This window comes from Paenibacillus sp. (assembly GCF_031177825.1).
In the GTDB taxonomy this organism is placed as follows: Bacteria; Bacillota; Bacilli; order Paenibacillales; family YIM-B00363; genus Paenibacillus_AE.
Genome location: NZ_JAPSKE010000034.1, coordinates 1 through 55,753, shown reverse-complemented (window position 1 = coordinate 55,753; position 55,753 = coordinate 1). Strand labels below are relative to the sequence as shown.

Genomic DNA, 55,753 nt, shown 5'->3' with positions numbered 1-55,753 from the left:
TGTTACTCACCCGTCCGCCGCTAAGCTGTCCCCGAAGGAACAACTCCGCTCGACTTGCATGTATTAGGCACGCCGCCAGCGTTCGTCCTGAGCCAGGATCAAACTCTCCAAAAAGGGTAGTTCAAACGACTGCGCTCATTACAAGCTAGCATTTCTTACTTTAAGCATATGCTTTGGACATTTTTTCTCGGCGAGTGCCTCGCCTGCGAAAAAACTCCGACTCATGTTCAGTTTTCAAGGAGCAAGCTTTGTCTTACTCGGTGTTGCTTGTCCGACTCGCTTTCACGGCCGGAAGACTAATTTACCACATTTACAATCTTCTTGCAACTGGTATTTTCAGGAGAAGACCGTATCGTTGCCGCCGTCTTTCGGGCGGAAGATCATAATACCATGGGGCGATGGACATCTCAACAGGTAAATTACCCCAAATCCTTTTCCCTGGCACATCCTTTCTTTCGGAGGACCGCTACAAACCAGATCAGAAAAGGAAAAACGAAGGCATACGGGATCGAGTATGGAAAGTCGATCTTCGTCGCGAACTGCGTAAACGCCGTAATATTCGGATACACGATGACCGAAAGCACGACCATGATCATGCCGAAAGGCAAATACAACGGGCGGGCTTCCTTCAATCGAAACAGCTCCGCGAAGGTCATCACGGAAGCGTAGAAGGAGATTCCGAGCTTAAAGTAAATCGTTATAAACCAGATCCCCGCCATAATGACCTCCAACCGCTCCAAAAAATCGCCGATGCTGATCTTCTTGGCCAACGTATAACTCGGATACGTCTGTCTCCCCGTTACGTCCGCGCCCAATACCAAAATGGACAAGAGGGAAATTAGAATTAACAGAAAGCCTCCGAGAAGCACCCCGACGAAGAGCGCTTTCCTCGCTTTCGGCGCGTTCCTCACCGCGGGATAAATCATAAAGAACGCAACGAGCTCCATATAAGGCGTGCTCAATAACGGGATAGAGGCGGTAAGCACCGGTTTAACCCCGTATCCAAGGATCGGCGTTACGTTGTGAAAATCGAATTGAGGAGGAAGCAGAAAAATCATAATCAGAAAAAAAACGATCATCCAGGGAAAAAAAATTTCCGCCGTGCGGGCGAACGTTTCCAACCCGCTGCGAAGCCCCATAATAATGACCAATAAGAAGAAGGCATGAATAAAATGAATCGGCGTGTTCGGCAGCACCTGCGTCGTCAAAAAATCGCCGATATTTCGCAAAACGAAAGAGGCGAGCAAGAAAAAGTAACAAAAGTATAGAAACGAGATCGCCTTTCCCGGCCATTTGCCCAATACCTCCTGGCTATAATGCACTAAAGTAGCGGAGGGAAATCGAGATAAAATTAAGTTATAAAAAACGACCATCGATAAGCCCGAGATCAAACCGACGATCGCCGCGATCCACGCATCTTGCTTCGCTGCGGAAGCGAGACCGGAAGGCGCGATAAGAATCGAGCTGCCGACCGTGAATAAAATCGTCAGGACCGTCAGTTGATGGACACCTATCTTCCCTTTTTCGATCAAAGCACGTCTCTCCTCTTCCTACGATGGCCCGAACAGTGCATCGCTGATCGGCTTGTGAATGGCCGTAATCCAATCCACGGGATTCGGCAGCTTGACATGAAGCGCCTGCAGCGTATTAATGACGACGCCGACCGACAAGACGACGGAAAAGACGAACAGCTCCCACCGCCGCCCCTTCCTGACTAGTTCGGGCGCTTCGATAAGCGCGATACATCCGCCCGCGAAAAGTATGCCTGCTACCGACCACATGGTCGCTCACTCCTTTACTAACGGCTGCGTCGTCGTCCCGTACCGACGGAATCGCGCATCCACCTGAATCGTTACGTCGAGATTCGCAAAATAGGAGTCCCACTCCTTCTTTAGATCCTGCCAAGCCGCAGGATTCGCATCCTCGATCGCGTCCCCGAAGCCGAAGATGTCCGTTCGGTTTTCTTTCGCTTTGCGAATCGCCGATTCCATGATTTGTTTGATTTTCTCGTTCGACCTGCGCTCCAGCTTCTCGATCGTCTCGGGCTTCAGGAGATCGACATCGCATTGCACTTCCCCGATGTCTTCTTCGACTACAAGATCGATCCGGATTTCCGGTTTCCCCCCGACGACTTTGCCGCTCACTTCGGATTGCGTACGAATGATCTCGACTCCGATTACGCCGTCGCCGCTCGGACAGGCAAGCCGGCCCGCCGAGTTTTTCACTTTGCCCATTATGTAATTGTAGCCCTTGCTCTCTTCGTCGGTTAACCAACCTACCAGCTTATCGCCCTTGAACAACGCAACGCCGGAGTATTTCAAATTCGAGTAAGGATATACGCGCTCCGTGTTTTTTTCGGTCTCCCCCTTCTTCGCCTCGCCGGTGATCTCGATCCCCGTTAGAACGGGATCTCTCGTCGGATTCGTAAGATCCGACACGAATCGGTCCAATTGAATTTTAACGGTCGGCGCCCATAACTTTTCGGATATTTCCAACGTATTGAACAATTTATTGGCCGGGATTTTTTCGATCGGCGTCAAAATTTCCAGAACTTCCTCGGCGGTCGCGTCCTTCGCAACGATCAAATAGAAATCGCTTCGGATCTCACGATTTCTAGAGATGCCGTCCATTACTTTGATGATCCCTTGCCGCGCCAGTTGTTCTCCGATGACCAAGATGCGCAGATGCGAGGTATAGATTCTTCTCGGGGAGACGACGGTGAGCTTCCGGAGCGCTTCAACCGTCGTTTTTTCCGCGACCTTCATCGTCGTCACGGGCGGACTGAATTTCCCTCCGCCGTTCTTCGCCGCGACTTCGGAAGGATTAACGATTTGCACGGATACTTGAATCCGCTCGTCTTTCGCGTCCAGCCCCATGCCCGCGACGATCGACAATTCGTTCAGCTCCCGGCGGTCCCAGCACCCGGTTAGAAGCGTGAGGGCCCCCAGCGCCGCCAACCCCCATCGAAAGTTCCGGATTCGCATTGAACACATACCCCTTACTTTAAGCTTCGGTCCTGATTGGTCGATGCAATATCTTCTCGAATCTTATTTTTGCTGAGAAACCGAGGTCTGGAAAACAATCCCCATTGCGGCAACCGAAGGATCGTATCTTTCTGGTCCGCAAGATTGAAAGGTCCCATAGGAGACATATAAGGAACTCCGAACGAACGAAGCCCGCACAAGTGTTGGACGAGAGCGATCACGCCGACGATGGTGCCGAATAATCCGAAGGCGGCGGCGAACAGCATTAAAATAAATCGCAAAATCCGGATGGATATGCCCATGTTAAACGCCGGAATGACGAAATTCGAAATCGCGGTGATGGCGACGACGATAACCATGGCCGGCGAGACCAGCCCCGCTTCTACGGCCGCTTGCCCGATGACCAACGCGCCGACGATCGAAACCGCCTGCCCGACGGTCTTCGGCAATCTCACCCCCGCCTCGCGAAGAATTTCGAAAGTAACCTCCATTAAGAACGCTTCGACGAAGGCGGGAAAAGGAACCCCTTCCCGCTGCGCGGCAAGGCTGATCAACAAGCCGCTGGGGAGCACCTCTTGGTGGAACGTCGTAATCGCGATATACAGCGACGGAGCAAGCAATGAAATAAAGAAACAAACATATCGGAGCATTCGAATCAACGTAGCGAATTCGGCCCGTTGATAATAATCTTCGGCCGATTGATAAAACTCGACGAACAGAGCAGGCGCCAATAAGACGAAAGGGGTGCCGTCCACCAAGATGGCGATTCGCCCCTCGAGCAATCCCGCGGCGATGACGTCGGGACGTTCCGAGTTGTACAACGTGGGAAAGAGCGTGAACGTCTCGTCTTGAATCAATTCTTCGATGTATCCGCTCTCCAGGATTCCGTCGATCTCGATTCGAGCCAATCTTCTTCTGGCTTCGTCGACCACCTGCTCGTTGACGACGCCTTGAATATACATAATGCCGATTTGCGTCCGCGAAAGCGTCCCGAGGCTCATCGTCTCCAACCATAGCTTCGGGGTGCGAAGACGCCTGCGGAGCAACGATATGTTGGTATGAATCGATTCCGTAAATCCTTCCCGCGATCCCCTCACGACGGATTGGGTGGAAGGTTCCTCGACGGACCGCTCCTTCCCTCCGATCGAGTTGGCCGTCAGACCATAATCGCACCCGTCCGCCAGAATGACGGTCATTCCTAATAAGACGGCCTCGTAGATGCCTTGATAATCGATGATCGGCTTTGCATTTTCGATCGCGGGAATCTGATTGCGGATATACTCCATCTTGTTCTTAACGCCGCGGACGGCGTTCGCCCGAATCAGCGGCTCTTTAACCATCTCTTGAACGATGGAAGGGTTAACCAGCCCTTCGACGTAGACGATGCCGACCTCGGGGCTCCCCGCCGTCGGGTCGCGATGCAGAGACACGATAATGTCCGTGCTTTGTCCGAATTCCGACCGGATTTTCGAAATATTCCGATGCAGGTCCGCGACGAGGCGTTCCGGATGGTTCGGCTCGGGTTGCTTTGTGCGGCTCTTTTGTATTTTTTTCGAAAGAAGGGAACGAAACACGCGCGGAATTTTGGTCATCGGTTCGGTCACCAACACTTTTTGGTTAGCATCTCCCGATCAGGAAGGAATTATGAAAAAGCAAAGAACCCTTACAATGTAAGGGTTCTTCTATATGATCTGTAGTGGGCTCGAACCACTGACCCCCACCCTGTCAAGATGGTGCTCTCCCAGCTGAGCTAACAGATCAAGGTATTCAATTCGTCGCTTCATTTCGCGGCGACAAAACTGATAATATCACGTCCAAAAAATGATGTCAACAAAATCTTTGAATAAATATATCGCGGCAAATAAAAATACGAAAAAAAGAAGAACTCTCGCGATTGCGAGAGTTCTCGGTGCGATTATGATCTGTAGTGGGCTCGAACCACTGACCCCCACCCTGTCAAGATGGTGCTCTCCCAGCTGAGCTAACAGATCATCTTAAGAAGTTCCTTCGCGCGTCTTCGGTCGATTACGCGTTCCGGGAATATGATAATACCATGCTCCCGAAAAATCTGTCAACCCCCGACTCGAAAAAAACTTCAGACTCGTTGCCCCCGCCATCCGCTCCATGCCAACGTGAGCAGCGGCGGCAGCCATAGGAACAACGCGTAAGGCGCGTATCGTTCGACGGGGACGCCGACGATCGTGCCGCACAGCACGGCGATCATGTTCCACGGCACGAGCGCCGCGAGGAGCAGGCTGGTGTCGGCGGTGACGCGGGCGAGATGCTCCCGCGGGAACCGTTCGGTCCAGGCGGCCGCGAGACTTCGAGCCGTCATCATGATCGGCAGCGTCTGCGTGCACGAGACGAGGCCGAGCCCGAGGCCGAACAGACCCGTACGCGCCGTGGCGCCGACGAGCGAAGGCCGCTTGCCGAGCAGCCGCTCCGCGATCGGCCGGACGATGCCGGTACCCTCTAATATACCGTTATAGGCGCCGGCGAGAGCGATCAAGACGACGAGCTCGACCATGCCCGCCACCCCTTCGCCATGGGATAACGCGGCGCCGGAATCGGCGCTCCCCTCCGCAGGCGTGTAACCGCCCCACAACCAGCCGATCCACTGCAGCGCCGTTCCGCCACGCAGCGACGCGCCGACCGCGATGCCGGCGACGATGCCGACGATGAACGCATAACGCGTGCGCAGCCGGAACAAGATCGCGAGCAGCAGCGACGCCGGCGGCAACGCGAGCAACCAAGACTCGCCTGCCGCGGACTCGTACCCGAGGACGACTTCGCCGGTTCCCCAGTCGCCGAACCCGTCGAACGCCGCGAAGACGGCCAAGGCGATGCAGAAGGCGGCGTAGGTCGTCGGCTGCAGCAGCCGGAACAACGATCGTTCCGGCACGCCGGCGGACGACGCGACGAGCTGGTGCGCGCTCGAGAACGGCGACGTGCGGTCGCCGACGAACGCGCCCGAGACGAGCGCCCCCGCCATCAATGGCGGCGGAACGCCGAGATGCGCGGCGACGCCCATGAGCGGGATGCCTACCGAGCTTAGCGTCCCCGTCGACGTGCCGAGCGTCATCGCGACGATCGACGAGAAAACGAAGCCGAAGGTGACGATCCAAGCCGGATCGAGCAGCCGCAGACCGGCGCCCACCATGTAATCGATAACCCCCCCGGCCGTCCATGCCGGGATGAGCAAGCCGACGAACAACAAGATCCATACGACTTCCTTCGTATGTCCTACGCCTTCCCCTATCATCCTTAGAAGCGCCGCCCGCCCCGGTACGACGCCGAACCGCAGCACGCTCCAAATCAACGCCCCCAATCCGACCGAAAAACCGACCGCCAGCGGTAAATCAGCCGCGTATGCGGCGCCCAACCCTACGATCGTCAGCGCGACGATCCCCGTCCATCGCAAAGCGCTCATGATGAAAAAATCTCCTCGTCCTGCAACAACCTTCTTAGCTGCGCCGTTAAGTAGTCAGAATATCCGATAAAACGAAATGAAATAGGTGATTCTACGCAAAGAAAAAATCGGCTCAACCGCCTATGCAACATATTCGATTCAGATCGCGTTAAGTAAGCAAACGAAAGAAAACATTCAAAATCTTAAGAAAAAAGGTGATCGATATGATGAAAAGATGGATGATGGCAACTGCGGCGGCGGCGATCGTTCTCGGAACGATGTCCTCCTCGGCCTTGGCGTTCGGCGATCTCAAAGGCGTTCCGCACGCCGATAAAATTATGGAGCTGCGCGACCGCGGCATCGTGAACGGCGTGGAAAAAATCAAGTTCGTCCCTCACGAGAAGCTCACCGCGCAGCAAGCGATTCCGTTGATCGTGAAGAGCATGCAGCTCAGCCTCGCGCATATGACGTTCTTTAAAGCGCCCGAAGCGACCGATTACTTCACGAAAATCCCGAACGACGCATGGTATGCCGAAGCGTTCATCATCGCGCATCATAACGGCGTGCCGATCGACAAAGACGTCAACCCGAACGCGCCGGTGACGCGGGAACAGTTCGTGCAGTGGCTGATGCACGGCCTCTATGCGACGGGAGATTACGCTTGGATCGAAATCTATCATATGCTCGAAGACGAGAAGCAAGTGTCCGAAGGATACATGAGCGCGATCCAGCATGCGATCATCGGCGGCATCGCGGAGCTCGACGAGAACGGCAAATTCCGCCCGCAAGAGCCGATTACGCGCGCCGAAGCCGCCGTCATGGTTCGCAACGCGGTGCAATTCGTCGAGGAGCGTCAACAGCCGGTCGAAGAGCCGCAGGCCGACCCGATCGAATCCGGCGAGGTGAGGACGTCGACGACGGCGGTGAACGAAGACATTCAGAAGGTCGTGCTCGACATGGGCGAGAAGCCGCACCCGGGCTGGGGCGTTCGCATCGAAGGCATCGATTTCATCGACGACACCGCGGTCATCCGTTACAGCGTCACCTATCCGGACCCTGCAGCGTTGTATCCGATGGTCATCTCGTACCCGAAGGCGGAGACGTACCTCTCCTCCGAGTATAAGAACATTACGTACCAGCTCGTATCCGTGGATGACCGAATCCCGGACCCGGATGCTTCCGTAGACAACGGCGAAAGCTCCGGAGCGGCAGGCACCTACGAAGAAGGCCGCGCCCCCGATGGCGACGCATCGGAGCATGCGGCAAAATAACAGAAGAAGAGGCTTCGGCGGATTCGATAGGAATCCCCCGAGCCTCTTTTTCGTTCAATCGTAAAACCGCTCTCGATATTCCGGCCGCATCAATAAGCATTGCTCCCGCTTCCCGAACCAACGGTAACGGTTCCGCGCCACGAACGAATAGATCGGATCCCGAACGAAACGCGGAATGGCAAGCAAGGCGGCGAGCAGCGGCCACCCGCCGTCGAGGTGACGCGCCAACCGCAGCGCGCCGCCGGACCGAACGTACGCCGTTCCTCCCTCGACGAATACGAACGTATCGAGCGAAGCGGCGCCCGACAATGCATGCTCCCGGAGCAGCCGACTCCCCGTCTCGGATTGGAGCGCCGCATAGCGCAACGTCCCCTTCCGATTCCGAACGATCGTGAACCGGACGACGGCCGCGCATAAATTGCACTCTCCATCATAGAGAACAATCGCTTCTCCGCCCTTCTCCTTCATCGCTTCCTCCCCTTCCATTGCCGTTCCTTCCATTATAACGCTTCCGGCGCCAGTATAAAAACGATTCGGTTGCAGACCCTATGCTTACATCGATAATTAAGGGGGATTTCAGGATGACGAAAAAGAATACCCTGGCGTGGGCGCTCATGCTCGGCTTGGCGCTCGGCCTTACGGCATGCGGCGGCGATAACATGAGACAGGAGATGCAGCAGGAACGACAAGAGGACATCATCGACGAACGCGAAGACGAGCAGCTCAACGCGCCGGGCGCGGAATACAATCAGGAACAACGGGAAGACCGGATGGACGAGGTCGAGGACGACCGCTAGCATAGGACGGACAAGGAGGACCGGGATGGAGAAACAACTAAAAGAGCAAACCGCGTTCGAAACCGGCGGCATTCCGACGCCCGCCGGACAGGAAAACATTGCGGCGACGGACGGCATCGCGAATGCCGTGGAAGGCATCATGGATAACATCCAAGCATCGATCGCCGGCGACGCGCCCATGGCCGCGAAGCCGGCCCGCCGCAAATAGCGAATAGTCGAGCGACGCCCCTCGTGTACGCGAACGGCGGGCATCGCGCATAGGAGATGAAACGCAAATGCGCAAGAAGAAGCAGGCTCCGACCGTCGCTCCCGGGATGAATACGCACGATGCGTTGGAGAAGCGAGCGACGAATAAAGACATTCGAGCGGACGATTCTACGACGGTGACAAGGCTGTATTTGGATCGTACCCCGAACGATTAACTTTCAAAATCTAGGAGGCTTAGGAACATGGCTGGCAAAGCGATCAAAGACGGCGAAGACGATCAAATCATGAACAACCGTCCTCCGGGTTTGAAGAACGACTTCGGGATCGACGGCGAAGAAGACAAGCTGGATGCGGAGCTGATGCCGGACGGGAAGGCGCGGCTGAATCCGGCGTCGAAGACGCGAAACTAAACGATGGTTGCAACGCCCCGAAACGGAAAGATTGCCTTTGCGCGTTCGGGGCGTTGGATTCCCTTTAAGTGCATGGTCCCGAACTACATAGGCTTCTTGCGCACGGGCATTCTATAATGGCACGGCACTCATTACTCTTTGAGGAGGTTTCGCCATTATGGGCTTTTTCGATCGGTTGTTTAAGGGCGTTACGCAAGAAGAGGAATTCGAGGAAAGCCGGGTCGCCGACACGGAGTTTGCGGACGAAGAATTCGCGGACGCGGAGTTCGCGGCCGAAGACGACGCTACGCTGCGTTTACGCGAAGAAGAGCTGGAAATCCGGAAAGACCGCGTGACAACCGGCGAGGTCGTCCTGCACAAGGACATCGTCGAAGAACAACAACGCGTCGCGGTTCCGGTCGCGCACGACGAAGTCGTTATCGAGCGTCGGGTCCTCGATCATTCGCCATCTAGCGAACCTATCGCCGAAGAAGAGACCGTTCATATTCCCGTAACGGCGGAACGGGTGGACGTCGACAAGCGAACGGTCGTCCGCGAAGAAATTTCGGCGCATAAGCGCGAAATCGAAGAGACGGAATGCGTCGACGAAGTGCTCCACAAGGAAGTGGCGCATGTCGAGACCGACGGCGATGCCGTCGTGACGGAAACGGACGCCTACCGGTAAATCGACGGATTGTCCAATTCTGCCCCGCTGCGCCGTGCGCAAGCGGGGCAGAAACCTATTCGGAGGGGTGAACAACGATGTTGATGCGTGTCGTCTTATGGGCGATCGCCGGCGCCGTCATCGGCGGGATCGCGGGGTTGGCGCTGCCCGGGGTCGGAATCGGCATCGCCGCCGCGGTCGGAGGCGCGCTCGGCATCGCGGCGAGCTTGCTGTCTCCGCTTCGGAAAGCGCAGAGCCGCCCGTCGGTCGAACCCGAATCGGAGGAAGCGGACTCTGCGTCGCTGCGACTTCGCGAAGAGCGTCTGGATATCCGCAAGGAACGAGTTCAAACCGGAGACGTGGCGATTCGAAGGGAAGTCGTTGAGGAGCGCCGCACGATCGAAGTGCCGATCCGGCGGGAGGAAGTCGTCATCGAGCGAACGAGCGCCCATCCCGGCGACCCGGAGAGAAGCGTGACGGAAGAAATCCGCATCCCCGTGAAAGAGGAGCGAATCGACGTAGTGAAGACGCCCGTCGATCTCGAAGAAGTCGTCGTCTCTACCCGATCCGTCGAAGACATTCAGGAAGTCGAAGAACGGGTGAAGAAGGAAGTCGCAAGGGTCGAAGCGATCGGGACAGCGGACCTGACGGGCGATGCGGTCGGCGAACAACCTAGAGCGTAATGAAAAAACCCGTTGGAAGGCGCGAGTCTCTCGCTACGTCCAACGGGTTCTCTTCATAAGTGCCGTACAATGGAAATATGGGCCCTACAGGACTCGAACCTGTGACCAATCGGTTATGAGCCGACCGCTCTAACCAACTGAGCTAAAGGCCCTTAAGATAAGTTGGTTGCGGGGACAGGATTTGAACCTGCGACCTTCGGGTTATGAGCCCGACGAGCTACCGGACTGCTCCACCCCGCGACGCTTCATAAAAAAATTCGAAACCATATATTAATATAACGAATGATAACATCCCTGTCAAGCGGAATACGGCCGCCGGCGGTTACATTCTGTACCGTACTCCGTAGCGGCCCTTCCTAGAACAGAAAATTTCGACGTGCTGCGGACTCTCGTACCCGTAGATCCACCAGTCTTCTTCCATTCGCTTCGCCAGGCAGCTCGCCTGAAACTTCGTATTGTATAAGCGACCCCAGTACACCCATGCCATAGCTGTTCGAACACGCTCCCGTTGGAAGTAATGTGTTCTCATGGTGCCCCTAGGGTCGCCGTTCCATGCATTGGCTTATGCGCTTTCTTCGGAACCGGCCGCCGCTTCGATGTCCGAAAGCCGCTCTTCCTCGTCTCTCGCTCGATGCGCGATGCGCCCTGCGGCGGAAGCCGCCACGCTGGCGACCAGATCGTCGAGGAACGTGTGGACGCCCTTGCCGATCTTCGTGTCGAGCCGCTTGATGATGCCGATCTTATGTTTGTCGAGATGACCGAACGTCGTGACCGCGATGCTGCCGTATCCGAATACGGAACCCAGCGCCAACGTCTCGTCGCAGCCGAACAACCCTTCGTCCGACGCCACGAGCGATTGCAGCGGCTCGGAAAGCTTCCCCTGCTCCGCGAGCACGTCCAACTCGATGCCGACGAGCAGCGCATGCTGCATCTCCCGCTTCTCCAATACCGCCGCCACGCTGTCGAGGCAAGCCTCCATCGTCAGATGCGGATGATACGGACGCTGCATCTCCATGACGATCTCCGCGATATCTTCCAACCGTACGCCGCGCTGCTCCAGCTTACGCAGCACCGCTTCGCGAACGGCCCGGCTATGAACGCTCTTCCCCATGGTGTTCCTCCTCTCGTTCGTACGCTCCATTATATCACGACGCGTGAAATTTCTCCTTATGAAACGAGTCGGATACGGTATAATAAAGAGTAACAATCACGATGAAGGAGGCGGTACAGGTGAATTTCGGCATCGTCATCTTTCCTCCGAAGGACGTACAGGACGCGGCCAACAGTTATCGCAAGCGGTTCGACCCGCATTACAGCCTCATCCAGCCGCATCTGACGATCCGAGAGTCCGAATCGTGGGATCCGCCGACGCTCGCGAGCGCAATCGAACGTCTGAGCGAGGCCGCGGCGAAGCTGCCGCCGGTCGAAGTGAAGCTGAACCGGTTTTCGACATTCTACCCTGTATCCAACGTCGTCTACATGGCGCTCGAAAATCCGAAGCCGCTCGAACTTCTGCACGAATCGGTATGCGACGGACCGCTTGCCGTCCGCGAACGGAGATACAGCTTCACTCCGCATCTGACTGTCGCCCAGGGGGTCGGAGGCGATGAAATGCACGACATTTATTCCAGTCTGCGGCCGATTCCGCTGGCCTTCTCGTTCGTCGTCGATCGGCTCCACCTGCTGTACCAGACGGACAACGGCGCGTGGACCGCGCATCAGACGTTCCTCCTGCAAGGCTGACATTCGAACGGAACCTAAAAAACCTCCGAATCGCATCCGATTCGGAGGTTTCCTTTTCCCTATATAACCCGTTATTCCGCGACTTCTTCGACGACCTCTTCCGCTTCGACCGACACGCCTTCGTCGATCGGCATCGGCGCCGGCATGCCTGGCTCGCCCCAGTTCCCGCCTTGGAAGTTAGGATCCTCGCGCATCTGCTGCAGCATCGCATCGCCTTCCGTCTGCCATTCCTTGAGCGCTTGACGCACTTCTTTCTTGCCGTCCAGCACCTCTTGGAACTTCTGCTGACCGATGGACTGCACCATGTAGATGTTCGGGTACTTACGGTACATCGCCATCTCGTCTTGGATCGGCGCCGGCTTCAGCTGATAGAACGCGCCGATGTTATAGCTCATGCCTTCCTTCGGCTGGAGGTACTCTTTGTTCGAAACGAGCGTACCTTGGCTTCTGGATTTCAAGCGCGCCCAGTCGTCGCCATTGACGAACTTCAGGAATTCCCATGCGTCTTCGTCGTTTTGCGCTTTCGCGTTGATGCCCATCATGCCTTGCAGATAAATCTGACCGCCGATGCCCGGCGCTTCCGGATGCGTCGGCAGCGTGACGACATCCCAATCGATCGGATCGAGCTTATCGTTCGTCTCGGCCGTCTTGTTCGCATTAATAAGTTCGTTAATGTAATAGTAGCTCGAAATCGCCATCGCCGTGCGGCCCGACAAGAAGTTATCCCAGTCGAACGGCCCCGGCTCCTTCATCGGCTGCGCCTCCCAGTTCGGAGGACCCGGGATGATTTTCTGCTTGCGCAGGTCGACGATCTTCTTCCATACGCTCTCCCAGCTGTCGGAATCGACGGCCATCTTGTCGCCCGTCTGATCGTAGTAGCTCAGCTGAAGCGGCTGGGTGTACATCTGCATCTCGTAGAACGAGTCGCCGCCTTGATATGTCGTGAACGAGAAGCCGTACTTCTGGTTTTCGCCTTCGCCGCCCGACAGCTGACGACCCAAGTCGAACACTTGGTCCCACGTCATGCCGTCCGTCGGGAACGCGACGCCCGCGTCTTGGAACATCTTCTTGTTATAGAACAGCGCGGAGGAGCTGAACAAAGGCGCCAGCGCGTACAGCTTCCCGTCCGGCGACGATTCCTTGATGCCGTCGAGCACCGTCGGCACGATCTTGCCCGTGTCGAATTTATCCGCCGTGATGAGCGGGTCGAGCGGCATGAGCAAGTTTTCGTTCACGAGCTCGGACAAGTTGTTGAACTCCATCATGACGAGGTCCGGCGGGTTGTCGCCTTGCATCATCTTCTTCAGCTCTTCCATCGGATCCGGTTGCTTCGACGGATCGTACGGCTCGCTGCTATAGCGGTACATGCTGCTGTCGACCGCCGGTACGATCTCGATCTTGATATTCGGGTTCGCGAACTCGAACAGCTCGGTGAACTGCGAACGGAACCATTCGTCGTCGCCGTAGCCTTGCAATGTGCCGATCCGCAGTACGCGCTCGGTATTGTCCGTCTGCGCCTCCCCTTGCGAGCAAGCGGCCAGCGCCGTCAAGCTGAGCACGGAGGCCATGGAGACGGCCACCGTGCGGGTAAGCTTCGATTTCCTCGAAAGAAGCTTCATACTTTTCCCTCCAGTGATTTAGGTGCTTTAATGACGATCTTCTCCCCGTCGAATTCGAGCGACGCTTTGTTTCCGATTCCGAGCGTTTCCAAATATTCTTTAGGAATTTGCAATCGACCGGCCCGGTCGATGACGACGTACGCTTCGTGCTCTTCCTTCACCGTGCGCCTTCCAACGGTTTCAGTATTATAGACGGCGGAATCGAGCTCAGGGTTGCGCTTAATAAATTCTGTGCTTGTTAATCCGTCGCGGATCGCGACGACGCGGTCCACCTTGCCCGCCAGCTCCAGGTCGTGCGTGACGATGACGATCGTGACGCCGAGCTCCCGGTTGAACGTGCGGAAGATGTCCATGATCCGATCCGACGTCGCGGAATCGACGGAGCCGGTCGGCTCGTCGGCGAGCAGCAGCTTCGGGCGGTTCGACAGCGAGATCGCGATCGCGACGCGCTGCTGCTCCCCCCCGGACAGCTGATGCAGCTTGTTATTCATGCGTTCCTTCAACCCGACCCATTCGAGCAGCTGCTTCGCGTACGCGCGGTCGAGCTTGCCGCCGAGCATCATCGGCATCTCGACGTTCTCGAGCGCGGTCAAGTACGGGAGCAGGTTGCGGGCGTTGTTCTGCCAGACGAAGCCGACGGTGCTCCGCTTATATTCCACGAGCTGTTCGTCGCTGATCTTGAGTAAATCCCAGTCGCCGACCCGCACCGTCCCCGCCGAGGGGCGGTCCAGCCCGCCGAGGATGTTCATGAACGTCGACTTGCCGCTGCCGGAGTTGCCGATGATCGCCATCATCTCGCCGCGTTCGACGGTCAGGTTGAGGCCTTGGAGGGCGACGACCTCGACCTCGTCCGTCTTGTAAATCTTTACGAGTCCTTCGCACGTAATCATCGGTTACCGCTCCTCTCCGAGTTTCACCGCTTGGTGCACCCGCAGCCTGCGGATATGCGTCAGCAGGAGGCCCGCGCCGAGCGCGACCATGACGAGGACGACGCCGTACAGCTGATACGTGTCCCCCGCCTCGAAGACGACGCGGAACGGCGGCACTTGACTCGCCGCGCTCTCCGTCGTCTGCAGGAACGGCAGGAACAAGAGGCTCGCGACGCGGCCGATCGTCAAGCCCAGAGCGATCGAGAGGCCCGCGGTAAACGCCTGCTCCAGGAACAGCATGCCCGTCAGTCCTCGGCGCGACAGCCCCATCGCCCGCAGTACGCCGAATTGCACGACGCGGCTCGATAAATTAAAGAACCAATACAGAATGTATCCGATTAACGAGATGATGACCGAAACCAAGAAGCCCAAACTCAGAATTCCGAAAACGCCGCCCCGCGCCGGATGCTTCTGCTGCACGATCAGCTCGTTCCGCACGTCCTTCACGGACGCGAGACCGATGCCCTTCGCCTGCAGCTCCTCGACGATCGGAGTCACCCGTGCGTCCGGCTCCATCTTCAGCCACACCTCGTACGGAATGATAGGTACCTGATCGTAGATGTAATCGAGGTTGGCGATGAAGAACGGCGTGACGTCGGGGTATTGCGACGGCCAATACGGAAGCGTGCCGACGATCACGAATTCGATGAGCTGGCCCGAGATGCTGATCGACGCCAAATCGCCGGGCTTCAATTGATATTTATCCGCGATGTTCTGCGGAATGATCAACGCTTGCTCGAAATCGCCCATCAGATCGAGATATAAGTACGGATGCGCCGGATACAGATCGTTCCGCCACCAAGCGACTTCGGCGAATTTATCGTTGTCGATGCCCATGATCGTGCCGGTGCCGATCGACTTGCCGGAGATGACGACATTGCCCTTCGTCTGAAGAACGCGAGCGGCGTGCTCCACGCCCGGCAGCTCCTCGAACACCTGGAACGGCGGTTCGATGTAAAACACTTGCTGCGGAGGAGGCGCGCCGCCTCCCGGCTGTCCGCCCGGCTGGCCGCCGGGTTGGCCTCCGGGCTGGCCCCCCGGTTGACCTCCAGGCTGTCCTCCGGGTTGGCCGCCCGGGTTTTGCGAGCCCGGCGGCGGTCCGCTCGACTCGACGAAGCCTTCCCACGCCGTCTGGACGATGACGTCCGTACCGTATTGATACAGCGTCCGTTCCGTCGAGTTCAGGTCGATCGTCCGCGCCGCGGCGGAATTGTATACGCCGAGGCCGAGCGTCAGGATGAGCAACAGCATCAACGGATAATACGATTTCGAAGAACGGGATAATTGCGTCAGCGTCAAGTAGAGCGGAACGGGCAAATACGATCGCCCGAGCCAATTGAACAGCTTCAAGAGTAACGGGAACAGCCGTAAGCATAACAGCCCGATCGAGAAAATCGCAAGCGCCGGCACGAAAAACAGCGTCGGCTGCACCTGCAGCTGATCGGACGTCAGCCCGGTTTGCATCGAAATCATCTGGCGTTCCTTGAACATATACCAGCCGTAACCGACGACGCCGATCAAGGCGACGTCCAGGAAGTATCGCTGCCACGCCGGCGGCTTGTTCGCCCTGGCCATCTGCTGCTTCAATCCGACGATCGAGGACCGGGCGGATTGAATCGCCGGAATGACGGTCGAGATGACCGCGATCAGCACTGCCGCAAGGCCGTACAGCATGGCGTCCGTGCCGAAGCCGACCGGAATCGACTGGCGGTCGACGAACGTCAGGAAGCCGCTGGCCGAGCCGATGCTCTTCGCCATGAACCAGCCGAGCAGCGGGCCGACGACGAGCGCGATGCCGCCCAAGATGAAGCCTTCCAATAAGTACATCCAAATAATTTGCTTCGTTCCGGCGCCGCGGCTGCGCAGCACCGCGATGTCGCTCCGCTGCCGGTCGAGCGCCTGCTTGGCGTTCATCGAGATGTAATAGAACACCATCGCGATCATCGGCGCCGCCAGCGTGAAGAGCAGCAACTGCAGCTGCAAGCTCTGCGATCGGAAGTCCTGCAGCATGTCCCGGAACGATAAATCGACCTGCGTCCCTTGCAGATGCTGGTACAGCTCGATGTCGAGCCGCGACAGCGAGGACGACAGCGGCGACAAGTCGCTCGTCTGGATTTCGCGAAGGTCGAAGGCGTAATACCAAGTCGCCAGATTGATCGGAAGCCCCCGATTCTGCAGCAGCTCGTTCATCATAAGCGATTCGTCGACGATAAGCGTGTTGACGAGACCTTCGAGCCCTTGATACCAGTACGGGCTCGTGTCGTCCTTCGGCACGTACGCGCCGACGACCTTCACCCGCAGCTGCTCGTTCCCGCCGAACGCCGGGTAATAAAATTCGTCGCCGACGCGGAACGAGTTGCGGAACGCGCCTTCCTCGAGCACGACCGCCTCGATGACGCCGTTCTTGATGTCCGCGGAAGGCAGCGCGCCGTTCACGAGCTCGGCATGCTCCCCGAAGTCGCTCATCGCCGTTAACGTCATCTGGCGGCGCTTGCTCGGGTCAACCGTACTCGGGTCGACGACCGCGAGCTGCGCGCCGCGAATCGAGACCGCTTGCACGTAGGTCGCGAACGGAAAACCGACGCGCGCCGGGACGTCTTCCTCGATGAACCGCTTCACGTCGGCGAAGGCGCCGAGGTCCGCCTTGTCGCTGCCCGTCGCTTGATAGCGCATGAGCAGCGAGCCGGCGGGGAAGCCTTCGCTGTTTTCCTTCAGCGACGACGAGACGACCCGCTTCAAGGCGCCGTCCGAATACATCGGAATGCTCGTCGTGAAGGCCACCGCCACGATCAAACCGATCAAGGTCGAGATCGTCAGCCAGCGGGTGTTCCACATCTTACGGTAGAGAAACCGTAATAGAAGGAGTCCCATTAGCGACCAACTACTTTCTGTCCGGGCTCGAGCCCCTTCACGATCTGAACCTGCGTCGACGTCTGCTTGCCGACCTCGACGTCCACCTCCGCCTTGTTCCCTTCGCTATCCACGACCTGCACGTAGCTTCGGCCGTTATACGATCGCAGCGCCGCCGGCGGAATGACGACCGCTTGCTCGATTCGATCCGTAATGACCGTCACGCTGAGCGGCGTGCCTCGCGTCACGCCTTCCGGCCATGCTTCGAGTTCGACGAGCAAATACTTATCCACCGAATCCTCCTCGGGCTGATTCGGATTCGGGTTGTTGTTATCGTCTTCTTCGGCCGTCGGCAGCCGTTCGACCTTCCCCTTATGCTCGCCGGCCGCGCTGATGCTGACGACCGCGTCCATGCCGACGGCGACCTTATTCAGATCGTCGCGCGAGAAGTCGGCCGCTACGGCGAGCTCGGACAAGTCCGCAAGCACCGCGATGGTGTCGTATGCCGCTACCGTGTCGCCGGCCTTCACTTTCAGCGACACGACCGAGCCGTCGAACGGCGCCGTCAGCTTCGCGTTCGCGATCGTCTCCTCCAGCTCGACGAGCGTCGTCCGCTTCAGCTCGAAGTCGACTTTCAGCTGCTCGAGCTCTTCCGGCTCGTATTCGTCCGACTTGCGGAGAATGTCGATCATCTTCAGTTCTTCCTGCCGGAACTCGAGCTTCTGGCGGCGGAGCTCCCGTTCCTTGTCGGCGACGTCGAGCTCGGCGATCAACTCGCCCGCCGCGACCGTGTCGCCCGATTTCACGTACACTTCCTTGACGCGGAAGCTGCCGCCGCTCGTCTCGCCGCTGCTCGTGAAGAACAGGTTCTCCTCGCGCAGCGACATAATTTTGCCGATGCCCTGCACCTTCTGCTCGATCGTCTCGACGCGAACGTCGTACGTCGGCTTTTCCGACAGCTTCGGCGGCGTAATCGTCGGCAGCACTTCCTCCTCGGCTTCCTTCGGCAGCAGCGAGCAACCGGAGGTGACGGCGAGCGCCGCCGCCAAAGTCAATGCGAACGCGACGCGCGCGGAACGGTTAGGACGCCTTGAAGCGTCCGTCCACCATCTCATAAACATGATCGGCAACCTCCAAAATCGTAGGATCGTGAGTTGTCATACAAATCGTAACGTTTTCCGTCGCGATGATTTCGCGAAACACGGCCATGACCTGCGCGCCCATCTGGCTGTCCAGCTCCGCCGTCGGTTCGTCGGCCAACAGCATCGCCGGGCGGTGCGCGATCGCCTTCGCGATGGCGACGCGCTGCTGCTCGCCCCCGGACAACTCGTACGGACGGTGATCGGCCCGCTTCGTCAATCCGACCAGCTCGAGGCAATGCGAGACGCGAGCCTTCCATTCGCCGCGGGGCGCGCCCGCCATGCGGAGCGACAGCTCTACGTTCTCCCAAGCGGACAATAAGGGCATAAGGGCATACGTTTGGAAAATGAATCCGATCTTCTCCCGCCGAATCGCCGTCCGTTCTTCGTCCCCCAGCTTATGAAACGCATGGCCGTGAAAGACGATCTCGCCCTTCGTCGGCACGTCGAGGCCGCCCAACATATTGAGCAAGGTCGTCTTCCCCGAGCCGGATCTCCCTCTCAGCATGACCAGCTGGTTCGGGCGCAGCTCCATGTCGATTCCCTTCAGCACGGGAATCTTCTGTCCGCCGACCTGGAACGTCCGCTCCGCGCCTCGCACGGTTAGCAGCGTCCATGGGGCCGATTGCCCCGTTCTATCCGCATCCATCTCTATATAGTCCCTCCCATGCCGATTGCACTACATCTAAGACGCAGTGAAAACCCAAAAAGTTACACTGCTTGGACAAAAAAGATTTGGTAAAAAGAAAAGGCGCCCGAAGGCGCCTCGACGCGCATCGACACAGCCGGTCGACACGATGATACGATATTCGACTTTATCTTGTCATCCATCCGCCGTCCACGCACAACACATGTCCGCTCATATAATCGGAGGCGGACGACGCGAGGAAGACGACCGGACCTTTCATATCTTCCGGCGTCCCCCATCGTCCCGACGGGATGCGCTCGAGAATTTGACGGTTGCGCGTCTCGTCGTTCCGCAGCGCCTCGGTATTGTCCGTGGACATATACCCCGGGGCGATCGCATTGACGTTGACGCCTCGGCCCGCCCACTCGTTCGCGAGCGCCTTCGTGAGTCCGGCGACCGCGTGCTTGCTCGCCGTGTACCCCGGGACGTTGATGCCGCCTTGGAACGTAAGCATCGAAGCGATGTTGATAATTTTGCCGGAGCCCTGCTTCACCATCTCCCGCCCGAGCGACTGGCTCAGCAAGAAGACGGAATTCAAGTTGACGTCCAGCACCTCTTGCCAATCCGCGTAGCTGTGGTCGGCCGCCGGCGTCCGGCGGATGATGCCTGCGTTGTTCACCAGGATGTCGACCTTGCCGTACGCTTCCAGCGCGGCGGCCGACACGCGGGCCGCTCCCTCTTCGGAGGACAGGTCGGCTTGCACGACGACCGCCTTCCGGCCGAGCGCGCCGACCGCTTTCAACGTCTCCTCCGGCGCCGTCCGGTTGACGACGAGCGCCAGATCGGCGCCCGCTTCCGCGAGCCCGAGGGCGAGACCTTGTCCGAGCCCGCGGCCCGCGCCCGTCACGACCGCGACTTTCCCCGTTAAGTCGAACAGCTTGCTCATGGATGTTCCTCTCCTTCTTCCTCGTATCCGCAATCGACGGCGACGCCGGCGGCCCGATATTCGTCCGCGACGGACTTCGGCAGTCCCGCGTCGGTGTAGATCGTATCGATCTCGCCGAGCGACGCGAACGTCACGAGCGCGCTGCGGCCGAACTTGCTCCGGTCCGCGACGCAGTGCACGACGCCGGCGCTCTCGACGAGCGCCCGCTTCATCGGCAGCTGCGTCCCCGTGAACACCGTCAGGCCGTACTCCGGATGAATGCCCGTCGCCGACAAGAACGCCTTGTGTATGTTTAGACCGCGGACGAACTCCACCGCTTCGGCCCCGACGAGCAGGTTCCGTTCCCGATACCCCCCGGGCACCACGAGGCGAATCTGTTCCTTGCGAGACAGCTCCGCGATAATGAACAAGTCGTTGGTCACGACCGTGATCGGCGCGTTCGGCAGCAGCTTCGCGATTTCGAGCGTCGTGCTGCCGCCGTCGAGCGCCACGATCTCCTCCGGCTGGATGGCCGCAGCCGCGCGCGACGCGATGCTCGCCTTCTCCGCCGGATACTTCGTATTCGGCACCGGGGGCGGCAGCATCGGCTCCCCTTCGTCCGTCGCCGCGACCGCCCCGCCGTGAATGCGGCGGAGCAGCCCCTTCTCCTCAAGCTTCTCCAAGTCTTCGCGGACCGTCTTCTCCGTAACCCCGAGCGCGGCGGCGAGCTCCGCGACCCGGACGGTCCGCTCGCGGCCAAGCGTCCGTATGATGTGCTCGTGTCGTTGAACGGCCAGCATCGACGACTCTTACCGCAGCGCCTTCATCGGGATCATGTCCATATCGGAGAACGACTGGTTTTCGCCCGCCATCGCCCAGATGAACGTATAGTTGCTCGTGCCGACGCCCGAGTGGATCGACCAGCTCGGGGAGATGACCGCCTGCTCGTTGCGAACGACGAGGTGCCGCGTCTCGGTCGGCTCGCCCATCATGTGGAAGACGACGCCGTCTTCCGGCATATCGAAGTACAGATATACTTCGGAGCGGCGCTCGTGCGTGTGCGAAGGCATCGTGTTCCACATGTTGCCCGGCTTCAGCAGCGTCATGCCGAGCACGAGCTGGCAGCTCTGGATGCCGTCGGCGTGGATGTATTTATAAATCGTGCGCTCGTTCGAGTTGGCGATGCTGCCGAGATGCTGCGGCGTCGCCTCGCTGAGCGCCGCCTTCACGGTCGGATACGTCATATGCGCCGGAGCCGAGATGAGGTAATATCTCGCCGGGTTCGACGCGTCGGCGCTCGCGAACGATACCGACTGCGTGCCGCGGCCGATGTAGAGGCAATCCTTCGCGTCCATCGCGTAGTCGACGCCGTCCGCCGTCACCGTGCCGGCGCCGCCGATGTTGACGATGCCGATCTCGCGGCGCTCGAGGAAGGAGTTCGCGCCGATGAGCTTCAGGTCGACTTCAAGCGCGACCGCCGCGGTCGTCGGCACGACGCCGCCGATGATGTACCGGTCGACATGACTGTACACGAGCTTCAGCTCGCCCGGGACGAATAACGATTCCACCAAATATTCTTTGCGAAGCTTCTCCGTGTCGTAGCTCTTCGTAGCTTCGGCCGTAGCCGCTTGACGAAATTCCATGCTCGTAACGCCTCCGTTTTCCGTTTTGTTCCGTTCTCAAACTTCATTGTACCGTTTATGTTCATTTTTGTACAGAAATGTTTGTTTTTAATTTTCATTGCCCTCCGGCCGGGAGAGACAAGCGAAGCCGTCCCGCATCCCTGATCGTCGTCAACAAAAAAAGCGCAGCCGATGTCGGCCCCGCCTTCCAATTAAAGCTTCATATGTTCCAAGAAAAAAGCCGCGATCCTCTCCGTCTCGCCGAAGTCGAACGTCGGCAGGCGCCCCTCTCGGGCCAGCGTTTCCCGCGTCGCCGCATCCCAGCTTGCGGCGGCGATGACGCCGTCGAGCTCGTTCAGCAGCGACAGCTGCTCCGCCGAGTGCGCGAGCGCCAGCTTCGGATACTTCTCCCGCTTCCAGCCCTCCACGAGCACGAGGTCGACCCGACCCGCCATGCGCGCTAAGACGTCGTCGAGTTCGGAGGGATGTTCCTCGAACCAAGCCGTCCGCCGCGCCGAGACGATCGCCGTGACGGCCGCCCCCGCGCGGCGATGCTTCCACGAGTCGGTGCCGGGGACGTCCGGGTCGAAGTCGTGACCGTCGTGCTTCGCGGTCCCGACCCGCAGCCCGAGTCCGGCGAACCGCTCCGCCAACTTGCAGACGAGCGTCGTCTTCCCGGTCTTCTTGTATCCGACGATTTGCACCACCGTAAGCCGTTCCTTCACCGAAGAAACCCCTTTCTTATCCGCGCAGCGGCACGACGGTCACGAGCGAGCCGGCCGCGGTTCCGCTTCCGCCGGGCGGGATGACGACGAAGCAGTCAGCGCCGAGCCCCGGCAGCATCCGGCTCGACTGGTCGCCGCCGCCCGCCGCGGCGTACAGGACGCCGGACTCGCTCCACCAGCGGCCCCGCACGTAGCGCGGATACGCGTTCGGCTTCGGGAACGCCTCGGCGAGCCGCGCTTCGAACGCCGCGGGCCCAGGCCGCGGATCGCCCTGCAGCGCGAGAATGACCGGCCGCGCGAACAATTCGAAGCCGGCGAAGCAAGCGCCCGGATTGCCCGACAGCGCAAGCAGCAGCTTCCCTAGGCGGACGCCGGCCGACGTGACGCTCCCGGGACGCATCCGCACCTTGTTGAAGAGCAGCTCGCCGTCCCACTCGTGCAGCAGGTCCGTAACGACGTCGTAATCGCCGACGGATACGCCGCCCGAGGTAATCGTAAGATCGCATGACGCCAACCCTTCCTCCACCGCGGCCGCGATGCGGCCCATATCGTCCGGGGCCGCGCTGAGCGGCACCGGCTCCGCGCCCGCGGCGATCGTCTGCGCCGCCAGCATAAAGACATTGCTGTTGCGGATCTTGCCGGGGACGAGCGGCGCCTCGGGCGGGAGCAGCTCCGAACCGGTCGCCAGAATCGCCACCCGCGGCTTGCGATACACGATCGCATGGGTCCGGCCGACCGTCGCGAGCAGCGCGATTTCGGCAGGGCCGAGTCGGCGGCCCGGCTCGACGACCGTCGTCCCGGCCGCGACGTCGGAGCCGATCGCGCTCACGTTCGCGCCGGGCGCCGCCGAGCGGCGAAGGACGACGTGCGCGGCGCCCCGGACCGTCGTCTCCGCGACGGCTTCGAGCATCGCGACGGCGTCGGCGCCCGCCGGCAGCATCGCGCCGGTCATGACGCGCATCGCCTCGCCGGGGGCGAGCGCCGCCTCCGGCGCGTCGCCGCAGGCGACCGCGCCGACGACGCGCAGCAGGACGGGCGACTCCGATGCCGCGCCCGCTGTGTCGGCGGCCCGGACGGCGTACCCGTCCATGCCCGAGCGGCGGAAGTGCGGCACCGGCTCCGCCGCGGCGACGCGCTCGGCCGCCAGCCGGCCGTACGCCTCCGTCAGCGGCACCCGCTCGACGCCGACCGGCGCGGCGTGCGCGAGGAGACGAAGGCGCGCCTCCTCGAGCCCGACGGCCGTGCGGTGAAATCGTCTCGCCGCCTCGTTCATCCGCCGCTGACCGGCGGCAGGAACGCCACCTCGTCGCCCGGATGAATGATCGCTTCGTCGCCGGCGTACTCCTGATTAATCGCCGCGAAGCAGCTGGCGAGCCGATCCGCCGCGGCCGGATACGCCGCCGCGAAGGCGCGCTTCGCGTCCGCCACCGTCGCGGGCAGCTCCGTCTCGAGCCGGACCATCGAGGCGCCGACCGCTTCGGCCAGCCCTGCAAAAATCAAGATGTTCAGCATCGTCCGTCCTCCGTTTCTCCCGATTCCGGGACTCCATGAAAATAGTATACTATATTTCATGCCGAGCCTGCTCTCCCTTCCTTAGGGATGCACATGCGAAAAAGCCGCGCCCCCTCCTTCGTCGGGAAGCGCGGCCGCGGCTGCGAGCCGTAGTCAGAACCGCAGGCTCAAGTTGCTTAAGGTGCCGAACATGTAACTGCGATGAATCGTCTCCGGCGCCCGCGCCGGATCGCCGCTGCCGAACGCGATGAAATACGGAACGAAGTGTTCCGCGCGAGGGACCGCCATGCGAGCCATCGGGGCTTGCTTTTCGTAGTCGAACAGCGCCTCCATCCGGCGGGCGTTCGTCGCCTCGAGCAGCCAATCGTCGAACGCGACGGCCCAAGGCTCCGGCGCCTCTTGCCCCCATTTCACCGCCCGCAAATTATGCACCGTCACGCCGCTGCCGATGACGAGAATGCCTTGCTCGCCGAGCCCGCGGAGCGCGGCGCCGATCGCGAACTGCCGCTCCGGCGGCAAATACGGATTGACGGACGCCTGCACGACCGGCACGTCCGCCTCCGGGTACAACCGGCGCAGCAGCGTCCACGAGCCGTGATCGAGCCCTCGCTCGTAATCCCGCTCCGCCGGCAAGCCGGCGGCGGCGAGCCGGTCCGCCACGATCCCGGCGACGACGCTCGAGCCTCGCGCCGGGTATTTCACCCGATACAATTCATCGGGGAAGCCCCCGAAGTCGTAGATCGTCTCGTAGACGTCGTCGGAAGATGAGATCGTCGTGCGCTCCGTCTCCCAATGCGCCGTAAAGATGACGATCGCTTTCGGCTTGCCGAGATTCGGCGCATACGCCTCCAAGAAACTCGCATACGGCGACTGCTCGATCGCCAGCATCGGCGACCCGTGCGCCAAAAACAAAGATGGCATCTCCATTCCGATCCACCCTTCCTTCACTTTAGTTACTATTTGTAACTAACTATACTACTGAAACTGCGAATCGTCAACCAACGACTGCGCCCGACGGTACTCGTCCGGCGTATTCATATTGAACAACGCCGTCCCCTCCGGATCGAACGCCGACGTCTCGATCTCCCGCATCGTCGCGACGCGAAGCGCCGATACCCAATCCATGACCCTGCGTCCGCCACCGGCGCGATAAGCTTGAAGCCGCTCGAACGATGAAGCGCCGTAGACGGCGAACAACGGATGCAGCCGTCCGCCGCGTTCGGGCACGGCCGCGTCCGCCCCGGACGCAAGGCACAGCCGGAACAACGCCTCGGCGAGCTCGGTCCGGGCGAACGGCAAATCCGCGGCGGCGACGAGGCACCGCTCGCCTACGCCAGCCGCGATCGCCGCGGCGAGGCCGGCGAGCGGCCCGGCGTCCGGCTCCGCGTCCGCGAGCCACCGCACCGGCGTCCGCGGCCGAGCGACCGCCGCCGCCGCTTGCGCCCGCGACCGCAACGCGTCGTCGACGCCCCAAGGCAGGACGATCGCGATGTCGTCCGCGACCCCGTCGAGCGCCCCGACGAGCCGCCCGAGCGCCGGCGTTCCCCCGACGGGGAGCAGCCACTTATCCGTTCCCATGCGCCGGCTCCCGCCGCCGGCGAGGATGACGACGCTTCGTCCGGTCATCCGCATCGCCTCCGTTCCTTCTTTGATGCCCCAAGCATAGCATTTCCATCCGGATTATGGTACAAGTGGGGAGATTGCATTCATGCATATCCCCAAGCACGAATACGGACTCTATTTTCGGAAGAGGTGTTGCTTACATGAAACGGATTTCCGCGGCGCTCGCGGCGTCGCTGCTCGTCTTGCTGCCGCTGCCCGCGTTCGCTCATGTCAAGTGGTTCGACGGCGCGGAGACGCCCGTCAAGGAGACGCTCGAAAACGTGCTGTCTCCGCTGTTCATGACCGTCGCGCTCCTGGCCGCGGTCATTCTAGGCTTGCTCCCGCAAGTGGACGCGAAGCTGACCGGCGTCGGCGGGGTCAAACGTCTAGAGGGCTGGTTCGACAGCAAGCGCGAATGGACGTACCCGATCCTCCGGTTCGGGACGGCCGCGGCGCTGCTCATCCAGCTTGCGACCGGAGCCGTCTTCGCGCCGGACATTCACGTTACGCAGCTCCAGCTCTATATCGGCGCCGCCGTCATCGTCCTGCTGCTGCTGCCGTTCGCCGCGACGGCGATGCTCGCCGCCGTCGGCATCCTGGCGCTGTTCGCGCTCAGCGTCGTCGAATACGGCGTCTTCCATATGCTCGACTACGGCTTCTACGTCGCCGTCGCCGTCGCGCTGGCCGTCCGCCATACGAAGTACCGGGAGTTCGGCATGCCTTTCCTTTACCTCGGCACGGGCCTATCGCTCTGCTGGGTCGCGGTCGAGAAGTGGGTATTCCCCGGGATGAGCATCGGCATCGTGCACGATTACGAGGTGCCGACCTTCGGCTTTCCGGCGGACGTGTTCGTCAACCTGTCGGCGTTCATCGAGTTCGTCGTCGGCTATCTGCTCGTCGTCGGCTTGCTGAACCGGTTCCTCGCCATGGTGCTGACCGGCATCTTCATCCTGACGACGACCGTCTTCGGCTGGGTCGAAATCATCGGCCACCTGATGCCGCATATCATCTTGATCCTGTTCATCATCGAAGGCGTCAGCTTCTACCATCCGCCGATCAAGATGCACAAGTCGGTGCTCGATCAGATCGTGTTCGTCAGCTTGAACTTCCTGTTTACGCTCGGCACGATGATCTTGCTGTATTACAGGTTCGCCTAGCCGTCGGCTTCGTCCGCCGAACTAGCGTCGATCGCCGCGGGAACGCTCGCTCCCTCGGCGATCGGGAACCTCAAGGTAAACGTCGTCCCCTCGTCAACGCGGCTCCGAACCTCCATCGTGCCGCCGTGGTCCGCCACGATCTTATGGGAGATCGCCAGACCCAGCCCCGTTCCGTGTTCCTTGGTCGTGTAAAACGGATCGAACAGCTTCTCGAGCGCCGGCGCCGGAATCCCCTTCCCGGTATCCTCCACCGTCATGACGGCGATCGTCCCTTCCCGGCGAACCGCGATCGTCACGACGCCGCTCTCCTCCATCGCGTCGAACGCGTTTTTCACTAAATTGATAAGCATCTGCACGATCTTATCGCGGTCCATCCTGACGAGTATCGCTTCCTCCTGGAAGTCGCACCGGAGCGTGTGACCCTGGCGCAGCCCTTCCGGTTCGAGCAGCTTGAACGCCCGGCTGGCGCAGCCCTGCAGGGGATGCGGCTTCATGTTCGCCAGGCTCGGCTTCGAAAATTGAAGGAATTCCGACGTCAATTCGTTCATCCTCGTAATTTCGTCCATAATGAGTTCGTACCATCTGCCGAGGTTCCCGTCGCGATGCGCGACCTGCACGAACCCCTTCACCGTGGTCAGCGGGTTGCGGATTTCGTGCGCCATGCCGGCCGCGAGCTCCCCGACGACCCGCAGCTTCTCCGCCCGCGCCGCCGCTTCCGCCTCCAGCTTGCTCTGCCTCCATCTGCGCTTGACGTATTCCGCCTCCGCCAAATACCGGATCACGACGACTAAGCCGAACGAAGCGAAGAAATCCGCGCCCGTCACGAGAATGTTGTACGCCGTCGGCTCCATGTAGGAGAGCCGGACGGAGGAATACACGATCGTATACAGCATCGTCAACGCGCTGATCCGAACGATGCTGCGAACGGTAACGACCTCCTTCGCGAGCAAGGTCAAATACAACATATTGCACCAATTCAATTGGCTGTACCAATGCAGCGTGGCAAGCAGCGCAAGGGATAGCCAACGAACGGTCCGAATGTCTTTGTTAATGTACGCGCTTCCGATGAACAGCGCGCCGACGACGAGAAGCAGGAAGGTCGACGTCGTCTTGAGAAGGAGGATCGACGAGGCGATGATAAATACGCTGTACAGTGGAAGGAATACGCGATAATACCAAGTAAACAGTTCGCCCACCGGCCTTCCCTCAACTTCATGATGCTACTATATGTTTGCCATTTTCCCCCAATGTTCCTTCTTGACGACCAAACATTCGCGCGCGTAGAGAAAAGGAAAAACAGCCGAACGATTCATTCGACCGGGGTCCGCGGAGTGAAGATGCGACGACGGCGTCCCCATGGCGAAGGCGTACGCCCCGATCCCGAGCACGACCGAAAAGACGATCAACACGCACCGCGCCGCCTCCTGACCCGTTCCGTGCCAGACCGCCGGCGTTCGGCGACGCTCGCCCGCTTCGGGTCGCCTCGGCACGCACCGCGCCGCCTCCTGACCCGTTCCGGGTCGAACCGCCGGCCGTTCGGCGACGCTCGCCCGCTTCGGGTCACCTCGGCCTGCGCCGCGCCGCCTCCTGACCCGCTCCGGGTCAACCCGCCGGCCGTTCGGCGACGCTCGCCCGCTTCGGGCCGCCTCCTGACCCGCTCTGGGTCGAACCGCCGGCCGTTCGGCGACGCTCGCCCGCTTCGGGTCACCTCGGCCTGCGCCGCGCCGCCTCCTGACCCGTTCCGGGTCAACCCGCCGGCCGTTCGGCGACGCTCGCCCGCTTCGGGTCGCCTCGGCACGCACCGCGCCGCTCCCTGACCCGTTCCGGGTCAACCCGCCGGCCGTTCGGCGGCGCTCGCCCGCGTCGGGGCGCCTCGGCACGCACCGGGCCGCCTCCTGACCCGTTCCGGGTCAACCCGCCGGCCGTTCGGCGACGCTCGCCCGCTTCGGGTCGCCTCGGCACGCACCGCGCCGCCTCCTGACCCGTTCCGGGTCAACCCGCCGGCCTGTTTCTTCCGGCTCTAACGTACCTCCGGAAGCGCGCTTTTGCATGCGAGGAACGACGCGCGAACGCAAAAAAAAGCCCCGCCGTCCTTGGCGGGGCCAATCCATTTGCGATCTATTTCGCGTAGTACGTCTCCGGCTGCAGCCTCCAAGCGGACAATGCGGCGACGTCCTCGGGACGAATCTTCTTCGCGCGAAGCGCTTCTTCGAGGAGCGCCGTATAATTCGACAGCGTCCTGAGCGGGATGCCGCCGGCGCGAAACGCTTCCTCCGCCTTCTCGAACTGGTACGAGAAGATCGCGAGCACCGCGAGCGCTTGTCCCCCGGCTTCGTTCACCGCCTGCGCGGCCTTGAGCGAACTGCCCCCGGTCGAGATCAAGTCCTCGATGACGACGACCTTTTGTCCCGGCGCCAGCTGTCCTTCGATCAGGTTTTGCTTCCCGTGCCCCTTCGCCTTGTCCCGTACGTAAATCATCGGCAGGCCGAGCTTCTGCGCGACCCAAGCCGCATGCGGAATGCCGGCGGTCGCCGTGCCGGCGACGACGTCGGCCTGCGGGTAATATTCCTGAATAAGCGCCGCGAACCCGTTCGCGATCGTCTCGCGTACGTTCGGGTGCGACATCGTCAGCCGGTTGTCGCAATAGATCGGCGAGCGGATGCCGCTCGTCCACGTGTACGGCTCCTGCGGCCGCAGCGAGACGGCGCCGATCGACAAGAGCGCCGAGGCGATGTCCTGTTCCAGCTTGCTCACGTGCTTCGTCCCCCTCTACTGGTTTGCTGCGTTTACGACGTTATCTCCCGCACGATGCGCTCCAGCGCCTCCCGGGGATCCTTCGCCGCCGTGATCGGCCGGCCGATGACGAGGTAATCCGCGCCGTTCGCGAGCGCCTCGGCCGGCGTCATGACGCGCGCCTGATCCAAGACGTCGGCGCCCAGTGGCCGGATGCCCGGCGTCACCGTGACGAAGTCGGCTCCGCAAGCCGCCTTCACCGCGGCGGCCTCCTGCGCCGAGGAGACGACGCCGTGCAAGCCGGCGTCCTTCGCGAGCCGCGCATACCGCAGAACCACGTCGGCGAGGCTGCCCTCGATACCGATCTCGCGGCGCATCGTCTCCTCGTTCGTGGACGTCAGCTGCGTCACCGCGATGACGATCGGCGTCCCGCCGCCGGCGCTCGCCTCGAGCGCGCCTTCGAGCGCCGCCCGCATCATCGCGGACCCGCCCGCGGCGTGCACATTGAACATGTCGACGCCGAGGCGCGTCGCCGACCGCGCCGCGCCCCGCACCGTGTTCGGGATATCGTGGAACTTCAGGTCGAGAAAGATGCGATGACCTTGCGCCTTCAGCCGGCGAACGAGGTCGGGACCGGCCGCGTAATACAGCTCCATCCCGACCTTCATCCACACGGGAATGCCCTCGAAGCGCGCCGCGAGCGCGAGCGCTTCGTCCGCGCCGGGAACGTCCAGCGCGACCATGATCGGATGCGTATCCCGCATCGCCGCCGCGTCCTGCATCACTTCACCGGCTCCAGCGCCGACTTCGACGCCTTCGAGAAGCTGCCGGAGCTGACGAAGCCCGGCATGCTTTCGGACGAGAAGTTGATCGCCTGCAGCATGTTGAGCAGCGCGCGCACCGTATCGAGCGACGTCATGCAGACGACGCCGTTCTCGACCGCTTCGCGGCGAATCCGGAAGCCGTCCCGCTCCGGCGCCTTGCCCTTCGTCAGCGTGTTGACGACGAATTGCGCGTCTCCGGTGCGAATCATATCGAGGATGTTCGGGCTGCCTTCGCTCAGCTTATGCACATGGTCGACCGGCATGCCGGCATCGGTCAGCGTCTGCGCCGTGCCGCCCGTCGCATAGATGCGGTAACCCAGCTCGACGAAGCCGCGGAACACGTCGACCGCGTCGTCCTTGTCCTTGTCGGCGATCGTCGCGATAATGTTGCCGGACATCGGAATTTTCATCCCCGAGCCGATGAGGCCCTTATACAACGCCTTCGAGAAGTTGCGGTCGCGGCCCATGACCTCGCCCGTCGATTTCATCTCCGGCCCGAGCGTCGTGTCGACGCGGCGCAGCTTCGCGAACGAGAACACCGGCACCTTGACCGAGACGTTGTCGTCTTCCGCCCACAGGCCGTTGTTGAAGCCGAGATCCTTCAGCTTCGCGCCGAGGATCACCTTCGTCGCCACGTTCGCCATCGGCACGCCCGTTACCTTGCTAAGGAACGGCACCGTGCGCGACGAGCGCGGATTCACTTCGATGATATAGATCTTGCCCTTATAGATGACGAACTGGATGTTCACGAGGCCGACGACGTTCAAAGCCTTCGCGATCGACGTCGTCATCTCGACGATTTGCGCTTTGATTTCCGCGGACAGCGTCTGCGGCGGGTACACCGCGATCGAGTCGCCGGAGTGAACGCCCGCGCGCTCGATATGCTCCATGATGCCTGGCACGAGCACCGTCTCGCCGTCGCAGATCGCGTCGACTTCGACTTCCTTGCCGAGCATGTAGCGGTCGATCAAGACCGGATGCTCCGGATTGACCTTGACCGCTTCGACCATGTAGCCGAGCAGCTCGTCTTCGCTGTAGACGATCTCCATCGCGCGACCGCCGAGGACGTACGACGGGCGCACGAGCACCGGATAGCCGAGCTTGCTGGCTGCGCCGGCCGCTTCGTCGACGGACGTCACCGTCGTGCCCGGAGGCTGCGCGATGTCGAGCGAGCGGAGCAGCGCTTCGAACTTCTTCCGATCTTCCGCGGAGTCGATCGACTCAAGGTCGGAGCCGAGGATGCGGACGCCGGCGCGATGGAGCGGACCGGCGAGATTGATCGCCGTCTGGCCGCCGAACTGTACGATGACGCCGATTGGCTTCTCTTGCTCGATGACGTTCATGACGTCCTCGAAGAACAGCGGCTCGAAGTACAGGCGGTCGGACGTGTTGAAGTCCGTCGACACCGTCTCCGGGTTGTTGTTGATGATGACCGCTTCGTAACCGGCGTCTTGGATCGCCCATACCGCGTGCACGGTCGAGTAGTCGAACTCGATGCCTTGGCCGATGCGGATCGGACCGGAGCCGAGCACGACGACCTTCGGCTTGTCGGAAGCGACCACTTCGTTTTCCGTCTCGTAAGTCGAGTAGTAGTACGGCGTCGACGCTTCGAACTCGGCGGCGCACGTGTCTACCATCTTATACACCGGCTTCAGCCCTTGCTGGAAGCGCAGCGCGCGGATGTCGGATTCTACCGTATAATCCGTATGTCCGCCTTCCTTGCGCAGCTCGGCGATCGCGCGGTCGGTGAAGCCCTTGCGCTTCGCGGCCTTCAGCAGCTCCGGCGTCAGCGCTTCGACGCGAAGACGATTCTCGAAGCCGACGATCGATTGGATGCCGCGCAGGAACCACCAGTCGACCTTCGTCAAGTCCTGCAGGTCGAGCAAATCCCAGCCGCGGCGGAACGCCTCGGCGATCAGGAACAGGCGCTCGTCGTCCGGACGGACGAGGCGGCTCTTCAGTGTCTCGTCGTCGAGCGACACCGCGTCTTTCAGGAACAAGCGGTGTACGCCGATTTCGAGCGAGCGGACCGCCTTTTGGATCGACTCCTCGAACGTGCGGCCGATCGCCATCACTTCGCCGGTCGCCTTCATCTGCGTGCCGAGCCTGCGGTTCGCGTGGATGAACTTATCGAACGGCCAACGCGGAATCTTGGACACGATGTAGTCGAGCGTCGGCTCGAAGCAGGCGTACGTCTGCCCCGTCACCGGGTTGACGAGCTCATCCAGCGTGTAACCGACGGCGATCTTCGCGGCCATCTTCGCGATCGGGTAGCCCGTCGCCTTCGACGCGAGCGCCGAGGAACGGCTGACGCGCGGGTTCACTTCGATCACGTAATATTGATACGAGTGCGGGTCCAGCGCGAACTGCACGTTGCAGCCGCCTTCGATGTTCAGCGCGCGGATGATGCGCAGCGATGCCGTGCGGAGCATCTGATATTCGCGGTCGGACAGCGTCTGGCTCGGCGCCACGACGATGCTGTCGCCCGTATGAACGCCGACCGGGTCGAAGTTTTCCATGTTGCACACAACGATGCAGTTATCGTTCGCGTCCCGCATGACTTCGTATTCGACTTCTTTCATGCCGGCGATGCTCTTCTCGACGAGGCACTGGCCGATCGGCGAGTAGCGAAGACCCGAGGAGACGATCTCGACGAGCTCTTCCTCCGTCTGGCAGATGCCGCCGCCCGTGCCGCCGAGCGTGTACGCCGGGCGCACGATGATCGGGTAGCCGATCTCGCTCGCGAATTCGACCGCCTGGGGCACCGTCGTCACGATGACGCTCTCCGGCACCGGCTGCTCGAGCTCGCGCATCAGATCGCGGAACAAGTCGCGGTCCTCCGCCTTCTCGATCGCCGTCAGCTGCGTACCGAGCAGCTTCACGCCTTCCTTCTCGAGCACGCCGGCTTTCGCGAGCTCGACGGCCATGTTCAGGCCTGTCTGGCCGCCGAGCGTCGGCAGCAAGCCGTCCGGACGCTCCTTGCGGATAATGCTGGAGACGAACTCGAGCGTAATCGGCTCGATGTAAACGCGGTCCGCCATGTTCGTATCCGTCATGATCGTCGCCGGGTTGCTGTTGATGAGGACGACCTCATAGCCTTCTTCTTTCAGCGCCTGGCACGCCTGCGTGCCGGCGTAGTCGAATTCCGCCGCTTGCCCGATCACGATCGGACCGGAGCCGATGACCAAGATTTTCTTCAGCTTTTCGTTTTTCGGCATTCCCGTCACACCCCCCGTGCGAGCAATTCAAGCTCGGTTTGTCGCGCCGTCTTCGGACGCTCCGATTGGAACTTCCGTACCATCGTAAGAAAATCGTCGAACAAGTAACTCGAGTCGAACGGTCCCGGCGACGCTTCCGGATGATACTGTACCGAGAAGGCCGGCAGGCTCTCATGCTTCAGCCCTTCGATCGTGCCGTCGTTATTGTTGATATGCGTCTTCACCAACCCCGTGCCCGCGAGCGAAGCTTCCTTCACCGTGTAGCCGTGGTTCTGCGACGTGATGTAGCAGCGGCCGGACTCGAGGTCCTTCACCGGATGGTTGCCCCCGCGATGGCCGAACTTCAGCTTCTCGGTGTCCGCGCCGCAGGCGAGCGCGAACAGCTGATGGCCGAGGCAGATGCCGAAGATCGGCAGCTTGCCGAGCAGCGCCTTCACGGTTTCCACCGCGTGCGGCACGTCCTTCGGGTCCCCCGGTCCGTTGGACAGCAGGACGCCGTCCGGACGAAGGCGGAGAATTTGCTCCGCGGTCGCGTCGTGCGGCACGACGACGACGTCGCAGTCGCGGCGCGTCAAGTCGCGCAGAATGCCGCTCTTCGAGCCGAAATCCATCAGCACGATGCGCTGGTCCTTGCCCGGCGAGTTGTACACGCTCTTCGTCGAGACGCGGGACACTTGGTCGCGCAGCAGATCGCTGCCGAGCAGCCGCTCGCGCAGCTCCTCCACGCGGACGTCGCCCGTCGCGATAATGCCCTTCATCGTACCGTAGCTGCGCAGCTTGCGCGTCAGCATGCGCGTGTCGATATCGCTGATGCCGACGATGCCGTACTCCTTCAGCATATCGCCGAGCGAGTACTGCGCGCGCCAGTTGCTCGGCACCTCTTCGTGCCGGCGCACGACGAAGCCGTGTACGAACGGACGCACCGCTTCGAAGTCGTCGCGCGTAATGCCGTAGTTGCCGATGAGCGGGAACGTCATCGTAACGATTTGTCCGCAGTAGGACGGATCGCTCAGCACCTCCTGATATCCCGTTATGCCCGTATTGAAAACGACCTCCCCGACTTGTCCGCCTTCTCCTCCGAACGAGGTGCCTTCGAACAGCGTTCCGTCCTCTAGGTATAACTTAGCTAACAAACTCGTCACTCCCCTTTTCCGCTAGCTCTGACCATACTATGTTGCCGCCAAGCATTGTGAGCTTCGGCCAACCTTTCAAATGCCATCCCGCGAACGGGGTGTTTTTCCCCTTGCTCGCGAACGTCGTCGGATCGACCTTGCGTTCTTCCTCGAGATCGATGATCGTAAGATCCGCGGGCGCGCCGACCTCGAGGCGTCCCGTCGGCAGCCCGAACAGCTGCGCCGGTCGGCTTGTCAGCCGCTCGAGCACGAACGGCAGCGTCCAACGCCCCGTCGCGACGAATTTCGTGTACAACAGCGGGAACGCGGTCTCGAGACCGACGATGCCGAACGGCGCACGTTCGACGCCCCGCGCCTTCTCTTCCTCGCTGTGCGGCGCGTGGTCCGTGACGAAAATGTCGATCGTCCCGTCCTCGACCGCGGCGATCATCGCTTCGACGTCGCGCGGGGAGCGAAGCGGCGGGTTCATTTTCCAATTCGCGTCCGTCGCGTCAGGAATGTCCTCGTCGCTCAGCAGCAGATGATGCGGGCATACCTCGGCGGTTACGTTGACGCCGACCTGCTTGCCGAGGCGGATCAGCCGCGCCGACTGCTCCGTCGAGACGTGGCACACGTGGTAGTGGACGCCCGTCGCTTCCGCGAGCAGAATGTCCCGTCCGACGTGAATCGCTTCGGACTCGTTCGGGATGCCCGGCAGTCCGTGTTTCTTGACGAATTCCCCTTCGCTGAAGGCCGCCCCGCCCGGAAGCAGCGTGTCGTCCTCGCAATGCGCGATGATCGGCATGCCGAGCGCGGCCGCCCGCCGCATCGCTTCCTTCATCGTGCCTGCGCTCTGTACGCCGACGCCGTCGTCCGTGAAGCCGATCGCGCCCGCGTCCCGCAGCGCCTCGTAATCCGCCAGCTCGCGGCCGAGCTCGCCGATCGAGATGCAGCCGTACGGCAGCACGCGCGTCAACCCTACGCTCTTGCCGCGTTCGACGACTTTCGCCACCGTCTCCGCCTTGTCGAGCACCGGCCGCGTGTTCGGCATGCAGGCGACCGTCGTGAAGCCGCCTTTGGCCGCCGACCTCGATCCGGTCTCGATGTCTTCCTTATATTCGAAACCCGGCTCGCGAAAATGTACGTGCATATCGATCAGGCCCGCCGTGAGGAGCCTCCCGCCCGCGTCAATGACCTCGCGGCCGTCCGTCGTTACGGCTTCCGCCGCGTCGCCGCGCACGATGTCGGCGACGACGCCGGCCTCCGCGAGCACCGCGATTTTCTCTCCTTCGGCCGTTCGACCGTTAACGATCCATATCCCCATTCCGGCAGTTCTCCCTTCGGTTCTCGGTTATCCCAACAATGCCCGCTCCAGCACCGCCATGCGGATCGGAACGCCGTTCGCCATCTGTTCGAAAATTTTCGACTTCCCGCATTCCACGAGCGCGTCGTCGATCTCGACGTCCCGGTTTACGGGCGCCGGGTGCATGATGATCGCGTGCGGCGCCATCCGCCCGGCGCGCTCCTCGGTAAGTCCGTAAGCCGCGCGGTATTCCTCCGCCGAGCCGAACAGTCCGCCTTCATGGCGTTCGAGCTGTACGCGCAGCATCATGACGACGTCCGATTGCAGCGCTTCGTCGATGCCGACGTAAGGCGCGTACTCCGCAAGCTCCGACGCGCGCATATTGTCCGGCGCGCAGAACCGCACGCTCGCGCCCATCTCCCGCAGCGCCCACAGGTTCGAGCGCGCCACGCGCGAGTGCCGGATGTCGCCGACGATCGCTACCCGCAGCCCTTCGATCGCGCCGAAGTGCTTGCGCATCGTGTATAAGTCGAGCAGCGCCTGCGTCGGATGCTCGTTGTTGCCGTCGCCGGCATTGATGAGCGGCGCCTTGATGCGTTCCGCGAGCTCCTGCATGACGCCCACCGCCTTAATGCGGACGACGCCGCCGTGAATGCCCATCGACTCGAGCGTCTTCACCGTGTCGTAGATCGACTCGCCCTTCTGGACGCTCGACGCCGCCGCGGCGAAGTTCAGCACCTCCGCGCCGAGCCGCTTCTCGGCCACCTCGAACGAGAAGCGCGTGCGCGTGCTGTTCTCGAAAAACATATTCGCCACGAACTTCCCGCTCAGCGCGCTCGACGCCGCGACCGGCTGCGCTTCCCAGTAAGCCGCCCGATCCAAGATCGCCTCGAGCTCGCTCTTGGCCATCCCCTTCAAGCCGATCAAGTGCCTCGACTGTACCGCCGTTGTCGTCGTCATTCGTCGTCCCCCCGTTTGCCGGTAATCGTCACTTCGTCCTTGCCGTCAACCTCGAGCAGGCTGACATCGATCGACTCCAGCTTCGCGGTCGGCACGTTCTTGCCGACATAGTCGGGCCGGATCGGCAGCTCGCGATGGCCTCGGTCGACGAGCACCGCGAGTTGGATCATCTGCGGCCGTCCGCCTCGGATCAGGGCGTCCATCGCCGCGCGGACCGTGCGTCCCGTGTAGAGCACGTCGTCGACCAAGACGATCTTGCGTCCGACGACGAGCGCCGGATCGATCGAAGGGTCGTCCGTCCGCTTCGAGGAGGCGCCGCCGACATCGTCTCGGAAATTCGTGATGTCGATGTCCCCGACCGGCACCCGCTGCCCTTCGATTTCGGCGATCTTTTGCGAGATGCGGTGCGCCAGATAGATGCCTCGCGTTCGGATGCCGATGAACGTACAATTATCAACGCCCTTATTTTTTTCCAAAATCTCGTGCGCGATGCGGGTCAGCGCCCGCCTTACCGCCGTTTCGTCCATCAGCAACGTCTTCGTCTCCGCCAAAGATCCCACGCCCCTTCGCTCAGGCCTATAAAAAAATCTCCTTACCGGATCCGGTAAGGAGACGCTGCTGCGCGCAGGAAGACACGCCTTCGGAGCTCGCCGCGGTCTCCGTGCGCACACGGGCCGCGAAGAGCTGCCTTCGGCTTCTTCGTCGCAATATCGTTCACCTTGCCAGCCTCACGGGACTGTCCTTAAAGGTGCTTATTCGATTAGAAAGAATTATGACATGTTGCGGCGTTCAAGTCAACCCATTTTGTGCTATGATGTTGTTACTTTATGTAGGCAGGTGTCGATCTATGGTAGAACATTTGATTCGCGACGACATTCGCGGCATCGCGATTTCCGGCATTCGCCAGATGGCGAACCGGGTCGCCCAATATAAGGACGTCTTATCGCTGACGATCGGTCAGCCGGATTTTCCGACGCCCCCGCATATCGTCGAGGCGGCCGCCCGGGCCGCTCGGGAGGGGAAGACCGTATATACGCCGAACGCCGGCCTGCCGGAGCTGCGGGACGCCGCCGCCGCTTTCGTTCGCGCGAAATACGGCTTGGACTATCGCGGGTCGGACGAGACGCTCGTTACCGTCGGGGCCAGCCAGGCGATCGACATGGCGCTGCGGACGATACTCGAGCCAGGCGTCGAGGTCGTGCTTCCCGGCCCCGTATACCCCGGCTACGAGCCGCTTATCCGGCTGTGCGGCGCCGTCCCGGTGTACGTCGACGTGACGGATAGCGGCTTCAAGCTGACCGCCGAGAAGCTCGAGCCGGCGCTCACCGAGCGGACGCGCTGCGTCATTCTCGCGTCTCCGTCCAATCCGACGGGCGCCGCGCTGTCGCCGGACGAGCTGTCGGCGCTGGCCGAGCTGCTGTCGCGCCGGGATTTGTTCGTCATCTCCGACGAAATTTACAGCGAGCTCGTGTACGACCGTCCCCACGCCTCCATCGCCTCGGATCCGGGCATGCGGGAGCGGACGATCGTCGTGAACGGGCTGTCGAAGTCGCATTCGATGACCGGCTGGCGCATCGGCTGCGCGTTCGCGCCGGCCGCGATCGCGCAGCACATGGTGAAGGTGCTGCAGTACAACGTCACCTGCGCGGCGTCCGTGAGCCAATACGCGGCGCTCGAGGCGCTCACCGCCGGCATCGACGACGCCATCCCGATGCGGGAGGCGTATGTCGCCCGCCGCGACTACGCGTACGCGCGGCTCGTCGCGGCCGGCTTCGACGTCGCGAAACCCGAAGGCGCGTTCTACATTTTCCCGTCCGTGCGGAAATTCGGCCTCGACTCGACGTCGTTCGCTTACCGTCTGCTTGACGAGCAGCGCGTCGCCGTCGTGCCGGGCAACGCCTTCACGCCGCTCGGCGAAGGCTACGTACGCCTCTCGTATGCGTGCTCGATGGAGACGCTCGCCGCCGCATTGGACCGGATCGAGGCGTTCGTCGGTTCGTTACCCAAGGACTAGACGCTCCATAGCGGAGTGAACGAAGCGATACAGCTCGCCGATGCGAAGGCTCTTCGCATCGGCGGCGTCCCCATCGGAGCCTGCCGGCGCCTGCGCGCCGGTCGGCTCCGATGCCGTACCGACCGTTCGCGCCAGCAGCGTCTCCGCCATCGGCAGGCGAAGCGGTCGCGCGAGGAGCGCTTCGAACGACTCGCCTTCCTCCGCGGCGAGTTCGCTCAGCGCTTGCCGCGGATCGCCCGGGAAGCGTTCCGGGTATTTCCGATGCAACGCCTGCAGCACGTTCACCAAGGTTGCCACGGTTGCCTCCTTCTTCAGGCGGAAGTCGTTGTCATAACCGCCGACCGCCACGCCGAGCCGCAGCATCGCGCGGAGCGCGTCCCCCTCCGGCCCTTCGAACGCCGCGGGCGGCGCGGCCGCGAACGGCCGCAACGCCATGCCCTGCTTCGTTAACAAGGCTTGCAGCCGGGCGACCGCCGCTTCGGAGGAGGCCAGCTCCCGGAACGTCAGCCCCTCTTCGATCGCGACGCGGGCCGCGGCTCCCGCCGCCTGGCCGGTCGCCATGCCGACCGGGATGACCCGCGCGCTGCCGTGCGCCAGCGAATCGAAGCCGGCGGTGCGGCCGACGACGAGCAAGCCGTCCGCGCCGAGCGGCACGAGGCTGCGGAACGGCACGGCGTACTTTTCCGGGTGGCAGACGACCGCGCCGTATTCGTTCGGCGTCACGCGCTGAATATCGACAGGGTAAGACCCGAAGGCGATGCGATCCCATTGATCTCGATTTTCGCAGACGTCGACGATCGTCAGCCGGTATTCCGCCGCGATGTGCCGCGACTCGCGTACATACAGCTCCGGCGCCGAAGCGCCGAGCGTCACGCCCTCGAATTCGGGGTACCTCCGCCGCAGCTCGTCGACGATGCGCGGCAGCTCCGCTTCGGCCAACGCTCGCGCTTCCCGCTTGGACGCCGGATCAAGCGGATCTACGCCGAAAATTTGCAGCGCATTGACGAGCGCCGTTCCCCCTCGCTGTCTGCCGAGATTCAGCCCCCTCATGCGGACGCGGTCCGGATCCGACTCGGCGACATACTCCTTCATCTCGTCATAGCCCCAGGCGCTTCTGTCGTTGTTCCCGGTCAACGCATCGCCGTCTCCGCCCAGCCGCTTTCCGAGCTTGTTCCATACCTCCGCGCTTACGCCGTCCAATCGGAACATCAACGTCGCCGCCATCGCCTGCTCCTCGTAGCCGAGGTCCTCCCGCCCCGAGGTATACGGGACGCCGGCCGCCGCGGCGACGTCGGCGTCCTGCGTTGCGTCGATGACCGCCTTCGCGGCGATCTCGCGACGCGAGCCGTCCGGAAGCGTCGCCGTAATGCCCGAGACCGTCCGTTCGCCGGTCTCGTCCACCGTTACGATGGGCTCGATGCCCGAGAGGCCCAGCCGAACGTCGAGCCGTCGCTCCCGCTCCGTCAAACGGCGGAACGCGTCCGCCGCCGTCTCGACGTCGAAGGAGTCGCCCTCCAGCTTTTCGTACCATTCCAGAAAAATCCCGCGGTTTAAGATTTCTCCCTTCGGCCCGTAATTCATGTCGATCGTATTGAGCCATCCTAACGTCGCGAGCCCGCCGAGGCGGTCCCGCTCGCCGCCGTCCGCGAGCAGCGTCGTCATCCCGTTGCGCGCGGACGAGACGGCCGCCGCGACGCCCTCGGGATCCGACCCGATGACGATAACGTCGTACGACGTTAGAACTTCATCGTTCCGCCATTCGGGCGCCGTGACGACGGGCTCCGCCCTCGTGAAGGAACAGCCGCCGATCGCGGCGGCCAGTACGAGGCAGCCGACCGTTGCGGCAAGCGTTGTTTTCCTGCATTGCATCTCCTCAATTCCCTCCGTCGATTCTAGGGTTACACGAAACTCAGAATCTACGATAACGGGAAATTCTTATCGGCGATGCGCGCAAACCCTTATCGTTTTCTTAACGACTTCTTACGGTTTCCATGAGCGCGACGGCTCGTTCTCGGCGTTCGGCACGTACCTGGGGAATCGGGTTTCGAACGCCGTCTCCTTGGCGTCGCTCTGGGCGAAAACCCGGCCGTTATGCAGCTCTACGATGTTCTTGACGATCGCGAGCCCTAACCCCGTGCCGCCGGTTTCCCGGGAACGGGATCGGTCCACCCGGTAGAAGCGGTCGAACAAAAAGGGGATATCCCGCTCCGGAATTTCTTCCCCATAATTGATGATGCGCACGACTGCCTCCTCCCCTTCCGACGAAATCTCGATGCGGACCTGGCCGCCCGATTTCCCGTACCGGATCGCATTGGAAATCAAGTTTTCGTACGCCCTTACCAACTCGTCCGCATCCGCCTGGATCGTTAACGCGTGATCCGTCGACGCAACCCGGTAGATCATTCGTTCCTTCTGCAACAGCGGCACGAACTCCTCGGCCAGCTGACTTAAAAAATCGGTAACGTTGAGCGGCGCCAGCCGAAGCGGCACCCGCTTGCCGCTCGTCCGCGTAAATTCGAACAAGTCGTCGATCAGCTTCTTGAGACTCTGCGATTTCTCGTGAACGATCGAGAGATAATACCGCAGTTCGACTTCGTCCTTGTATCGGTCGTCCTCGATATACTCGAGAAAGCCGAGAATCGAGGTCAGCGGCGTGCGCAAATCATGCGAGACGCCGGTGATCAGATCGCGCTTCGCCTTCTCCGCCGACCGTTCTTCTTCGATCGATCGGCGCAGTTGTTCCGCCATCGAATTGACCGCGTCCGCGACAATGCCCAGTTCGTCCGAAGAGCGTTTGGCGATCTTGTGAGACAAGTCTCCTTTCGCGATTTCCTGCAGGCCGGCCGTAATTTCTTCAATATATTGGATGGGCTTGCGCGACAGCAGAAAGAAATACAGAAGAAACAACGCGCAGCCGAACGGGACGAGGAACGGCAACGAGCCTACGTTGTTGACGAGCCAGAACAAACCCTGCGCGAACGCCCCCCGTCTCCCTTCGGATAACGGCAGAAACACCGCGAAATAAAATAGCGTATAGCAACCCCCGACGGTCGCGGCGGATAAACCCAAGCTAAACAAAATGATGCCGATGAATTGCCAACGTATCGTGCGAAAAGAGGACCTCTTCATTCGGAATCCGCACCTCCTCGCGTTCGACCCCCGCGTTTATTATTCGATTTTGTACCCGACGCCCCACACGGTCTTAATATACCTAGGGTTTCGCGGGTCTCTTTCGATTTTTTCTCGGATTTTCCGAATATGCACCATGACCGTATTGCCGCCGTCCAAGAACGGCTCGTTCCAGGCATGCTCGTAGATGCGCTCCATCGAAAGCACGATGCCGCGGTTTCTCGCCAGCAGCTCAAGCACCGCGAATTCCCTCGGCGTCAGCTTCACCGACCGCCCTTCCACCGACACTTCGTGCGAAGCGGCGTCCACGAGAAGCCCGTCGATTTTGATTTCGCTCGATTCGCGCTCCGCCGGACGATTCAATTGCTTGTAACGGCGGAGCTGCGACTTCGCGCGGGCGACGAGCTCCAGCGGAGAAAACGGCTTCGTGACGTAATCGTCCGCGCCGATGCTGAGACCGGTGATTTTGTCGATGTCTTGCCCTTTCGCCGAAAGCATGATGATCGGCATATGGCGTTGTTCCCGGATTTTCATGCACGCCTCGACGCCGTCCATGCGCGGCATCATAACGTCGAGGATGATCAAGTCGACGGACTCCGACCGCAGCGCCTCCAGCGCCTCGACGCCGTCGCTCGCCTTCAGCAGCCGATACCCTTCGTTCCGAAAATAAATGTCGAGCAACTGGACGATTTCCTTCTCGTCGTCGACGAGCAATATCGTTTCTTGCGCCATTGCGGTGAATCCTCCGTTAGCGTTACTTCGCGCGAAGCGGTTCCTTCCACCATACCACATCGGCTTCGAGCTATTTTCTTAAAGGTTTCTTAAAAAAAACCTCCGCAGCGATCCTAAGATCGCTCGGAGGTCCCTATTTTGCGAATATAACCGCTCATTACTCGTACCGCTACGTCGATCGCGTCCTCGCTCGGTTCGAGCTTCGCATGGTGCAAGCCGTACGGCGTATCGACGCCGAGCCAGAACATGAATCCCGGAATTTCCTTGAGGAAATACCCGAAGTCCTCTCCGGTCATCGCCGCATCGCATTCGATCAAACGCACGTCCGGCATCTCCTCCCGAACCCAACGCATGAACGACGCCGTCTCCGTCTCATGATTGTACACTTGATAATAATTCGAGCCGTAATCGAGCGTCGACGTTACGCCGAACCCTGCCTCGACGCCGGAGAGCAGCGCTTCGATCCGCGCCTTCACCGCCGGCATCGAACCTTCCGACAACGTGCGGATCGTCCCTTCGAGGCGGGCATGCTCGGCGATGATGTTTTGCCGCGTGCCGCCTTGGATGACGCCAAGCGTCACGACCGCCGATTCCAGCGGGTTGACGTTGCGCGCGACGATCGTCTGGAGCTGCATGATCAGCGAAGCCGCCGCGACGATCGTATCGTTCGTCCGATGCGGGAACGCCGCGTGACCGCCGACGCCGCGCAAGTCAATGAACAGCTCCGACGTGTTCGCGAACAGCGTTCCGGGACGCGTGGCGATCGTACCGACCGGATATTCCGGGGCGATATGCAGCGCCAGCATCAGGTCCGGCTTCCAGACCCGGAACTCTTCGCTCTCCAGCATCGGCTTAGCGCCGCCGGGTCCTTCCTCCGCAGGTTGAAACACGATGAGCACATCATCGTCCACCGGGGAAGCGACACACTCCGCAAGCAGCCCGAGCGCGATCGTCATATGGACGTCGTGGCCGCAGGCATGCATGAAACCCGGGTGCTCCGAGCGGAAAGGATACGACGTATCCTCCTCGATCGCCAGCCCGTCCATGTCCGTGCGGTACCCGATGCAGCGCGCGCCGACGCGGCCCTTCACCCGGACGAGTACGCCCGTGCGCCACGTCTTCACTTCGACGCGTTCCGTTGGGAGCCGGCCCACGATATCCAAGATATACTGCTGCGTCTTGAATTCTTGGAAGCCCGGCTCCGGCATGCGATGCAGCGCGCGTCGGATGGAGACGAGGTCGCTTCCCAAAGAAGCCGCCAACGATCCGCTCATTATTTCAAGTTCCGAAGCTCTTTAATGATTTCCGTCTTCGATTTCGTCTTGTCGTCGACCATCTTGATGATGCGGGCAGGCACGCCCGCGACGACCGCGTTCGCCGGTACGTCTTCGACGACGACGGCGCCTGCGGCGACGACGGCGCCCGCGCCGACGCGCACGCCTTCAAGAATGACCGCGTTCGCGCCGATCATGACGTCGTCTTCGATGACGACCGGCTGCGCGGACGGCGGCTCGATGACGCCCGCGAGGACGGAGCCCGCGCCGACATGGCACATCTTGCCGACTTGGACGCGGCCGCCGAGCGTCGCGTTCATGTCGATCATCGTGCCTTCGCCGACGACGACGCCGATGTTGAGCAGCGCGCCCATCATGATGACGGCGTTGTCCCCGATCGTGACCATGTCGCGGATGATCGCGCCCGGCTCGATGCGAGCGTTAACGTTTTTCGTGTCGAGCAGCGGAATCGCCGAGTTGCGGCGGTCGTTCTCGATCTCGTAGTATTCGATCGTCGAAGCGTTCGCCTCGAGCAACGGACGCACTTCCGCCAAGTCGCCGAACAAGACGCCGCCGCCTTCGCCGAAGTCGAATACTTTGACGCTGCCGCGTTCGCCGGAAGCGATCGAACCTTTGAAGTATACCTTCACCGGCGTTACCTTCTTGCTGTTCTTGATAAAGTTAATAATTTCCATCGTATCCATGCGAAAAAGCCCTCCTAGATATGTAATTATTGAGAATCTACATTAAGCGTAGTTGCTCGATGAACGACTGCATCTCGCTCGGCAGCGGCGCTTCGAACGTCAGCCGTTCGCCCGTTCGCGGATGCGTAAAGCCGAGGACGGCCGCGTGCAGCGCTTGTCCCGGCACTTCCATCGTCCGTCCCTTGGATCGTCCGTAAACCGGATCTCCGACCAACGGGTGTCCGATGAACTTCATGTGAACGCGAATCTGATGCGTGCGCCCGGTTTCCAGCAGCAGCTCGAGCACCGTGAATTCCGGAAACCGCTCGGTTACCACGAAATGGGTCACCGCATGACGCGCGCCTTTGTCGGTCACCGTGAACAGCTTCCGATCTTGCGGATCCCGTCCGATCGGCGCGTCCACCGTGCCTTGGTCGTGCTCCAGCACGCCGTGTACGACGGCGACGTACCGTCTCGTCACGGAATGCTCCTTCAGCTGCGCGGCGAGCGACGTATGAGCGACGTCGTTCTTCGCCGCCATCAGCAGACCGGAGGTGTCCTTATCGATCCGGTGCACGATTCCCGGGCGAATTTCGCCGTTGATGCCCGATAAATCCTTGCAATGATACATCAAGGCGTTCACAAGCGTACCGCTCGGATGCCCGACGGCGGGATGTACGACCATGCCCCGCGGCTTGTTCACGACGATGACGTCGCGGTCCTCGTATACGACATCCAACGGGATGTTCTCCGGCACGAGTTCGGTCGGCGCCGGATCGGGCGGGCGGACGACGACTTCGTCGCTTGCCGCTACCTTATAGTTCGGCTTGACCGCCGCTCCGTTCACGAGTACATGACCGTCTCGAATCCAATCCTGCAGCTGCGACCGCGAGACGTCTTCGAGCGCGTCGGACAACAGCTTGTCGATTCGCTGTCCCGCCTCGTCCGATCCGATCTCGATGCCGAACGTTTCGATATCATCCGTTGACGGAATCATGGGCCAACCTCCGTTTCTCGCGGCGCGCTTCCAACAAGGTGTCTACGAAGATGAGCGCGATCCCCACGCTGATGCCCGCATCCGCTACGTTAAATATCGGGAAATCGTACACGAAATTGATGCCGATGGCGCGGAAGTCGAAGACGAAGTGGAAGAAGTCGACGACCTCGCCCATCCGAACGCGATCCACGAAATTCCCGAGCGCGCCGCCCAGGAGAAGCGACAGCGCGAGCGGCATCAGCTTCCGGCCTTCGCGAATCGTACGCACCAAATAATACACGATGCCGATAAGGACGACGATCGTCACGATCACGAAAAACCAGCGCTGCCCTTGCAATATGCCCCAAGCCGCGCCGCGGTTCCGGTGCGACGTCAGCATGAAGAAATCCCCCAATACCGGGATGACTTGTCCGAGGTCCATTCGGGTCGCGACCAGCCATTTCGACCATTGATCAAGCAGTAACACGACGAGCGCAATCAACCAATAGATCAAAGTCCGAACCTCCTGTCGGAATCGACGAATTCCAACCGTCATTGTACCATAGCATTCCCCAGAACGTCCACGAATGTAGCATTCCGCCTAGCATTTGCCGCTCGTAAAACGTTCCCTCCCCGCAAACCATAACGTTACTACCGAGGAGAAGGAGACCGCAGCCATGAAGCATTTGCAACCGACGCAAATCGAAAAATTGCGTGGCGATCTCACTCGCGAACGAGACGAAATCGCAAGCCGCCTCGAACGCAGCGATAAATTCGGCATGAACGAGCCGATGGGCGCCGAGCTCGGCGAGCTGTCGCTCGTCGACAATCATCCCGGAGACATCGGCAGCGAGATGTTCGAGCGGGGCAAGGATTTGGCGCTCGCCGAATTGTGGGAACACCAGTTGGAAAAGGCCGAAGCCGCGCTCGCTCGCATGGACGCCGGCACCTACGGGCGTTGTCTCGAGTGCGGGGAGCCGATCCCGCTCGAACGACTGCAGGCGCTGCCGTCGGCCGAATATTGCATCCGCCACGTCCCCGACGACGATACGTCGTTCCGCCGACCGTTGGAGGAGAAGTTTCTCGCCCCCGCGATGCGCTCGGATATGGACCATGACGACACGACGCAATTCGACGGGGAGGACGCTTGGCAGATCGTCGAGCGCTGGGGAACCTCGAACACGCCGGCGATGCAGGAAGGCCGCGACAACACCGACTACAACGACATGGAAATCGAGTCGGACGAAAACGAAGGTTACGTCGAGCCGCTCGAGAGCTTCTTAGCTACCGACATGTACGGCAATAACGTAACCTTCGTACGAAACGACGTGTATCAAAAGTATATGGAGCTTGGCGAAGGCTACGGACTGCTCGAGCCCGACGCCCGCGAGGACGGCGACGAGCTGACGGACGGCTATTCCTAATAGTAAAAGCCGCCGCCGCTCATATGCGCCTGCACCGACTCGACCAGATCGGCGATGTAATGCCCGATGATGGGCAAATCCAACGCTCCGATCTGGCGAAGTACATAGACGATCGTCGCCGAGAAAATCGTGACGCCGATCGCGATGCCAACCCCTCGGGCCGTGCCCGCGATCAAGTTGCTCACGATCAGCTTCCGGGGAGAATTGAGCAGCTGTACGTACTCTGCCAGCTGCACCCGCTCCAGATGATTCGCGATCCGTTCGACTTGATGTTGCACCTTGTCGGCCGTCGCCATGCCCTCACTCCTTACAAGACGTTAATGTGTTTGATCACGTGCGTGCAACGGTTGCACAGCGTCGGATGCTCGGCGTTCGCGCCGACCTCCGGCGTGACGATCCAGCAGCGTTCGCACTTCTCTCCGCTCGCCTGATCCACCTTAACCGCAAGCCCCTTCAACGCCATAGCGTCCGCCGGCGCCTCGCCGTTCGCGACGACCGCTTCGGAAACGATAAACAGCTTTTCCAGCTCTTCGAACTGGCCGAGCAGCTCCGCCGTCTCCTTCGTCGACGGGTACAACGTAACGCGCGCGCTCAAGCTGTTGCCGATGCGCTTCTCTTTGCGCGCGACCTCGAGCGCCTTCAGCACTTCGTCGCGCACGTCGATCAGCGCTTCCCACTTCCGCTCGAGCGTCGCGTCATAAAGCTCCGCGCGCGCCGGGGAAAAGACGGTCGTCTGCACCGTCGCGCCTTCGATGCCCGGAATATACTGCCATATTTCGTCGGCCGTATGCGGCAAGATCGGCGCGATGAGCTGCGTGACCGCGACCAACGATTCGTACATCACGTACTGCGTCTGCTTCCGGGCGACGCTGTCCGCCGCGTCCGCGTACAGACGGTCTTTCATGATGTCGAGATAGAACGCGCTCATCTCCACCGCGAGGAAGTGATGCACCGCTTGGTAGACCGTATGGAACTCGTAGTTTTCGTACGCGTTCAACACCTTCTCCTTCATCCGCTCGAGGCGGATGAGCGCGAACCGATCGAGCTCGGACAGCTCCGATGCGGCGAAACGGTCGTTCGCCGGGTCGAACCCGGACAAGTTGCCGAGATAGAAGCGAAGCGTATTGCGGATTTTCCGGTATACCTCCGCGGTTTGCTGGAGGATGTTGTCCGACAGTCTTTGGTCGGATTGGTAATCCGTCGAAGACACCCACAACCGTAGGATGTCCGCTCCGAACTGGTTGCATACTTTAAGCGGGTCGACCGTATTGCCGAGCGACTTGGACATCTTCCGTCCTTCGCCGTCGAGCGTGAACCCGTGACTGAGGATCGCCTTGTACGGCGCCCGTCCGTGCACCGCCGTCGACGTGATCAACGACGAATTGAACCATCCGCGATATTGGTCCGAGCCTTCCAGGTACAGATCCGCCGGCGACGTCAGATCGTCGCGCGCCTCGAGCACCGCCATATGGCTGGAGCCGGAGTCGAACCAGACGTCCATGATGTCCGTCTCCTTCCGGAACTCCGCATGGCCGCATTTGGCGCAAGCCGTGCCCGCCGGAAGCAGCTCCGCTTCCGACTTCGCGAACCACGCGTCGGAGCCTTCGCGTTCGAAGATGTCCGCGACGTGCTCGATCGTCGACTCGTTCACGAGCGGCTCGCCGCAGGAGCGGCAATAGAAGATCGGGATCGGCACGCCCCAGACGCGCTGCCGCGAGATGCACCAATCGCCGCGGTCGGCGATCATGTTATGCAGCCGCACTTCGCCCCAATTCGGCGTCCACTTCACGTTGCGAATTTCTTCCAGCATCTTGTCGCGGAACGCGTCGATCGATGCGAACCATTGCTCGGTCGCCCGGAAGATGACCGGCTTCTTCGTCCGCCAATCGTGCGCGTATTGGTGCTTGATGAAGCTCATGTGCAGCAGATGGCCGCTTTCCTTCAGCTTCTCCGTGATGACCTTGTTCGCGCTGTCGTAGAACATGCCTTCGAACCCGGGGGCCTCCGCCGTGTAATGTCCTTGATCGTCGATCGGGCTGAGCACGCCGATGCCGTATTTTTGGCCGACGATGAAGTCGTCCTCGCCGTGGCCCGGCGCCGTATGGACGCAGCCGGTGCCCGCTTCCAGCGTGACGTGCTCGCCGCACATGACGAGCGATTCGCGATCGTAGAACGGATGCTCGCAAGTCACGCGTTCGAGATCTGCGCCCCGGAGTCTCGAGACGACGTTCGCCGACTCCCAGCCGAGCTCCTTCGACACGCTCTCCAGCAACCCTTCGGCGACGACGAACTTGCGGCCGTCGACTTCGGCCACGACGTACTCGAGTTCCGGATGCACCGAAATGCCGAGGTTCGCCGGCAGCGTCCACGGCGTCGTCGTCCAGATGACGATCTCGGCGTCGTTCGGCAGCTTGCCCTTGCCGTCCTTCACGCGGAAGGCGACGTAGATCGACGGGGACGTCTTCTCGCGGTATTCGATTTCCGCTTCCGCGAGCGCGCTCTCGGAAGACGGGGACCAATACACCGGCTTCAAACCTTTATAGATATATCCCTTATTCACCATCTCGCCGAACAGACGGATTTGCTGCGCTTCGTATTTCGGCTGCAGCGTGACGTACGGGTTGTTCCAATCCCCGCGAACGCCGAGACGTTGGAACTGCGTCTTCTGCTTCTCCACCCACTCCCAAGCGTATTCCGCGCAGAGCTTGCGGAACTCGTGCGTCGACATCTTCTTCCGGTCGGCGCGGCCGCTGTTGGCGATCGCCTGCTCGATCGGCAAGCCGTGCGTATCCCATCCCGGCACGAACGGGGCATCGAAGCCCTGCAGCGATTTGAAGCGGACGACGATGTCCTTCAACACCTTATTCAGCGCATGCCCGATGTGGATGTCGCCGTTCGCGTACGGCGGTCCGTCGTGCAGCACGAATTTCGGTTTGCCGGCGCGCGCCTTCCGCACTTCCTCGTATACGTCCATCTCCGCCCAACGCGCCTGCATCGCCGGCTCCGCCGTCGGGAGGTTGCCCCGCATCGGGAAGTCGGTTTGGAGCAAATTCAGCGTCTTGCTGTAGTCCATCTTCTCCATCTTGAACTCCACCTTTCGAATGCTTTCCTGAAAACGCAAAAAAACTTTCCGCCCAAGGGACGAAAAGTTTCGGTTTCGTGGTACCACCCTTATGATCGAGGCATAACGAAATCCATGACAAGCCCTCGACCACTCTGTCATCGGTAACGGGATGAACCGGCTCGGGCTACTTGCGATACGCGTTCGGCCGAGCGCTCCTGGATGATTTTCCGCCGTTCGTCAACGCCGGGCTTTCACCTGCCCCCGGCTCTCTGGGATGACGCTTGCGACGTACTCGTTCCATTCTACGCTTTGGGTGTCAATCATTGAATTGCATCTACAATATCAGATTCCCGGCGGGAAATCAATGGGTCAGCGGTTGAGGTCGCCAGAGGCCGAATGGAGCGCCGGATTCGACTCGAGCGTGTCCCAGCTGTCGTGGCCGAGCATCTCGAGCTGCGCCTCGATCAACGTCTTGAAGCGCGTCCGATAGATGGAAGCTTGCTTCTTGAGCTCCTCGGTTTCGAGCGCCACCTTGCGCGACTTCGCGAGCGCTTCGTTCACGATGCGATCCGCGTTCTTCTCGGCTTCGCGAATGATCAGCTGCGCTTCCTTCTTCGCGTTCGACTTCACTTCGTCGGCCGCCTCCTGCGCTACGATGATCGTCTTCGACAGCGTCTCCTCGATGTTCGAGAAGTGGCCGAGCTTCTCCGACTGCGCTTGAAGCTGAGATTGAAGCTCCTTGTTTTCCCGGATCAAAGCTTCGTAATCTTTAATGACTTGGTCGAGAAACTCGTTCACCTCGTCCTCGTCGTAACCCCGAAGTCTTCTGCTGAATTCTTTGTTGTGGATATCGAGCGGCGTTAAGGGCATGGTGCACCTCCTGAATGCATTGAACGAACCTTACTATGGAATAAGTCGCTAGCGATACGATTTCGACATAAAGCGCCCGATTCCTGCACGGTTACGCAAATTTCCCGATTTTCAGACGGATGCGCCCCGATTTCGAAACGCCGTCCACGGATAAAATCTTAAACCTGCCGAATCCCTGCAAGGAGACGACGTCTCCCTCTTTCACTTGCCGCGAAGGGTCTTCCTCGACCTTCCAATTCACCTTGCATCGCCCCGCCTGAATCGGGACGGCCGCCTTGGCGCGGGAGAGGCGCGTCGCCTCGCTGACGACGCCGTCGAGCCGCATCGACGCAACCGTGCAAAACATCTCTTCGAACGCCGATTCGGCCGGGATGAGCTTGTCCGCGGGCAGCAGCTCGGTGAACACGTGCGTCCGGCCGACCTGCGACAGATGAAGAGAGAAGAAAGGCGCCATCTCTTCCGCGACGAGAATGTGGGAGCCCCACTCGTGCACGTGGATGTCGCCGATTTTATCGCGTTTGATGCCGAGGCCGAGAATCGCGCCCAAATAGTCGCCGTGTTCGAGCTCGGAGACACGCTCGTCCTCGCTCGTTACCGATAGAACGACGATCCCGACCGGTTCGTAGATCGGGTCGAGGAAGTCGGGCGAAACGATCGCGCGTCGACGTTCCGCTTCCGCGTATCCGCCGTCCGTCCGAACGAGCGCGTCGTCCGTGCGGTTCGCGAGCGACTCGACGATGAACGCCTGTCTCGGATCGAGGAAGTCCGTTCGCTTCACCTGCTTGCGTACGGCCGCATCCTCGATCCACTCGGCGGCTTTGTCGACGAACGGCTTCTCGTCGGGATGGAAGTGCTCGTAAGGAATCGATCGCATATCAACCCGGAATCAAAAACAGGATGACCGCTTCCACGCCCAGGGCGATAAACCGAAGCGCGAAGATCGCTACGATCGGGGAGATGTCGATGACCCCGCCGATGGCCGGAATGAATCTGCGGAAAATCCCGAGGTACGGTTCCGTCACGCGTCCGAGCAACTGCCCGACGAAGCTGTCCCTGGCGTTCGGCACCCAAGAAAGCAAGACATACGCGATGATCATGTAGAAGTAGATGTTATACAGCGTCCAAACGAGGGAACTAATCTGGTATTCCAACGTCCCGCCACCTCAATTCTGTTCTATGTATTGTCGTTCATCATGTCGGAGATGACGCCTTGAATTTCGACGGAGTCCGGCGTGCATACGAAGATGTTCGGACCGACTTTGGAGATCGCGCCGTTAAGCGCGTACACCGTGCCGCTCAAGAAATCGACGATGCGCATCGCTTGCTCCGGGCGCACCCGCTGCAAGTTCACCAAGATCGCGCGGCGCGAACGCAGGTGATCCGCGATATCTTGCGTCTCCTCATAATTACGAGGCTCGCACAGCACAAGTTTCGAAGATTTTTGGGCGTGCAGCGAAACGACGTTATTTTTCACCTTGCGATATTCGCCGGCTTCCCGTTCCCGTTCCCGCTCCCGTTCGGAATCCTCTTGAGCTTCGTACGCCGGTTCGCGTTCCGCGACCTCTTCTTCCTCTTGCAGTCCAAGAAAATTAAAAATACGGTTCATCATACCCATTGCTAGTCCTCCCCGACTATCCCTTACATGGTCATCGTTATTTTCCCACAAGAATGGATCCCAATCGGATCCACGTAGCGCCTTCTTCTACGGCGATCTCGAAGTCGTTCGACATGCCCATCGACAGATGCTCGATCGGCTTGCCGTACGCGCCCTTCGCGTTCGCCTCGTCCCGCAGCTCGCGAAGCGCCTTGAACACGGGTCTTGTCCGCTCCGGATCTTCCTCGTGCGGCGCCATCGTCATCAAGCCGACGACGTCGATCGCGTCGCACGCGGTCAACTTCGACAAGAACGCGGGGAGCTCGCCCGGCGCAAGGCCGTATTTCGTCTGCTCGCCGGATACGTTCAGTTGAACGAAGCACGGAACGACGATGCCGAGCTGCTTCGCCTTCTTCTGCAGCTCCTCCGCAAGCGACCACCGGTCCAGCGAATGTACCGTCGCGAAGCGTCCCAGCACGTCCTTCACCTTGTTCGTCTGCAGATGGCCGATGAAATGCCATACGACGTCCGTCCGACCTTGCAGCGCTTCCCACTTCTCCTTGGCGTCCTGCCAACGGTTCTCGCCGACGTTCGGGTACCCCGCTTCGATCGCCTCGATCGTACGTTCCAACGAGACGTATTTCGTTACGGCGATCACATTCACTTCTTCGCGACGCCTGCCGCTTCGTGCGCAGGCGTCCGCGATCCGGCGTTCTACCTCGTCGGCGGCTTCCCGCAGCGATCGGTTCACGGCCGCGTCACCTCACTCTTTCCGCGCGATCCACGCTGTCATCCGTCCGGTTCGGCCGCTCTCCTTCCGGTGGGAGAAGAACAAATCCGTCCGGCAACTGGTGCAATATTGTGTTATTTCGATATGATTCGCCAAAATTCCTGCTTCTGTCAGCTTTTGTCGATTGAAAATTGCTAAATCGAGCAAATACCGTCCCGGGGAGGAGGACGGCTTGATCGATTCGCTGCCTTCCGGAATATGCTTCGCGACTTGATCGTCCACCTCGTAGCAGCAGCCTCGGATCGACGGCCCGATCGCGGCGAGCAGCTCCGACGGTTCGGAGCCGTAGGCGCGCGTCATGGCGCGCACCGTCTCGCCGGCGACGTCGGCGACCGCGCCGCGCCAACCGGCGTGCGCGACGCCGACCGCCCGACGGATTGGGTCGACGAACCAGATCGGCACGCAGTCGGCGTAGAACGCGTTCAGCATGACGCCGGGGACGTCCGTAACAAGGGCGTCCTTCGAAGGCAGCGCGTCGTCCCGTACGAGACGTCCGGCGCCGGCCTCCGCCTCCGCGACGACGGCGACGGCGACGCCGTGCACCTGCTCGGCGCACGTCCAGCGCCGAAAGTCGAAGCCTGCGGCCTCCGCCACGCGGCGGCGGTTCTCCGCGACATCGTCGGCGCTGTCGCCGACGTGCAGCCCGCAGTTCAGGCTGCCCCAAGGCTCGCCGCTGACGCCGCCGCGGCGCGACGAGAAGCCGGCGCTCAACCAAGGAAACTTTTCCTCCCATGTGCGCCAACGAAACAACGTCGCGCCGCTCTCCGACGGGCGCAGCTGGAGCGGCTCGCGCCATGCCTCGGCCATGTGTCATCCCTCCGTCCTCGAAGCGGTTCGATACGCAACGCGGTTTTCAACAGTGTATCACAAAACCGAACGGCATACGAACGAATCCGGCCGGCAAGGCCGGGTCCGCTTCGCGTCGTATGCCGCATCGAGAGACTTACCGGTACTCGTCGTCCTCCGGTTCGTCCCGCCCCCGCTCGCGCTGCTGCCACTCCCGGTCTCGTTCCCGATCCCGGTCCCGCTCGCGGAAGGTTTTCGTACTGTCCTTGCCTCGTTCGTCCACCCGATACACCTTCGGGTCGTCCAGCTTCACCAAGATGACGTCGGCGCCGATCTTCACGATCGAACGCCACGGGATGACCACGTCGGTCCCGCCGCCGAAGAAGCCGAAAAACCGTCCCGAACTCGGGACGACGATCGAATCGATGCGCCCGACGCGCAAATCGAGCTCGATGTCGCTGATTTGGCCGAGCTTCTTGCCGTCAACGATGTTGATGACGTCTTTCGTTTGGAAGTCGGAAATTTTCATCACGGACACCCGCCTATCTCTACTACTATATGTGGCGGATCGTCATTTGTGTCCCGAAAGTTTCCGTTCTCAATGAAAAAGGCCCGTCCCGCCGCGCAGAGCGGAACGGAACGGACAATGGAGCGTTACGTCTTGACGTGCTTCTGCATCTGATTGATCGCCGACTTCTCGAGCCGCGATACTTGCGCTTGAGAGATGCCGATTTCCTCCGCCACTTCCATCTGCGTCTTGCCCTCGAAGAAGCGCATCGATAAAATCATCTTCTCGCGGTCGTTCAGCCGCTGCATCGCTTCGCGCAGCGCGATCTCCTCGATCCACGAGACGTCCTTGCTTTTGTCGTCGCTGATCTGATCCATCACGTAGATCGGGTCGCCGCCGTCTTGGTAAATCGGTTCGAACAGCGACACCGGATCCTGAATGGCATCGAGCGCGAAGACGACGTCTTCCTTCGGTACGTTCAGCTCGATCGAAATTTCCGTAATCGTCGGCTCCCGCGAGTTGCGGTTCGTCAGCTGATCGCGGACTTGCAGCGCTTTGTAGGCAATGTCGCGCAGGCTTCTGGAGACGCGAATCGGGTTGTTGTCCCGAAGGTATCTCCGGATTTCGCCGATAATCATCGGTACCGCGTACGTGGAAAACTTCACGTTTTGGCCGAGGTCGAAGTTGTCGATCGCCTTCATCAAGCCGATGCAGCCGACTTGGAACAGATCGTCCACGAACTCTCCGCGGTTATTGAACCGTTGAATGACGCTTAATACCAGGCGCAAATTGCCGTTCACCAATTTCTCCCTTGCGGACCGGTCCCCCTTCTGTTGCAGCGAGACGAACAATTCGCGCATTTCGGCATTGGTTAATACCGGTAGTTTCGAAGTATCCACACCAC

General features: G+C 60.8%; 57 protein-coding genes, 4 tRNA genes, 1 rRNA gene and 1 other annotated feature. Of the genes, 11 read left to right on the top strand and 51 right to left on the bottom strand.

Going from position 1 to position 55,753, the window contains the following annotated elements; genetic code table 11:
* The 8 genes from RIN49_RS25510 to RIN49_RS25475 all read right to left on the bottom strand — a co-directional run.
* Window positions 1-114: ribosomal RNA gene (locus RIN49_RS25510) — 16S ribosomal RNA — on the bottom strand; the annotation flags it as partial.
* Window positions 115-419: 305 nt separating this feature from the next.
* Window positions 420-1,532 (bottom strand): GerAB/ArcD/ProY family transporter, encoded by a 1,113-nt coding sequence (locus RIN49_RS25505; RefSeq protein ID WP_309122952.1) that lies wholly within the window; start codon window positions 1,530-1,532, stop codon window positions 420-422.
* Between the two features lie 18 nt (window positions 1,533-1,550).
* On the bottom strand, window positions 1,551-1,781 hold the full coding sequence (locus RIN49_RS25500) for a hypothetical protein (protein WP_309122951.1): 231 nt from the start codon (window positions 1,779-1,781) through the stop codon (window positions 1,551-1,553).
* 6 nt (window positions 1,782-1,787) lie between these two features.
* On the bottom strand, window positions 1,788-2,984 hold the full coding sequence (locus tag RIN49_RS25495; protein ID WP_309122950.1) for a Ger(x)C family spore germination protein: 1,197 nt from the start codon (window positions 2,982-2,984) through the stop codon (window positions 1,788-1,790).
* A 14-nt stretch (window positions 2,985-2,998) separates the two neighbouring features.
* Entirely contained in the window at window positions 2,999-4,576 is a 1,578-nt protein-coding gene (locus RIN49_RS25490) for a spore germination protein (RefSeq protein ID WP_309122949.1), read from the bottom strand.
* A 95-nt stretch (window positions 4,577-4,671) separates the two neighbouring features.
* Window positions 4,672-4,744 (bottom strand) — tRNA-Val (locus RIN49_RS25485).
* 158 nt (window positions 4,745-4,902) lie between these two features.
* Window positions 4,903-4,975 (bottom strand) — tRNA-Val (locus tag RIN49_RS25480).
* A 104-nt stretch (window positions 4,976-5,079) separates the two neighbouring features.
* Window positions 5,080-6,414, bottom strand: coding sequence for a Na+/H+ antiporter NhaC family protein (locus tag RIN49_RS25475; protein WP_309122948.1), 1,335 nt, complete (start codon window positions 6,412-6,414; stop codon window positions 5,080-5,082).
* Between the two features lie 203 nt (window positions 6,415-6,617).
* Here RIN49_RS25475 and RIN49_RS25470 point away from each other — a divergent pair, with 203 nt between their 5' ends.
* Window positions 6,618-7,664, top strand: a complete 1,047-nt coding sequence (locus RIN49_RS25470; RefSeq protein ID WP_309122947.1) for an S-layer homology domain-containing protein — start codon at window positions 6,618-6,620, stop codon at window positions 7,662-7,664.
* 54 nt (window positions 7,665-7,718) lie between these two features.
* Here RIN49_RS25470 and RIN49_RS25465 read toward each other — a convergent pair whose 3' ends face one another.
* On the bottom strand, window positions 7,719-8,165 hold the full coding sequence (locus RIN49_RS25465) for a thiol-disulfide oxidoreductase DCC family protein (protein WP_309122946.1): 447 nt from the start codon (window positions 8,163-8,165) through the stop codon (window positions 7,719-7,721).
* Between the two features lie 80 nt (window positions 8,166-8,245).
* Between RIN49_RS25465 and RIN49_RS25460 the strand changes: the two genes are divergently transcribed.
* From RIN49_RS25460 to RIN49_RS25435, 6 genes are all read left to right on the top strand, one after another.
* Window positions 8,246-8,461, top strand: a complete 216-nt coding sequence (locus RIN49_RS25460; protein ID WP_309122945.1) for a hypothetical protein — start codon at window positions 8,246-8,248, stop codon at window positions 8,459-8,461.
* A gap of 25 nt (window positions 8,462-8,486) precedes the next feature.
* Window positions 8,487-8,669, top strand: a complete 183-nt coding sequence (locus tag RIN49_RS25455) for a hypothetical protein (protein ID WP_309122944.1) — start codon at window positions 8,487-8,489, stop codon at window positions 8,667-8,669.
* Window positions 8,670-8,736: 67 nt separating this feature from the next.
* A complete protein-coding gene (locus RIN49_RS25450) occupies window positions 8,737-8,883 on the top strand; it encodes a hypothetical protein (protein ID WP_309122943.1) in 147 nt (48 codons plus the stop codon).
* 27 nt (window positions 8,884-8,910) lie between these two features.
* Window positions 8,911-9,078, top strand: a complete 168-nt coding sequence (locus RIN49_RS25445; RefSeq protein WP_309122942.1) for a hypothetical protein — start codon at window positions 8,911-8,913, stop codon at window positions 9,076-9,078.
* A 157-nt stretch (window positions 9,079-9,235) separates the two neighbouring features.
* Window positions 9,236-9,742 (top strand): YsnF/AvaK domain-containing protein, encoded by a 507-nt coding sequence (locus RIN49_RS25440; RefSeq protein WP_309122941.1) that lies wholly within the window; start codon window positions 9,236-9,238, stop codon window positions 9,740-9,742.
* 77 nt (window positions 9,743-9,819) lie between these two features.
* Window positions 9,820-10,404 carry a YsnF/AvaK domain-containing protein gene (locus RIN49_RS25435; protein ID WP_309122940.1) on the top strand — a complete coding sequence of 195 codons (585 nt, stop codon included), beginning with the start codon at window positions 9,820-9,822 and terminating at the stop codon, window positions 10,402-10,404.
* A gap of 78 nt (window positions 10,405-10,482) precedes the next feature.
* Here the strand turns inward: RIN49_RS25435 and RIN49_RS25430 are convergent.
* The 3 genes from RIN49_RS25430 to RIN49_RS25420 form a co-directional block, all read right to left on the bottom strand.
* Window positions 10,483-10,556, bottom strand: a tRNA-Ile gene (locus RIN49_RS25430).
* A gap of 11 nt (window positions 10,557-10,567) precedes the next feature.
* Window positions 10,568-10,644 (bottom strand) — tRNA-Met (locus RIN49_RS25425).
* Window positions 10,645-10,966: 322 nt separating this feature from the next.
* Entirely contained in the window at window positions 10,967-11,515 is a 549-nt protein-coding gene (locus RIN49_RS25420) for a phosphatidylglycerophosphatase A family protein (RefSeq protein ID WP_309122939.1), read from the bottom strand.
* Between the two features lie 101 nt (window positions 11,516-11,616).
* On the opposite strand from RIN49_RS25420, the gene RIN49_RS25415 reads away from it, so the two are divergent.
* Window positions 11,617-12,147 (top strand): 2'-5' RNA ligase family protein, encoded by a 531-nt coding sequence (locus tag RIN49_RS25415; RefSeq protein ID WP_309122938.1) that lies wholly within the window; start codon window positions 11,617-11,619, stop codon window positions 12,145-12,147.
* Window positions 12,148-12,218: 71 nt separating this feature from the next.
* On the opposite strand, the gene RIN49_RS25410 is transcribed toward RIN49_RS25415, so the two are convergent.
* From RIN49_RS25410 to mobA, 13 genes are all read right to left on the bottom strand, one after another.
* A complete protein-coding gene (locus RIN49_RS25410; protein WP_309122937.1) occupies window positions 12,219-13,766 on the bottom strand; it encodes an ABC transporter substrate-binding protein in 1,548 nt (515 codons plus the stop codon).
* On the bottom strand, window positions 13,763-14,656 hold the full coding sequence (locus RIN49_RS25405; protein ID WP_138196209.1) for an ABC transporter ATP-binding protein: 894 nt from the start codon (window positions 14,654-14,656) through the stop codon (window positions 13,763-13,765). Before RIN49_RS25405 ends, RIN49_RS25410 begins: the two co-directional genes overlap by 4 nt.
* A gap of 3 nt (window positions 14,657-14,659) precedes the next feature.
* Window positions 14,660-17,566, bottom strand: coding sequence for an ABC transporter permease (locus RIN49_RS25400; RefSeq protein WP_309122936.1), 2,907 nt, complete (start codon window positions 17,564-17,566; stop codon window positions 14,660-14,662).
* The gene (locus RIN49_RS25395; protein ID WP_309122935.1) at window positions 17,566-18,666 is read right to left on the bottom strand and encodes an efflux RND transporter periplasmic adaptor subunit; all 1,101 of its coding nucleotides are present in this window, start codon (window positions 18,664-18,666) and stop codon (window positions 17,566-17,568) included. The genes RIN49_RS25400 and RIN49_RS25395 overlap by 1 nt, the downstream gene beginning before the upstream one ends.
* Window positions 18,626-19,333, bottom strand: a complete 708-nt coding sequence (locus tag RIN49_RS25390) for an ABC transporter ATP-binding protein (RefSeq protein WP_309122934.1) — start codon at window positions 19,331-19,333, stop codon at window positions 18,626-18,628. Before RIN49_RS25390 ends, RIN49_RS25395 begins: the two co-directional genes overlap by 41 nt.
* Before the next feature lie 166 nt (window positions 19,334-19,499).
* The gene (gene kduD, locus RIN49_RS25385; protein ID WP_309122933.1) at window positions 19,500-20,258 is read right to left on the bottom strand and encodes a 2-dehydro-3-deoxy-D-gluconate 5-dehydrogenase KduD; all 759 of its coding nucleotides are present in this window, start codon (window positions 20,256-20,258) and stop codon (window positions 19,500-19,502) included.
* The gene (locus RIN49_RS25380) at window positions 20,255-21,037 is read right to left on the bottom strand and encodes a DeoR/GlpR family DNA-binding transcription regulator (protein WP_309122932.1); all 783 of its coding nucleotides are present in this window, start codon (window positions 21,035-21,037) and stop codon (window positions 20,255-20,257) included. Before RIN49_RS25380 ends, kduD begins: the two co-directional genes overlap by 4 nt.
* Before the next feature lie 9 nt (window positions 21,038-21,046).
* Window positions 21,047-21,880 (bottom strand): 5-dehydro-4-deoxy-D-glucuronate isomerase, encoded by an 834-nt coding sequence (gene kduI, locus RIN49_RS25375; RefSeq protein WP_309122931.1) that lies wholly within the window; start codon window positions 21,878-21,880, stop codon window positions 21,047-21,049.
* 191 nt (window positions 21,881-22,071) lie between these two features.
* Window positions 22,072-22,584, bottom strand: coding sequence for a molybdopterin-guanine dinucleotide biosynthesis protein B (gene mobB, locus RIN49_RS25370; RefSeq protein ID WP_309122930.1), 513 nt, complete (start codon window positions 22,582-22,584; stop codon window positions 22,072-22,074).
* Between the two features lie 16 nt (window positions 22,585-22,600).
* The gene (locus RIN49_RS25365; RefSeq protein ID WP_309122929.1) at window positions 22,601-23,857 is read right to left on the bottom strand and encodes a molybdopterin molybdotransferase MoeA; all 1,257 of its coding nucleotides are present in this window, start codon (window positions 23,855-23,857) and stop codon (window positions 22,601-22,603) included.
* Entirely contained in the window at window positions 23,854-24,096 is a 243-nt protein-coding gene (locus RIN49_RS25360; protein WP_309122928.1) for a MoaD/ThiS family protein, read from the bottom strand. Before RIN49_RS25360 ends, RIN49_RS25365 begins: the two co-directional genes overlap by 4 nt.
* 153 nt (window positions 24,097-24,249) lie before the next feature.
* The gene (locus RIN49_RS25355; protein WP_309122927.1) at window positions 24,250-25,023 is read right to left on the bottom strand and encodes a DODA-type extradiol aromatic ring-opening family dioxygenase; all 774 of its coding nucleotides are present in this window, start codon (window positions 25,021-25,023) and stop codon (window positions 24,250-24,252) included.
* 48 nt (window positions 25,024-25,071) lie between these two features.
* Window positions 25,072-25,722: a molybdenum cofactor guanylyltransferase gene (mobA, locus tag RIN49_RS25350; protein ID WP_309122926.1), complete on the bottom strand. Its 651-nt coding sequence runs from the start codon at window positions 25,720-25,722 to the stop codon at window positions 25,072-25,074.
* A 137-nt stretch (window positions 25,723-25,859) separates the two neighbouring features.
* On the opposite strand from mobA, the gene RIN49_RS25345 reads away from it, so the two are divergent.
* On the top strand, window positions 25,860-26,855 hold the full coding sequence (locus RIN49_RS25345) for a DoxX family membrane protein (protein WP_309122925.1): 996 nt from the start codon (window positions 25,860-25,862) through the stop codon (window positions 26,853-26,855).
* Here the strand turns inward: RIN49_RS25345 and RIN49_RS25340 are convergent.
* From RIN49_RS25340 to pyrR, 9 genes are all read right to left on the bottom strand, one after another.
* Window positions 26,852-28,051: a two-component system sensor histidine kinase NtrB gene (locus tag RIN49_RS25340; protein WP_309122924.1), complete on the bottom strand. Its 1,200-nt coding sequence runs from the start codon at window positions 28,049-28,051 to the stop codon at window positions 26,852-26,854. The two genes, RIN49_RS25345 and RIN49_RS25340, sit on opposite strands and share 4 nt — an antisense overlap.
* A 27-nt stretch (window positions 28,052-28,078) precedes the next feature.
* Window positions 28,079-28,735, bottom strand: coding sequence for a hypothetical protein (locus RIN49_RS25335; RefSeq protein ID WP_309122923.1), 657 nt, complete (start codon window positions 28,733-28,735; stop codon window positions 28,079-28,081).
* A 238-nt stretch (window positions 28,736-28,973) separates the two neighbouring features.
* Complete coding sequence (gene pyrE / locus RIN49_RS25330) at window positions 28,974-29,609, bottom strand: orotate phosphoribosyltransferase (RefSeq protein WP_309122922.1); 636 nt, start codon at window positions 29,607-29,609, stop codon at window positions 28,974-28,976.
* A gap of 32 nt (window positions 29,610-29,641) precedes the next feature.
* Window positions 29,642-30,370, bottom strand: coding sequence for an orotidine-5'-phosphate decarboxylase (gene pyrF, locus RIN49_RS25325; protein ID WP_309122954.1), 729 nt, complete (start codon window positions 30,368-30,370; stop codon window positions 29,642-29,644).
* Window positions 30,370-33,630 (bottom strand): carbamoyl-phosphate synthase large subunit, encoded by a 3,261-nt coding sequence (gene carB, locus RIN49_RS25320; RefSeq protein WP_309122921.1) that lies wholly within the window; start codon window positions 33,628-33,630, stop codon window positions 30,370-30,372. Before carB ends, pyrF begins: the two co-directional genes overlap by 1 nt.
* A 5-nt stretch (window positions 33,631-33,635) precedes the next feature.
* Window positions 33,636-34,763 carry a glutamine-hydrolyzing carbamoyl-phosphate synthase small subunit gene (gene carA / locus RIN49_RS25315; protein ID WP_309122920.1) on the bottom strand — a complete coding sequence of 376 codons (1,128 nt, stop codon included), beginning with the start codon at window positions 34,761-34,763 and terminating at the stop codon, window positions 33,636-33,638.
* Window positions 34,753-36,066 (bottom strand): dihydroorotase, encoded by a 1,314-nt coding sequence (locus RIN49_RS25310; RefSeq protein ID WP_309122919.1) that lies wholly within the window; start codon window positions 36,064-36,066, stop codon window positions 34,753-34,755. Before RIN49_RS25310 ends, carA begins: the two co-directional genes overlap by 11 nt.
* A gap of 27 nt (window positions 36,067-36,093) precedes the next feature.
* Window positions 36,094-37,005 (bottom strand): aspartate carbamoyltransferase catalytic subunit, encoded by a 912-nt coding sequence (locus RIN49_RS25305; RefSeq protein WP_309122918.1) that lies wholly within the window; start codon window positions 37,003-37,005, stop codon window positions 36,094-36,096.
* A complete protein-coding gene (gene pyrR / locus RIN49_RS25300; RefSeq protein ID WP_309122917.1) occupies window positions 37,002-37,556 on the bottom strand; it encodes a bifunctional pyr operon transcriptional regulator/uracil phosphoribosyltransferase PyrR in 555 nt (184 codons plus the stop codon). The genes RIN49_RS25305 and pyrR overlap by 4 nt, the downstream gene beginning before the upstream one ends.
* A gap of 296 nt (window positions 37,557-37,852) precedes the next feature.
* Here pyrR and RIN49_RS25295 point away from each other — a divergent pair, with 296 nt between their 5' ends.
* Window positions 37,853-39,019, top strand: a complete 1,167-nt coding sequence (locus RIN49_RS25295; RefSeq protein ID WP_309122916.1) for an aminotransferase A — start codon at window positions 37,853-37,855, stop codon at window positions 39,017-39,019.
* On the opposite strand, the gene RIN49_RS25290 is transcribed toward RIN49_RS25295, so the two are convergent.
* The 7 genes from RIN49_RS25290 to lspA form a co-directional block, all read right to left on the bottom strand.
* Window positions 39,005-40,888, bottom strand: a complete 1,884-nt coding sequence (locus RIN49_RS25290; protein ID WP_309122915.1) for an FAD-dependent oxidoreductase — start codon at window positions 40,886-40,888, stop codon at window positions 39,005-39,007. The genes RIN49_RS25295 and RIN49_RS25290 overlap by 15 nt on opposite strands.
* A 111-nt stretch (window positions 40,889-40,999) precedes the next feature.
* Window positions 41,000-42,148 carry a HAMP domain-containing sensor histidine kinase gene (locus RIN49_RS25285; RefSeq protein WP_309122914.1) on the bottom strand — a complete coding sequence of 383 codons (1,149 nt, stop codon included), beginning with the start codon at window positions 42,146-42,148 and terminating at the stop codon, window positions 41,000-41,002.
* A gap of 39 nt (window positions 42,149-42,187) precedes the next feature.
* Window positions 42,188-42,880 (bottom strand): response regulator transcription factor, encoded by a 693-nt coding sequence (locus RIN49_RS25280; RefSeq protein WP_309122913.1) that lies wholly within the window; start codon window positions 42,878-42,880, stop codon window positions 42,188-42,190.
* A 113-nt stretch (window positions 42,881-42,993) separates the two neighbouring features.
* On the bottom strand, window positions 42,994-44,154 hold the full coding sequence (locus RIN49_RS25275) for an N-acetyldiaminopimelate deacetylase (RefSeq protein ID WP_309122912.1): 1,161 nt from the start codon (window positions 44,152-44,154) through the stop codon (window positions 42,994-42,996).
* Window positions 44,154-44,858: a 2,3,4,5-tetrahydropyridine-2,6-dicarboxylate N-acetyltransferase gene (gene dapD, locus RIN49_RS25270; RefSeq protein WP_309122911.1), complete on the bottom strand. Its 705-nt coding sequence runs from the start codon at window positions 44,856-44,858 to the stop codon at window positions 44,154-44,156. The genes RIN49_RS25275 and dapD overlap by 1 nt, the downstream gene beginning before the upstream one ends.
* Before the next feature lie 37 nt (window positions 44,859-44,895).
* Window positions 44,896-45,834, bottom strand: a complete 939-nt coding sequence (locus RIN49_RS25265) for an RluA family pseudouridine synthase (RefSeq protein ID WP_309122910.1) — start codon at window positions 45,832-45,834, stop codon at window positions 44,896-44,898.
* Complete coding sequence (gene lspA / locus RIN49_RS25260) at window positions 45,815-46,327, bottom strand: signal peptidase II (RefSeq protein WP_309122909.1); 513 nt, start codon at window positions 46,325-46,327, stop codon at window positions 45,815-45,817. Before lspA ends, RIN49_RS25265 begins: the two co-directional genes overlap by 20 nt.
* A 163-nt stretch (window positions 46,328-46,490) precedes the next feature.
* Between lspA and RIN49_RS25255 the strand changes: the two genes are divergently transcribed.
* On the top strand, window positions 46,491-47,237 hold the full coding sequence (locus RIN49_RS25255) for a TraR/DksA C4-type zinc finger protein (protein ID WP_309122908.1): 747 nt from the start codon (window positions 46,491-46,493) through the stop codon (window positions 47,235-47,237).
* Here the strand turns inward: RIN49_RS25255 and RIN49_RS25250 are convergent.
* From RIN49_RS25250 to sigG, 10 genes are all read right to left on the bottom strand, one after another.
* Window positions 47,234-47,533: a DUF5665 domain-containing protein gene (locus tag RIN49_RS25250; protein WP_309122907.1), complete on the bottom strand. Its 300-nt coding sequence runs from the start codon at window positions 47,531-47,533 to the stop codon at window positions 47,234-47,236. The genes RIN49_RS25255 and RIN49_RS25250 overlap by 4 nt on opposite strands.
* An 11-nt stretch (window positions 47,534-47,544) precedes the next feature.
* Entirely contained in the window at window positions 47,545-50,310 is a 2,766-nt protein-coding gene (gene ileS, locus RIN49_RS25245; protein ID WP_309122953.1) for an isoleucine--tRNA ligase, read from the bottom strand.
* Window positions 50,311-50,371: 61 nt separating this feature from the next.
* Window positions 50,372-50,615 (bottom strand) — a binding site (T-box leader).
* Window positions 50,616-50,670: 55 nt separating this feature from the next.
* Window positions 50,671-51,171, bottom strand: coding sequence for a DivIVA domain-containing protein (locus tag RIN49_RS25240; protein ID WP_138196127.1), 501 nt, complete (start codon window positions 51,169-51,171; stop codon window positions 50,671-50,673).
* Window positions 51,172-51,262: 91 nt separating this feature from the next.
* Window positions 51,263-52,045, bottom strand: a complete 783-nt coding sequence (locus RIN49_RS25235; protein WP_309122906.1) for a YlmH family RNA-binding protein — start codon at window positions 52,043-52,045, stop codon at window positions 51,263-51,265.
* Window position 52,046: 1 nt separating this feature from the next.
* A complete protein-coding gene (locus RIN49_RS25230; protein WP_309122905.1) occupies window positions 52,047-52,322 on the bottom strand; it encodes a YggT family protein in 276 nt (91 codons plus the stop codon).
* A gap of 23 nt (window positions 52,323-52,345) precedes the next feature.
* A complete protein-coding gene (locus RIN49_RS25225) occupies window positions 52,346-52,786 on the bottom strand; it encodes a cell division protein SepF (protein WP_309122904.1) in 441 nt (146 codons plus the stop codon).
* Window positions 52,787-52,823: 37 nt separating this feature from the next.
* The gene (locus tag RIN49_RS25220) at window positions 52,824-53,516 is read right to left on the bottom strand and encodes a YggS family pyridoxal phosphate-dependent enzyme (protein ID WP_309122903.1); all 693 of its coding nucleotides are present in this window, start codon (window positions 53,514-53,516) and stop codon (window positions 52,824-52,826) included.
* Between the two features lie 12 nt (window positions 53,517-53,528).
* Window positions 53,529-54,362 carry a peptidoglycan editing factor PgeF gene (pgeF, locus tag RIN49_RS25215; protein ID WP_309122902.1) on the bottom strand — a complete coding sequence of 278 codons (834 nt, stop codon included), beginning with the start codon at window positions 54,360-54,362 and terminating at the stop codon, window positions 53,529-53,531.
* Between the two features lie 136 nt (window positions 54,363-54,498).
* Window positions 54,499-54,870: a YlmC/YmxH family sporulation protein gene (locus tag RIN49_RS25210; RefSeq protein ID WP_309122901.1), complete on the bottom strand. Its 372-nt coding sequence runs from the start codon at window positions 54,868-54,870 to the stop codon at window positions 54,499-54,501.
* Window positions 54,871-54,995: 125 nt separating this feature from the next.
* A partial coding sequence (gene sigG, locus RIN49_RS25205; RefSeq protein WP_309122900.1) for an RNA polymerase sporulation sigma factor SigG occupies window positions 54,996-55,753 on the bottom strand: 758 nt, incomplete at its 5' end.

What these genes read in the sequence shown, in the direction of transcription:
- RIN49_RS25365 (WP_309122929.1), bottom strand. Translation starts at nt 23,857, where the DNA reads ATGAACGAGGCGGCGAGACGATTTCACCGCACGGCCGTCGGGCTCGAG.
- kduI (WP_309122931.1), bottom strand. Translation starts at nt 21,880, where the DNA reads ATGGAATTTCGTCAAGCGGCTACGGCCGAAGCTACGAAGAGCTACGAC.
- RIN49_RS25265 (WP_309122910.1), bottom strand. Translation starts at nt 45,834, where the DNA reads ATGATTCCGTCAACGGATGATATCGAAACGTTCGGCATCGAGATCGGA.
- RIN49_RS25475 (WP_309122948.1), bottom strand. Translation starts at nt 6,414, where the DNA reads ATGAGCGCTTTGCGATGGACGGGGATCGTCGCGCTGACGATCGTAGGG.
- RIN49_RS25210 (WP_309122901.1), bottom strand. Translation starts at nt 54,870, where the DNA reads ATGAAAATTTCCGACTTCCAAACGAAAGACGTCATCAACATCGTTGAC.
- RIN49_RS25495 (WP_309122950.1), bottom strand. Translation starts at nt 2,984, where the DNA reads ATGCGAATCCGGAACTTTCGATGGGGGTTGGCGGCGCTGGGGGCCCTC.
- RIN49_RS25435 (WP_309122940.1), top strand. Translation starts at nt 9,820, where the DNA reads ATGTTGATGCGTGTCGTCTTATGGGCGATCGCCGGCGCCGTCATCGGC.
- carB (WP_309122921.1), bottom strand. Translation starts at nt 33,630, where the DNA reads ATGCCGAAAAACGAAAAGCTGAAGAAAATCTTGGTCATCGGCTCCGGT.
- RIN49_RS25420 (WP_309122939.1), bottom strand. Translation starts at nt 11,515, where the DNA reads ATGGGGAAGAGCGTTCATAGCCGGGCCGTTCGCGAAGCGGTGCTGCGT.
- RIN49_RS25500 (WP_309122951.1), bottom strand. Translation starts at nt 1,781, where the DNA reads ATGTGGTCGGTAGCAGGCATACTTTTCGCGGGCGGATGTATCGCGCTT.
- RIN49_RS25445 (WP_309122942.1), top strand. Translation starts at nt 8,911, where the DNA reads ATGGCTGGCAAAGCGATCAAAGACGGCGAAGACGATCAAATCATGAAC.
- dapD (WP_309122911.1), bottom strand. Translation starts at nt 44,858, where the DNA reads ATGGATACGATGGAAATTATTAACTTTATCAAGAACAGCAAGAAGGTA.
- RIN49_RS25380 (WP_309122932.1), bottom strand. Translation starts at nt 21,037, where the DNA reads ATGCTGGCCGTTCAACGACACGAGCACATCATACGGACGCTTGGCCGC.
- RIN49_RS25225 (WP_309122904.1), bottom strand. Translation starts at nt 52,786, where the DNA reads ATGGGTATGATGAACCGTATTTTTAATTTTCTTGGACTGCAAGAGGAA.
- kduD (WP_309122933.1), bottom strand. Translation starts at nt 20,258, where the DNA reads ATGAGCAAGCTGTTCGACTTAACGGGGAAAGTCGCGGTCGTGACGGGC.
- RIN49_RS25400 (WP_309122936.1), bottom strand. Translation starts at nt 17,566, where the DNA reads ATGGGACTCCTTCTATTACGGTTTCTCTACCGTAAGATGTGGAACACC.
- RIN49_RS25305 (WP_309122918.1), bottom strand. Translation starts at nt 37,005, where the DNA reads ATGACGACGACAACGGCGGTACAGTCGAGGCACTTGATCGGCTTGAAG.
- RIN49_RS25255 (WP_309122908.1), top strand. Translation starts at nt 46,491, where the DNA reads ATGAAGCATTTGCAACCGACGCAAATCGAAAAATTGCGTGGCGATCTC.
- pgeF (WP_309122902.1), bottom strand. Translation starts at nt 54,362, where the DNA reads ATGGCCGAGGCATGGCGCGAGCCGCTCCAGCTGCGCCCGTCGGAGAGC.
- RIN49_RS25450 (WP_309122943.1), top strand. Translation starts at nt 8,737, where the DNA reads ATGCGCAAGAAGAAGCAGGCTCCGACCGTCGCTCCCGGGATGAATACG.
- RIN49_RS25295 (WP_309122916.1), top strand. Translation starts at nt 37,853, where the DNA reads ATGGTAGAACATTTGATTCGCGACGACATTCGCGGCATCGCGATTTCC.
- RIN49_RS25440 (WP_309122941.1), top strand. Translation starts at nt 9,236, where the DNA reads ATGGGCTTTTTCGATCGGTTGTTTAAGGGCGTTACGCAAGAAGAGGAA.
- RIN49_RS25275 (WP_309122912.1), bottom strand. Translation starts at nt 44,154, where the DNA reads ATGAGCGGATCGTTGGCGGCTTCTTTGGGAAGCGACCTCGTCTCCATC.
- RIN49_RS25360 (WP_309122928.1), bottom strand. Translation starts at nt 24,096, where the DNA reads ATGCTGAACATCTTGATTTTTGCAGGGCTGGCCGAAGCGGTCGGCGCC.
- RIN49_RS25460 (WP_309122945.1), top strand. Translation starts at nt 8,246, where the DNA reads ATGACGAAAAAGAATACCCTGGCGTGGGCGCTCATGCTCGGCTTGGCG.
- RIN49_RS25235 (WP_309122906.1), bottom strand. Translation starts at nt 52,045, where the DNA reads ATGCGATCGATTCCTTACGAGCACTTCCATCCCGACGAGAAGCCGTTC.
- pyrF (WP_309122954.1), bottom strand. Translation starts at nt 30,370, where the DNA reads ATGCAGGACGCGGCGGCGATGCGGGATACGCATCCGATCATGGTCGCG.
- RIN49_RS25310 (WP_309122919.1), bottom strand. Translation starts at nt 36,066, where the DNA reads ATGGGGATATGGATCGTTAACGGTCGAACGGCCGAAGGAGAGAAAATC.
- RIN49_RS25345 (WP_309122925.1), top strand. Translation starts at nt 25,860, where the DNA reads ATGAAACGGATTTCCGCGGCGCTCGCGGCGTCGCTGCTCGTCTTGCTG.
- RIN49_RS25455 (WP_309122944.1), top strand. Translation starts at nt 8,487, where the DNA reads ATGGAGAAACAACTAAAAGAGCAAACCGCGTTCGAAACCGGCGGCATT.
- RIN49_RS25395 (WP_309122935.1), bottom strand. Translation starts at nt 18,666, where the DNA reads ATGTTTATGAGATGGTGGACGGACGCTTCAAGGCGTCCTAACCGTTCC.
- RIN49_RS25355 (WP_309122927.1), bottom strand. Translation starts at nt 25,023, where the DNA reads ATGGAGATGCCATCTTTGTTTTTGGCGCACGGGTCGCCGATGCTGGCG.
- mobA (WP_309122926.1), bottom strand. Translation starts at nt 25,722, where the DNA reads ATGACCGGACGAAGCGTCGTCATCCTCGCCGGCGGCGGGAGCCGGCGC.
- RIN49_RS25280 (WP_309122913.1), bottom strand. Translation starts at nt 42,880, where the DNA reads ATGGCGCAAGAAACGATATTGCTCGTCGACGACGAGAAGGAAATCGTC.
- RIN49_RS25390 (WP_309122934.1), bottom strand. Translation starts at nt 19,333, where the DNA reads ATGGATGCGGATAGAACGGGGCAATCGGCCCCATGGACGCTGCTAACC.
- RIN49_RS25405 (WP_138196209.1), bottom strand. Translation starts at nt 14,656, where the DNA reads ATGATTACGTGCGAAGGACTCGTAAAGATTTACAAGACGGACGAGGTC.
- RIN49_RS25490 (WP_309122949.1), bottom strand. Translation starts at nt 4,576, where the DNA reads ATGACCAAAATTCCGCGCGTGTTTCGTTCCCTTCTTTCGAAAAAAATA.
- RIN49_RS25290 (WP_309122915.1), bottom strand. Translation starts at nt 40,888, where the DNA reads ATGCAATGCAGGAAAACAACGCTTGCCGCAACGGTCGGCTGCCTCGTA.
- RIN49_RS25465 (WP_309122946.1), bottom strand. Translation starts at nt 8,165, where the DNA reads ATGGAAGGAACGGCAATGGAAGGGGAGGAAGCGATGAAGGAGAAGGGC.
- ileS (WP_309122953.1), bottom strand. Translation starts at nt 50,310, where the DNA reads ATGGACTACAGCAAGACGCTGAATTTGCTCCAAACCGACTTCCCGATG.
- RIN49_RS25250 (WP_309122907.1), bottom strand. Translation starts at nt 47,533, where the DNA reads ATGGCGACGGCCGACAAGGTGCAACATCAAGTCGAACGGATCGCGAAT.
- RIN49_RS25415 (WP_309122938.1), top strand. Translation starts at nt 11,617, where the DNA reads ATGAAGGAGGCGGTACAGGTGAATTTCGGCATCGTCATCTTTCCTCCG.
- RIN49_RS25240 (WP_138196127.1), bottom strand. Translation starts at nt 51,171, where the DNA reads ATGCCCTTAACGCCGCTCGATATCCACAACAAAGAATTCAGCAGAAGA.
- RIN49_RS25410 (WP_309122937.1), bottom strand. Translation starts at nt 13,766, where the DNA reads ATGAAGCTTCTTTCGAGGAAATCGAAGCTTACCCGCACGGTGGCCGTC.
- RIN49_RS25285 (WP_309122914.1), bottom strand. Translation starts at nt 42,148, where the DNA reads ATGAAGAGGTCCTCTTTTCGCACGATACGTTGGCAATTCATCGGCATC.
- RIN49_RS25470 (WP_309122947.1), top strand. Translation starts at nt 6,618, where the DNA reads ATGATGAAAAGATGGATGATGGCAACTGCGGCGGCGGCGATCGTTCTC.